The organism is Gemmatimonadaceae bacterium, assembly GCA_036003045.1.
In the GTDB taxonomy this organism is placed as follows: domain Bacteria; phylum Gemmatimonadota; class Gemmatimonadetes; order Gemmatimonadales; family Gemmatimonadaceae; genus JAQBQB01.
Map to the genome: position 1 here is coordinate 1 of DASYSS010000048.1, position 57,237 is coordinate 57,237.

Sequence of the window (57,237 nt, forward strand, 5' to 3'; positions counted from 1 at the left end):
GTGGCCGACACCGGAACCGAAGGTGAAGACAGCATGTTGTCGGCGGCGATGTCCGCCTCGGACTGGCGCGCGCTGATCATTGCCGCGCCGGCGGCGAGGAGAAGAACCGCCGCAGCCGCGAGCGCGGGGCGGACCCACCGATCGAGCTCCGTCCACCAGCCGAGCTCCACGTCGGAGACCCGCGCCATGATGCGCGCCTCGAGCTCGTTCCAATACGCGTCGCCGCTCGGGGCCGCGTACAGCGAGCGGAGCCCGCGCACGACCTCGTCGTCATCGTCTGGAAAAAGTCGAATGTCGCTCATAAGTCACTCCGAACGTCCTTTAACATGCGGCGCAGTGCCGCACGCGCGTGATGCAGGTCCGAGCGGGCTGTACCCTCCGGAATGCCCAACATCGCGCCGATCTCTCCGTGCGTAAATCCCTCGACATCATGCAACACGATCACGGACCGCTGCCGCTCGGTGAGCTTGGTCAGCGCCTCGTTGAGACGCCGCCGCAACTCGTCCGATTCGCCCGGGTCCCGGAATGGCATGGGAACCGTTTCCGGCAGCTCGTCCGCGTCGCGAACTTTCCGCCGCCGCACCAGGTCCAGCGACGCGTTGGCCATGATGCGGTATAGCCAGGCGCCGAACGGTTGATCCGGAAGAAAACGATCCAGTGCCTTGAAGGCGTGGAGGAAACCCTCCTGAACCGCGTCCTCCGCGTCTTCGTGCGTCAACACGATGGCGCGACACACGGCGTACGCCCGACGCTGATGCAGGCGAACGAGCTGCGCGAACGCATCGTTCGACCCGCGTTGCGCCGCGACGACGAGGGCTCGCTCGTCCGGCTTGGCGTCAGCGCCTGGCGACATGCCGAACGGCAGCTCGATTGTGGTCGCAGCGGTCATCGAGACGTGGCCGGTGTCCACTCTCATTAACGGATCGCCGCGGGTGAACGTTGATCGCGCAATCGACGACTTCCCAAGGCTCAAAAGACGGGGTCAGCGTGGCCGCTCCTCGGCGGCTCACGCCGTAGGTGCGGAGGGATTCGCGGGCGCTCCAGCCAGGCCGAGCGTCGCTGCGACCCCACGCATCGCGCCGATCACGAATTGCGTGTGCTGCTCGAGGTCGACGCCCAGTTCTTGCGCGCCCAACGTCACGTCCTCGCGGCTGACGCCCTTGGCGAATGCTTTGTCCTTCATCTTTTTCAAAACCGATTTGGCCTCGACGTCGTGCACGCTCTTGGTCGGTTTGACGAGCGCGGTGGCCGTGATCAGTCCGGAGAGCTCGTCGACGGCGAACAATGTCCTCGCCATTCGCGTCTCGCGGGCTGTGCCTGTGTACGCCGCGTGTCCCATAATGGCGTCGAGGATGTCTTCGGGCCAGCCGCGTTCCCGCAGGATTCCCACCCCGGCCGACGGATGTTCGCTGTCCGGCGAGCGGGACGCATTAGGAAATCGCTCATAGTCGAAGTCGTGAATCAGACCAGCCAGTCCCCACCGTTCCGGGTCCTCGCCGTACTGGACGGCGTAGGCTCGCATGGCGGCCTCGACGGCGAGCATGTGTTTCCGCAGCGATTCGCTGGCGGTGTACTCGTGCATCAGCGCCAGCGCTTCGTCGCGCGAGGGGAGGGCGGGCATCCGTAAATATTACCACGCGGAGCGATGCTCGGCTGACGAAAAAGGCGCGGGAGCGGGCCGGCCGGTCTTGGGTCGAGGCGCCGGGCGGATGTTCGGCTGTGCACGAAGGCCGAGGAGCGCGTGGAGCCCGGGTTCGCTCCGCGATAGACTCCGGGGCATGCCCCACCACCTCCGCTCCGTCGAACTGCGTCGGATTCCCCCCGCCGCCACGGACCGTTTCCCATACACCGTCCCCGTCATTCGCACGCTGCCCGTTCTCCGTTTGGACCGGCCGGTGACCTTCCTCGTGGGCGAAAACGGATCGGGGAAGTCGACGCTGCTGGAAGGAATCGCCGTCGCCGCCAGTCTCCCGACCGTCGGGAGCATCGCCGCCAACAAGGACGAGACGCTCAAGTCCCAGTGGTTCCTCGGCAAGTCCCTCAAGCTGACGTGGGACCGACGCGCGTTTCGCGGCTTCTTCCTGCGCGCCGAGGACTTCTTCGGATTCACCAAGGCGCTGTCCCGAGAGCGCACGGAGTTGCTCGCCCGCCTCGACGAGATCGACGTCGAGTTCGCAGGACGGTCGGAGAAAGCCAAAGGGCTCGCCAAGGGTCCGATCACGGCGTCGCTCGCCGACATGGAGCGGCGCTACGGCGTCGACCTCGACGCCAACTCGCACGGCCAGAGCTTTCTCAAGCTCTTCCAGTCGCGGTTCGTGCCGGGCGGCCTCTACCTACTCGACGAGCCCGAAGCTCCTCTCTCGCCGCAAAGCCAGCTGGCGCTCATCGTGATGATCAGCGACATGGTCGCGCAAGACTCGCAGTTCATCATCGCGACGCACTCGCCGATCCTACTCGGCTTTCCCGGCGCCCTGATCTACTCGTTCGACCGCACGCCGGTGGAAGCCGTGCCGTTCGAAGAGCTGGACCACGTGGTGATTACGCGAGATTTTCTGAACGCGCCGGAGAGGTTTCTGCGGCATTTGTAGGCGGTGGACCGGTCGCCCGGTCCACCGGTCGCCCGCTTACTTCGTCGACTCCGCCGCCGGCGCTTCTCGCGCGTACTTCGCGTTCGTCAGCGCGATGATCGTGCGGACGATGCCGAACAGCACGATCGCGCCGATGATCAGGCCCAGGAAGGCGGCGCGGGTGTCGGCGCCGAAGGTGTGGGACTCGTGCGAGTGGTCGTTGTGGTCGTGTGCCATATCGATCGAGTAAGCGCGTTCGCGTCAGGCGACGCGCACGGAGTTCATGACGTCGTTCTGTTTGATCTGCTTCATCACGTCGAGACCGGTTTTTATCTGGCCGAAGACCGTGTGCACGCCGTTCAGGTGACGGGTGTTGTCTTCACTCAGCACCATGAAGAACTGGCTGCCGCCGGTGTCCTTGCCGGCGTGCGCCATCGACAGCGCGCCGACTGCGTGCTTGTGCGGATTGCCGGCCGTCTCGCACTTGATCTTGTAGCCGGGTCCACCCGTGCCGATGCGGCGATCGCCCGCCGGCAGGTCGCGCGACAGCGGGTCGCCGCCCTGGACCACGAAATCGGCGATCACGCGGTGGAACTTCACTCCATCATAGAAGCCGTCGTTGGCGAGCTTCTCGAAGTTGGCGACCGTGTTCGGGGCTTCCTTGTCGAACAGCTCGGCGACGATGGTGCCTTTGTTCGTTTCGAAAGTGGCGGTTTTCGACATGCGTAGAACCTAGTCAGTCGCCGGATTTCGTGCGTGGCGGCGCCGACGCATAGAAATGATAGATGCGCGGCACCTTGCATCCGGCGAGCTGCGCCGGCGCGAACGTCCATTTGCCGATGACGCTCTTCACGTTCGTAGCGAGCCACGGGCTCGACGCCGCCACCACCTTGAACGTCTTCAGATCCGCCCTGCCCAACGTGTCGATCAGGATGTCGATCTTTACCTCGGCGCTGCCATCCTTTCGCAGCGCGCTGCGTGGCGGATTCTGCAGCGGCTTTGGTTTCGCCGTGACAAGGACGGGAAGCTGATCGACGACGAGGTCCGGTTTCTCCGCGGCACGCCGGAGCGCCTCGGCGCAGTTTCCCGTGGCCACGGGCATGGACCCCGGCGGCTCCGCGAGGACTTGCGGTTTGATCTCGGCCTCCGGCGGCGGAGACGACGAGCACGCGGCAACCACGCCCACCGCGCTGAGAAGGAGCAAGGACCGAAAAGTCATGTGAGAGTTCGAATTTCTAGACGGTCGAGGAAGGACAGATGTCGGAGAGGAAGCAGGACTCGCACTTCGGTCGGCGCGCCTCGCAGATGCGGCGGCCATGCTCGATCAGCAGGTGGGAAAGCATCGTCCAACGGTCGTTCGGAAACAGCTTCATCAGGTCTTGCTCGATCTTCACCGGGTCGGTCTGTCGCGTGAGACCCAGTCGTTTGCTTACGCGCCCGACGTGCGTGTCGACGACCACGCCTTCGTTTTTATCGTACGCATTCCCCAGGACGACGTTCGCCGTTTTTCGTCCCACGCCGGGCAGCTTCACCAGATCTTCCATCGTGTCCGGGACTTTCCCGCCGTGTCGCTCGGCGACGGCGTCCGACATGCCGAGCAGGCTCTTGGTCTTGTTCCGAAAGAATCCGGTGGACTTGATTATCTCCTCGAGCTCTTCGGGCTTCGCGGCGGCGAGGGCGGCCGGCGTCTTGTAGCGCTTGAACAGCGCCGGCGTGACCATGTTCACCCGCTTGTCGGTGCACTGGGCGCTCAGGATCGTCGCGATGAGCAGCTGGAACGGCGACTTGAAGTCGAGGGCGCAGTGCGCGTCGGGATAGTGCGCGGTGAGACGGTCGTAGATCTCGCGCGCGCGTTCGGGTGTCGCACTCCGTGCGCGTCGGCGTTTGGCGGCGGCGGGCATTCGGATCAGCCTTCCAGACCGGCGTCGTCGCGCAGGCGCTGGATGCACTGGTGCAACTGATGCTCCGTGAGATCGATCTCCTGGTTGGCGCCTTCCTCGTCGAGCAAGCCGTTGCGCACCGAGGTCGCGATCTGGTTCAGATAGCGGATCTTCGTGAGGATCTCGTCGGTGTCGCGGCGGAGCTTGAGATAGCGGCGCTTGTCGGAGAGGGCGCGACGATACCGCAACAAGAGCTGTTCGTCAGAGAGCTCGCGCGCCTGCGACAACACGTCCTCGCGGCTCTTGCCGGGAATCGCGCCGCGATCGGGAAGCCCGGCGTCTTCCCACTCCTCTTCCGAAAACCAGAGGCGTCCCACGTACTCGACGCCGTCGAAGCCGACGCGACAGGTCACCTGATAGCGTCGTCCCGACGTCTCGATCGTTCCGATGAACGGCTGGTTGTTCGGATCGGCCGGCATGCAAACTGAGGGAGGGATGGCGCGCGGTGACGCTCGGGAAGACTTACCGCGAAGACAGGAAGGATCGAATCGCGGCGAACATTTCGGCGGGTCGTTCAACATATGGAACGTGTCCCGCGCCGTCGATGGTGACCAGGGGGGCATGGAGCGTTCGCGCGATCGTCTCGGACGATGCCAGCGGGATGGGGTCCTCGCGGCCGTGCACCACCAGCGTCGGTACCGTTACAGAATCCAACAACCCTGGGCGTGTCAGGTCGTAGTCGCCGAGGCTCTCCCAAACCGAATCCTGGATGCGAGCCATGACGCGGAAGGGCGTGAGGTCGTGCGCGGCCGACGGATCGGCGAAGTAGCCCGCGACGCTCAACTCGAACGATCGCTGTCGAAACGCTTCCGGATTCGATTCGCGCAGCCCGCTCGCCGACAGCTCGGCGCGCAGCTTGGCCACCGTCTCGCTGTTCTGCCGGCGCGCGAACTCGGCCTCGAATTGGCCGCGGTACCTTCGGTTGACGGGAGCCGGGTCGAGGAGCACGAGCCTCGCGAGATGGCTCGTCGTCCGCCCGGCCGCGGATTCGATGGCGAAGAGCATCGAGAGGAGCCCGCCCCACGAATAGCCGACGAGCGTCGCGGGATCGAGCGACATCTCTTGAATGAAGGCGTCGAGGTCGGCGACGTGCGTCCGCCACGTGATCGCGCTGCGGTCCGTCGTTTTCGAGCGACCGCCGCCCCGCTGGTCGTAAAAAATCAGGCGATAGTCCTCGGCGAGCGCGAGCAACTGCGGTAACAGATAATCGTGGTGCGCCCCGGGGCCCCCGTGCACGACGAGAAGCGGCGTCGCATCGGGCCGACCGTACTCGGCCCAGTAGAGCGGCACGGAAGTCCTCGTCGTGAATCCGGACGTTCGCGGCGGCGGAATCGGAGCCATGCGTCGACCAGCCGGGTTACGGTTGTCTTGCCGGCGATTGTGCAAACGACGCGGCGATGCGCGCCGTCGTCGCGTGAATTGCCACCGTGTCCGCGATCGGCTCGGCGTAGCCGCCCGCGATCGTGACGACGACCGGCAGTCCGACCTCGCGGCACTGGCCAAGCACGAACGCGTCGCGCCGAGCGAGTCCGTCGAACGAGAGCGCGAGCCGGCCGAGTCGATCGCCGACGTACGGATCGGCGCCCGCGAGGTACACGACCACGTCGGGTCTCGCCGCGTTCAGCACTCGCGGCAGCACGTTCGCCAGCGACTCGAGGTATTCGTCGTCGCCGATGCGGTCATCCAACTCGACGTCGAGCGAGCCGGGGACCTTGTGGAACGGATAGTTCTTGCGGCCGTGCATGCTGAAGGTGAAGACGCGGTCGTCGCCGGTGAACACGGCGTTCGTGCCGTTGCCTTGGTGCACGTCGAGGTCGACGATCGCGGCGCGGGCGATGCGACCGTCGCGTTGCAGCACGCGAACGGCGACCGCGACGTCGTTGAACACGCAGAAGCCTTCGCCGTGCGACGGAAACGCGTGGTGTGTGCCGCCCGCGAGATTCATGGCGATCCCGTCGTCGAGCGCGCGAACGGCCGCGTCGAGCGTGCCGCCGGCCGCGCGGTACGACCGCTCGACGAGCGCCTGTGACCACGGGAACCCGAGTCGGCGCTCCTCGTCACGGGTGAGCGCGCCGGACGTGAAGCGGTCCACATAGTCCGGCGTGTGCACGAGCAGCAGCTCGTCGCGCGTCGACGGAGTCGGATCGTGGACGTGCTCAGCGGAAACGATCTCCTCGTCGATCACGCGCTGGCGGAGCAGCGCGTACTTCGCGATGGGAAACCGATGCCCGCTCGGCAGCGGAAACGTGTACCTCGCGCTCGACCAGACGTGCACGCCGCCGCAGGTCCCGGTTTCGTCGCGTCAGCGCGCGGCGAAGTCCATCTTGGCGGACACTTCGCGGCACGTCTCGGCGAGGAGGCTCGCGGTCTTGTCGACGTCCTCGAGGCTCACGAGCTCGTTCGGCGAGTGCATGTACCGGTTCGGCACGGACACGAGCGCCGTCGCGACGCCTTCGCGCGCGATGTGGATCGCGTCGGCGTTGGTGGACGTTTCGCGTCCCGCCGCGTGGACGGTGTACTTGATCTGATTGCGCTCGGCGGTCGTGCGCAGCAGGTCGAAAACGACCGGGGAGATGATCGAGCCGCGGGAGATGACCGGGCCGCCGCCGATGCGGTGATCGCCGATCTCCTTCTTCTCCATACTCGGATGATCCGTGGCGAAGGTGACGTCGACGACGATGGCCAGCTGCGGATTGATGCAGTTGGTGCACACGAGAGCGCCGCCGCCGTGGTAGGCGATCTCCTCCTGCGTGGTCGCCGCCGCGACGACGCGCGCCGTGCCCGGCCGCTGTGCGTAGCGCCGGAGCGCCTCGAGGACGACGAACGCGCCGATGCGGTCGTCGATCGAGCGCGACACGATACGGTTGTTCGGGAAGTCGACGGCCTTCGAGTCGATGACGCCCGGGTCACCGACGCTCAAGCGTCCCTCGGCTTCGGCGCGGCTCGAGGCGCCGATGTCGATCCAGAGATCGCCCAGCTTCGCGGCGTGCTCGCGATCGGCCACTTTGATCAGGTGGATCGGCTTTCGGCCGACGACGCCGAGCACGTCACCGCCGCGACCGAGAAACCGGATGCGCTGTCCGACGAGCACCTGCGGATCCCACCCGCCGATCGGCGAGAAGTACACGTACCCGTCGTCGTCGATGTACTGCACGATGACGCCGATCTCGTCGATGTGCCCGTCGAGCAGGATCGTCGGCGAGCCGTCGGGATTCACCTCCGCCATGCTGTTGCCGCTGACGTCGCTCGTCACCTTGTCGGCGAACGAGCTCGCCTCCTCTCGCCAGACGCGGGCTGCCGGACCCTCGAACCCGGACGGAGCGGGCGTGTCGAGCAGCCGCTTGAGAAAGGCGAGCGAGGACGTGCTGAGCATGTCGGGTGGGGACGAGAGCGGCGAAGGGCTCGAGCGCCCCTACATCGAGCGCCGGCGAATCGGAAACGCGAAAAAGCTCAGGCCAAAGATGACCAGCCCCGCAACGTACCAGCGGACGTCTTCCGTCAGGCCGTAGTACAGAATGCCGAACCACGCCACCATCTGGCCGAGCAGCCAGCCGTGCAGGCTGTCCGGAATGCCCATCGTCGCGCGCCGGCGCTGCGCCCAGCGGCTGTTATAGAACCTTAAATCAACCATCTGAACGAGCGCGTACAGCCACGTCAGCACGCCGAGTCCGCGCAGCTTGCGGACCAGTGTGGGCTGCGCCAGGTGCGCGACGCCGATCGTGTGAAACACGTACACGGCGAGCCCGAAAAACAGCGTCAGTCCGAGCAGGACGGCGCGTACGCGCGTGAGCCTGTCCGGAGACAACCAAGCAAACCGTTCGCTGACCGCCTCGGCCGGAGGGCCAAGCTCGGCAATGGGTGGTACCATTTCTCGCACAGGCTGGGAAACCGCGGGCGGCACCCTACCGGCCGCGTTCGTACACCGCTCGTCCTCCAATATACGTCGCGAGCACTTGAGTTCCGAGTATTTCGGACGCCGGCACGACCATGATGTCCCGGTCCAGGACGTCGAAATCGGCCAGCTTGCCGGGCGCGAGCGACCCCATGAGCTGTTCTTGAAACGCGGCGTACGCCGGCCAGATCGTCATCGACTTGAGAGCTTCGTCGCGGGTCATCCGCTGCTCCGGATACCACCCGCCGGGCGGCCAGTCGTGCTCGTCCTGGCGAGACACGGCGGCGTGGAACGAATACAGCGGGTTCACCCGCTCGACCGGAAAGTCGCTTCCGTTCGGGATGATCACCCCCGTCTGAAGAAGCGATCGCCAGGCGTACGCCCCGAGCACGTGCGAAGGCCCGACACGGGTCGCGGCCCAGTACATGTCGCTCGTCTGATGGACCGCTTGCATCGAGGGAATGACCCCCAGCTGCGCAAAGCGGGGCACGTCGGCGTGGTCGAGGATCTGGACATGCTCGATCCGGAAACGGTGGTCCACGGTCGGCACTTTCTCGAGCGCCGCCTGATACGCGTCGAGCGCCACACGGTTCCCGCGGTCGCCGATCGCGTGAGTCGCCACCTGGAATCCGTGCTGAAGCGCGCGGATGGAGACGTCGCGCAGATGCTCGGGGGTCGACTTGAGCAGCCCGACGTTTTTCGGGTCGTCGGCGTAGGGGTCGAGCAGCGCGGCGCCGCGTGAGCCGAGCGCGCCGTCAGCGTAGAGCTTGATGGCGCGGATCCAAAGATGGTTGTCGTAGAGGCCGCTCTGCGGCCCCTTCTGGAAGTAGTGCTCGATCGCTGCACTGTCGTCGGAAATCATTCCATACACGCGGAGATTGAACTTGCCGTCTTTGGCGAGCTCTTCGAACACGTCGAGGACTTTTTCCGGCTCACCCGGATCGTGAAGGCCGACCAGCCCCCACCGGTTGGATTCGGCGATCGCGGCGAGCGTCGCCGATCGCATCTCGTCGTGCGACAGTGGCGGAACGACGCGTTCGACGAGCGACATGGCGTTGTCGACGAACACCCCGGTCGGTTCGCCCGAGGGCGTGCGCTCGATGCGGCCGCCGGCCGGCTCGCGTGTGGCGGCAGTCACGCCGGCGGCCTTCATGGCGGCCGCGTTGGCGAGAATCGCATGTCCGTCGATCCGTCCGAGAACGACCGGGTTGTTCGGGGTGACGCGTGAGAGCGCGTCGTGAGTGGGAAAGCGAGTGTCGCCCCACTTGTTCTGGTCCCACCCTCGCCCGATCACCCAGCGCCCCGCCGGGAGGTCCTTCACGCGGCCGGCGACCCTGGTCACTATCGCGTCGAACGATCGCGTGTCCGTGAGATCGATGTCGCGGAGGAAGGTCCCCAGCTCGAACAGGTGGGCGTGTGCGTCCACCATACCCGGGATCACCGTGCGCCCGGCGAGGTCCAACACCTGAGTGGACGGGCCGCGAAGAAGGAGCGCCTCTCGCGTCGAGCCGACGAACGCGACGCGTCCGCCGCGGACGGCCATCGCCTCAACGAATGGATGCGAGTCGTCGACGGTGTAGATCTTTGTATTGACGAGAATGAGATCGGCCGGCGCGGGTGCCTGGCGCTGGGCCGGCGCGCTCGCGGCACCGCACACGCTGGTGACCGCCAGCACAGTCGCAGCGAGACGTCGCACGACGATCATTTCCAATGATCCTGGGTCAAAAAGGTATGGGGACAATTTGTCGGGGAATGTATGTCAGCGCGGCGAAAGGTGCCCAACCCTATGTTGGGGGCGGGGGGAGTGTAGGGAGAGTGTATGAGTTCTCCCAAAGCGCGCCGCGGCCGTGACATGACGCCGCACATGGGCGAATTTTGGTGCGCTATGTGCCAAGCATCCACACGATGAAACTCTTCTGGCTCGCGCTGGTCCCCTCGGTTCTGACCGCGCAGGTCGTCGTTCCCCAATCTCGCAGCGACAGCGTGTCGGCGCCGATCCGCGACGTGCGGTACGACGTCACGTTCATGCGCGCCAACGCTCAGTACCGGGTGGTGGACGTCTCCATGACGTTCATGACGTCGGGAACGTCGAACGTGGTCTTGTCGCTCCCCTCGTGGACTCCCGGCGCGTACGAGATCAGCAACTACGCACGCTGGCTCGGGGCCTTCGAGGCGACCGGCGACGGCGCGCCGCTCTCATGGGACAAACTCGACTTCGAAAAGTGGCGCATCCGCCCGGCCGGCGCGAAATCGATCCGCGTGAGCTTTCGCTATCGGGCCGACTCCCTGGACAACGCGATGTCCTGGGCGAAGCCCGATTTTCTGCTCTTCAACGGCACCAATCTCTTCTTGTACCCCGAGGGACAACCGTCCGACTTCCCGGCGACGGTGGCGGTCCACACGGAGAGCGACTGGCGCTCGGTGAGCGCGATGACGCCGGGACCGACGCGCGGCATGTACACGGCGAGCAACTATCACGACCTCGTGGACATGCCGTTCTTCGTCGGCCGATTCGACTTGGACAGCACGCGCATCCTCGACCGGTGGGTGCGGTTCGCGAGCTATCCGGTGGGAGCCGTGACCGGCGCGCAGCGGATCGTCGTCTGGGACCAGCTCAAGCACGTGATTCCGCCGGAGGCCGCGGTGTTCGGCGAAGTTCCGTGGCAGAGCTACACCGTCATGGAAATCGCGGACTCGACGTACGGCGGCGCGAGCGGACTGGAACACCAGAATTCGCACGTCGACATCTTCGGACCCGCGTACCTCGGCGGAGAGTTTCAGCCGTCGCTCTACGCGCACGAGATCTTCCATTCGTGGAACGTGAAGCGGCTCCGTCCCGCCGAGATGTGGCCGTACGACTATTCGCGCCCGCAACCGACGCCCTGGCTCTGGGTCTCCGAGGGGATCACCGACTACTACGCCGATCTCGCCGAGCTGCGCGGCGGTCTCGTGGATGAGAAAGGGTTCTACTCGCTCACGGCCGGCAAACTGAACGAAGTCGCAGAGGTGGGGTGGGGGGCCGTGTCGCTCGAGGACGCGTCACTCAACGCGTGGATCCATCCGGTGGACGGCACCGAATTCATCTACTATCCGAAAGGCTCGCTCGCCGGACTTCTGCTCGACATCATGATCCGCGACGGGAGCGACAACGCGCACTCGCTCGACGACGTCATGCGCGGGTTGTACCAGTCCGATTACAAGCACAGCCGCGGTTTCACGGCGTCGGACTGGTGGTCGGCGGTCAGCGCAGCCGCCGGCGGCAAATCGTTCGCCGCGTTCAGCGCCAAGTACATCGATGGCCGCGCGCCGTTTCCGATCGACAGCATCTTCCCACTTGCCGGCCTGCGGGCAAAGGCGGCGATGGTGCCTCGCCTCGGGGTAATGACCTCGCTCGATTCGAATGGCGTCGTCGTGTCGCAGGTGCAGGAAGGGAGCGCGGCGGCGGCGGCCGGCGTGCGAGCCGGCGACTATCTCCTGACCGTGGGTGACGTCGCCGTACAGGACGCGCAGTTCGGCGCACGGCTGCGAGCCAAATTCGGGGCGTCGGTCGAAGGGTCGCCGCTTCCGATCAAAGTGCGGCGCGGATCGGAGACGATCACGCTCCCCGGGAAACTGCGCTTCGGCCCCGGGGATCTCATGGTGGAACGCGATCCGGGCGCGGGGCCAAAGGCGGTCAGAATCCGAAACGGGATTCTGAAAGGCACTACCGGCTAACGACAGATCGCGACGACGTCGCGTCGATCAGGGCGGGAATTCGGACGCCGATGCCGCCCAAGGTCCCGACGTCTGCGAGACGCTGCGGATCAGCTTCCACACGGTGTTCAGCGCGTCGTCGTCGTCGATCGGGATCGAGATCCCGGCGACTCGCGTCGTGAGCAGGGAATAGTTGAGCGGCTGCTGCGAAGCATAGATCAGCAGATAGCCGCGCTGGTTGAACCCAATGCCCATGCCCAGCGTCGTGTCGCGCGCAAACCCGGATTGCCGGCCGATTCTGCCCTGTCCTTGTCCCTGCGGGGGCTGGCTCGGCGGCGTCGTACCGGGGGGCAAACGAGTCAGGCGCGACGTGTCGCTGAGCGCATTCGCCGCGGCTGCCGTTTCCACGAGATGCGATCCTGCCTCGACGTACTGGCTCTGCAGCGAGTCCTGCGGGAAGAGCAACCTGCTGCCGCGACCCGGGACCACGAGAAAGACCGCGACGTTCGCGGGCTTCGCGAGTTGGACGGTCAGGTGGCGTGGCGTGCGTTCGCCCGCGGTGGGCGCGACCTTTGGCGCGAGGTCGTTGTACTGCCCATACAGGTGCGGACCGCTGTGAATGCAGCCCCCCGCCGCGACGATGACGACAAGGGCGCCGGACCATATTCTATCCCAGCGCACGAGAGCTCGGGACACTTTTTCGACCCTCAATTCTTTCATGACCATCATCAAATCCGCGGTCGCGGGCATCGTTTCCTTGGTTACTACCGCGTACCTGCCGGTGCTGGCGCAAGTTCCAAGCGCGCCCGCACCTACCTCGAGCATTTCGGGACGCACGGCCGGCATGGAACGGCTCGACGGGTTCCTTCCAATCTATCTGGATCGGCACCAGGGTCGAATCCTGCTGGAAATTCCTCGTGACTCGACGCGTGCGCTCCTGCTCGTCTCGCAGGCGACGGGTCTCGGCTCGAACCCAATCGGGATCGATCGAGGCGCCAGTGGAGAGACACACGTCGCCCGGTTCGACCACGATGGCGACCGCGTCCTTCTCGTCCTGGAGAACTGGTCGTACCGCGGCGCTCCCACGAACCCGGACCATCTACGGGCAATCGCCGAGGCGTTCCCGCCGAGCACGGTGGCGTCGATGCCGTTGTTGGCGGAGGAGAGTGGACGACTGCTGGTGGACGCGACGGACGTCGCGCTCCGAGACTGGAACGACGTCGCGCGAACGCTGGCCCAGACTCAGCAGGGCGCGTACACCGTCGCTCGTGACCGATCGGGCGTCTATCGCGCGGACACCAAGGCATTTCCCGACAACACCGAGATCGACGCGTCGCTCACGTTCACCGCGACCGCCCGTCCCGGACCCGTCGTCGAAGCGATCGTGCCGGACGGCCGAGCGTTCACGGTGCGGCAGCATCTCAGTTTCGTGAAGCTTCCCGATGCCGGATTCCGGACGCGCGAGCGGGATCCCCGCGTCGGGTTCTTTGGCGTGACGTACAAGGACTACGCGCGGCCGATCCAACAGTCGCTCTCCGTGACGCTCGCCTCACGACATCGCTTGCAACGCGTCGATCCGAACGATCCGCGCTCGCCGATCAAAGAGCCGATTCGCTACTACGTCGACCGGGGAATTCCCGAGCCGATTCGCTCGGCGACGCTCGAGGGCGTGAAGTGGTGGGAGCAGGCGTTCGACCGCGCGGGTCTCGTGGGCGGGTTCAAGGTCGAGTTGCTGCCCGAAGGCGTCGACCCCATGGACTCGCGTTACAACGTCGTGCAGTGGGAGAATCGCAACGAGCGCGGATGGTCCGTGGGCGGCGCGCTCACCGATCCGCGCACCGGCGAAATGATCAAGGGAATGGCGCGGCTCGACTCGCACCGCGCGCGCACGGACTACAACCTCTACGCGGCGCTGATGGGTGCCGACGCGTCGCCGGCGGACACGGCGTTCGTGCTGGCGCGCGTCCGCCAGGTGAGCGCGCACGAGGTTGGGCACACGCTGGGGCTCGAGCACAACTACATCGCGTCGACATACGAGCGCGCGTCGGTGATGGACTATCCGCCGCCGCGGGTACGGCTCGACGCGAGCGGCCGCATCGATCTCTCGCAGGCGTACGCCGTGGGACCCGGCGCATATGACATTTGGGCAATTCACTGGGGATACGGCGTGTTTCCCGCGGCCAGCGAGCGCGATTCGTTGCGCGCGATCGTCGCCGACGGGTTGCGGCGCGGCTATCTGTTTCTCTCGGACGCCGACGCACGCCCGGAATACGGTTCGGACCCGCGAGTGAATCTGTGGGACGATGCGTCGTCGGCGTTCGACTTCATGAAGGCGGAGACGTCCGTGCGTCGCGTGGCGATGGCGAGGTTCGGCGACCGGAACATTCGCGCCGGCGAGCCGATCAATCTCCTCCAGGAACGCTTCGCCGCGCTGTACTTCATGCACCGCTTCGCGCTGAACGCGCTCTCGAAGACGATCGGCGGAATGGAGTACTCGAACGCCGTGCGCGGCGACGGACAGCAGGCGACGCGTCCGATTCCCTATCAGGAACAGTCGAACGCGCTGCGCGACATGCTCGCCGCGCTGAGACCGGAGGAGCTCGCGATTCCCGATACGGTGCTTTCGCTGATGTCGCCCAACGCCACCGCGGTGACGCCGTTCGTCGAGCTGTTCGGCAGCCGCACGCGCCCCGCGTTCGACGAGTTGGGCGCGGCGCAGACGTTGGCGCAGATGGTCGTCGACATGATCCTGCAGCGCGACCGGGCGGCGCGTCTCGTCGAGTTCGCGACGAGAGGCGCGGGGCCGCATCTCACGTTGGCGGCGACGATCGACGCTCTCGTGGCTGCTACCTGGAATGGCGTCACGTCGACGCCGAAGCTGGCGGCGATTCAGCGCGTCACGCAGCGCGTCGTGACGGAGAAGCTGCTTTACCTCGCGGCTGACTCCGACGCGGCGCCGGAAGTGCGCGCGATGGCGGCGTTCAAGGTCGGCGATCTCCGCAACCGCGCGCGCGGCAAGCTCGCCGCCGCGAAGGACGACGACGAGAAGGCGCACTGGTTGTCGATCGTGAACGACTGTACTCGATGGATCGAGAAGGGCGAGCTGCCGAAAATCACGCGCTCGCTCGTCGCGCCGCCGGGGGATCCGTTTGGGGTCGACCCCGGCTGAGCGCGAGGCGGGAAGGGAACTGCTAGTGGTAGTACATCTCCGACCAAGAGCGCTGTTTGAGCTTGGTCGGAATCCCGGCGCCGATCATCGCGTCGGCGATCGCGCACGACGAGTAGGTGACGAGCGCGTTACCCAGCAGGTTGTTGAGCTCGAGGTCGACGTCGGCGGCCATCACGGCGCCGTTGAAGTGACCGCCCGTACCCTGCGTGGTGAGGTGGCCTTTGACGATGACCGGTCCGTACCACTGGAAGCCGCCTTCGACCTGAAGGTCGCCGTCGACGAGGAGTACGCCCTGACCCACTCCGCCGGTGATGTGCGTGTTCCCCGTGGTGTCGGAGATATAGACGATCGGGAAGTACGTTTCGCACGGGCCGGCCGGCGTGTTCCGAATCGGGTCGCCCCAGTTCATTCTGTCGAGCGTATTGCAGCCGCCGCCGCCCGTGAGCGACGGATTTGGCGTGCTGCCGACGGCCGATGCCGGCATGCTGATCGTCGCCGCGGCCGTCAGCGTCGCCCAGGTGATTCCGTTGCCGTAGTCGAAGTACGTGCTGTCGTTACCGGCGGCCGGATTTACCTGGACGTCAGGGTTTCCTTCGACGCACGTGAAGTTCTTGCAGCCGGAGAGGCTGATCGTGCCGCTGTCGCCCCTCGTCGCCGCGATGCCGGGCTGCTCGGAGGTCGTGGGGCCGCAGTCGGTCCAACCTGTGGGCGGCGTGTCGCGGCCGTCGATGAACGAGCTACCGCCGAGCTTCAAGGCGCCTCGCAGCGTCAGCGCGGCCAGCACGTTGATCTGCGGGAAATTCAAGCGCATCACGTTGCTCGTCCGGTGGAGCGCCTGCGTGCTGCCCGAGCCGGCGTATCCAGTCGAGACCAGCAGGTACGTGTTGGTGTTCAAATGGGTGACTCTTACGGTGTCGGCGAAGCCGCGTGAAGGCTGCTTGTCGCCGATCGTCGCGACGGCGCCCGTCGCCAACTTGCTCATCGTCGAGTTGTTCCAGTTCGCGTAGGCGTTGTTCAGCCCATACTCCGCCGCACGAAACGCACGTTCCTGCGTGATCGTGTTCCGCCCGACGCGATTCTCCTGCGTCGCGGTGAAGAACACGCCGGCGAGGATCATGCCGATCAACACGATCGCTCCGATCGCCATCGGCAGTGCAAGCCCCTTACGGGACGAAAATCGCAAACGTCGGCTTCTATTCATCGTCAGGCTCCTGGTCAGCTTCTGTTGCGAAGGGCGATGCTCGTGGACAGCGAATCGTGGTACACGCCCTTGGTCATGCCCTGGATGTGGACATACCCCGTCGTTTGTCCGCGAATCGTGATGTCGATCCGCGCCACCTGCGACGCCGTCGCCGTGACCGTGCCGGTGGAGTCGTAGTACGTCATCCGGATTCCGCTCGTGTCCGGGGTCGATGACGGCGCATATGATCGGAACGGACCGGCGATCGGGTTGATCGCGATCCCCGCGCCACACGTGGAAGTTGCGGGGCTGCAGTACCCGAGGTACCACAGGCCATCCGAGAACTGGTGGAGGCTGTAGTGCGCCGTGCGTAGGAAGTGAATCGGCGCGCCCTCGAGGATCGTGGACTTGAGGCTACTTGAAAGGGCGAGCGTGATGCCGCTCGGCGAGTTGAACGCGGCGTCGCAGTTCCCCGTGTTGAGACTTGGGGTCGCGCTCACGGTGTACTGCCGCCAGGCGTCGTCGGTCGCCTTCGTCGTCGTATCATTTTCGTCGAAAACGGCTACCTGATCGCCGGCGCCCGGCAAGGTGATCCACGAGGTGAGCGTATTGCCGTTCGTGAGCGTGCCGGTCTGCGGGATGATGATCGAGGGGCCGCCAGGTGACGCGCAGATGACCGACGTACCGATCGTATAGTTGAAGTCGATCGACGAGTCGGTCATGGTCGTGATGTCGCCGCCCGAGCTCGAGATGCCGCGAAGGTCGCCGCTGAGAATCGCTTCCGCCTGGCGGAGCTGCGTGCGCATCTGAATCAAGTCGCTGGTGCCGCTGTAGAACTGCTGCTGCTTGGTCAGCACGTTCATCAGCGAGCCGCCCACGATCGCGAGCAGCACGAGCACGACGAGTGTTTCCGCCATCGTGAAACCGCTGCGCGAGCGCGCCGCCCGACTGGAATTCACCGCTCGATATGTCATGCGCATGGCACCACCGATCGCATCTCGACGTACCGCGTGAGTCCCGCGCGCGGCACGTAGGTCACCGACTCGACCACGGCCGAGCCTTTTCCGTTGATCTGCGTGATTACCCATTTCTCCGGCATGCCTCGCGTGGTCGCCGTGCCGCCGGTGCCGATCACGTTGCAGCCCTGGCTGCGGATGGTTTCCATGCGCTGCGTGGCCACGATGGCGGCGATCGCCGATTGATTGCCCCAGCGCATCTGCCGCAGGACGCCTACCGCGCCGCCGGCGAGCGACAGCAAGCCGACCGTGATCACGATGATCGCGATCATCAGCTCCGGCAGGGTGAAGCCCTCACGAGCGCGCGGTCCGAGCTTCGCCGGCGCCCGTCGGCTTACTGACCGCACCGTCGCGCGATGAGACCGAGTCGAGTGACGCATACGGAATCCTTGAAGCCGTTTCGAGTGAAGACGTAGGTGTGAGCGACGGTGGTGCCCATACCTCGCGAATCGAACACGATCGAGTCCTGGCTCGGCGCAGACCCGCCGAGGGTGACGGCCACCCCGCGCGCCGTCATCAGCGATACCGCCTTCGAGACGTTGGCCACCGTGCCGTCGGGCTGGTTGACCGAAGACCAGATGGTGTTGTTGTTCGCGTGGAAGTGTCCTGACTGCGACTGGCGGATCGCGGCGGCCCGCGCCGTGGCGAGGTAGCTGGTGAACTGCTGCTTCGCCGAGCGCACGGCCACGCGATCGCGCATGCCGGCGAACTTGGGCATCGAGATCGCCATCGCGATGCCCATGATGACCAGCACGACCATCGTCTCGATGAGGCTGAAGCCTCGGCGAGATCGCAGGCCGTCGCGCACGCGCGTGTAAGTGGCAAACGATGTCATTCTGGGATGCTCGGGTGCGAAAACGAGATAGGCCGCCTCGACGCAGCCCGACCACACTCAGTGGACTGGACCCGCGCCGGTTCGGTAACCCCAAATGATCGGCACGAGTTGTCACTGCCAAAGCGGCCTGCCAGCCGCGTAAACGTTCGTCGAGCAACATGTTGAGGACGGTTCCGCGCGCGGCGCCGTCACGGATTTTCACACCCTCGTATTGTTCTAAAACGTGACAGTTCGCTTGGGAGAACTAGGTCATGCGCATTCGCAGGTTGGGTGTGATCGGGGCGGGGACCATGGGGGGCGGCATCGCGGCGCTCGCGGCGTCGGCCGGCATCCCCGTGCTGCTGCTCGATGTGCCAGCCCCGCTGGGGGGGGCAGACCGGAACGCCGTCGCGCGCGGCGGCGTCGAGCGCGCGAAAAAAGCGAAGCCCGCGGCGTTCATGGCCGCCGGCCGCGCCGCACTGATCGAAATTGGAAACACCGACGACGACTTGGAGCGCCTCGCGGAGTGCGACCTGGTCGTCGAAGCGATTGTAGAACAGGTCGCGCCCAAGCGCGACCTGTATGCGCGCCTCGAGAAGGTGCTGCCGTCACACACGATCGTCGCGTCGAACACGTCCAGCATCCCGATGAGCATGCTCGTCGACAAACTGGGCGTGGATCTGCGGTCGCGTTTCGTCGGCATGCACTTCTTCAATCCGCCGCGATACCTCCATCTGTTGGAGATCATTCCCGGTCCGCAGACGTCGAGCGAAACGCTCGACACGGTGCGCCGTTTCAGCGATCGCGTCCTGGGGAAGGGAATCGTGCTCGCCTGCGACGTCCCCGGATTCGTCGCCAACCGGCTCGGCGTGTTCGGGATGGTGCTCGCCATCCGCCAGATGGAAAAGCACGACCTCAGCATCGATGAAACCGACGCCCTTACGGGCGTCTTAACCGGCCGCTCGAAGTCGGCGACGTTCCGTACGGCCGATCTGTCCGGCATCGACGTGATCGCGCACGTGACCAAGGAATTGAGCGAGGCGACGGGCGAGGATTTCACTCTCTCGCCGTGGGTCGTCGATCTGGTGAAAGCGGGCCGACTCGGCGAAAAGAGCGGCGCGGGTTTCTATCGCCGCGTCGGCAAAGAGATCCAGACGCTCGACTGGAAAACGGGAGAATACGCGCCGCAGTCCAAGCCCGGGTCTCCGGAGTTGGCGACCCTCTCGGCCATGCCACTGGCCGACCGATTCACCGTGATCCGCGATTGGAAGGCAGACGACCGATACGGCGCGTTCGTGCAGGAGTACCTGCTGCGCTTTTCCCACTACGTGCTGACCACCGGTCCGTTGGTCGCGCGCGACATTCCATCGATCGATGACGCGATGGCCTGGGGCTACGCGTGGGACGCGGGTCCCTTCGCGCAGATGGACCTGCTGGGCAACGAGTTTCTCGCCCGCGGCTTCTCTCGCCTATCGCTCGGCGAGCCGGACCTGCTGCGCCGCGCGAAGGACGGCTTCTTCAGTGACGACGGCACGAAAGTCCTCTCGTTCAAGGGCGGGTACGAGCCGATCGAGCGTCCGGCGGGGGAGATTCGTCTCGCCGACTTCCATCGTCCGTCGAATCGGTCTCACCTGCTCGAGGACTCGCGCGATGCGTCGCTGATCGACGTCGGCGGCGGCGTGGCGGTGCTCGAATACCATAGTAAGCTCAACACGCTCGGCGAGGGCGTGATCGCGATGATCCACCGCGCGCTCGACCGCGTAGAGCGAGACGGGCTCACCGGCCTCGTGATCGGCAACGACGATCCGCGTACGTTCACCGCGGGCGCCGATCTGGCGTACATGCTGTCGCTCGTCGATGAAAAAGACTGGTCGCGCGCGGCGGAGGCCTGCCGGCACTTTCAGAACACGGCGCTGCGGATTCGACAATCGCCGTTTCCCGTCGTCGCGGCACCGTTCGGTCTCGCGCTCGGCGGCGGATGCGAGTTTTCACTCTACGCGGATCGCATTCAAGCGCACGCCGAGCTGTACATGGGGCTGGTCGAAGTCGGCGTGGGAATCATTCCCGCCGGCGGCGGTACGACGGAGCTGCTTTTCCGATTCGCGAGCGAGCTCACGCCGTACATCGAGGCCGATCCGTTCGAGGGAGTGCGGCGCGCGTTCCAAGTGATCGCCATGGCGACGACGAGCACGAGCGCTCTCGACGCGCGAGCAATCGGTTATCTGCGCCCGACCGATCGCATCACGATGAACCGCGATCGCCTGATCGCCGACGCGGTGGCCCGCGTGACGGATCTGGCACCCGACTACGTGCCCTCCGTGTCCCGTCGAATCACGGCGATGGGAAAGGACGCGCTGGGCAACCTTCAATACGCCGCGTGGTCGATGAAAGAAGCCGGCCAGATCTCCGACCACGACGTTCGCATCGCGCACGAGCTGGCGTACGTGCTCACCGGCGGCGACGGTCCTCCGCGCCAGGTGACCGAGCAGGACATTCTCGACCTGGAGCGCGAGGCGTTCCTCAAGCTCCTGGGTACGAAAGAGACGCAGGAGCGAATCAAGTACATGCTGAGGACGGGGAAGCCGCTCAGGAACTGAACGGGTGGACAGGTGGACAGGTGGACAGGTGGACAGGCACTGCGACCGACGCTCTTCGTCTTTGCTCTTCCCGTCCACCCGTCCACCTGTCCACCCGTCCACCGCTTCAATCGAGGTACCCAACCAATGAAAGAAGTCGTAATCGTTTCCGCCGTTCGCAGTCCCGTCGCCCGTGGCAAGAAAGACGGGGCTCTCGCGGACGTTCACGCCGTCGATCTCTCTGCGGCGATGATGAAAGCGGCGATCGATCGTGTGGGGATTGATCCCGCGGCGATCGACGACGTGTACTGGGGGTGCGCGATGCCCGAGGCGACGCAGGGGCTCAACGTCGCGCGGCTCGCGTGGTTGCGCGCGGGACTGCCGGTCAGCGTGCCCGCCGCGACCATCAACCGATTCTGCTCTTCGGGCTTACAAACGGTCGCACTCGCCGCCCAAGAAATCATGAGCGACATGGCGGACGTCGCGCTCGCGGGCGGTGTGGAGATGATGAGCCAGGTGCCGATGTCGGGCTATCACACGCGGCTCGATCCCGAGATCACCGAGTCGTACATCGGCATGGGCTACACGGCGGAGCGCGTCGCCGAGCGATGGAAGGTGACGCGCGAGGACCAGGACCGTTGGGCTTTGGGGAGTCAGCAAAAGGCTGCGCGCGCCTTGAGCAGCGGAGCGTTCGACGGGCAGATCGTGCCCGTCGACGTAGAGCGCGCGACGTGGAATGGCGCCGAGAAAACCGAGACCACGACGAAGTTCGAGCGCGACGAGCTTCCGCGTCCCGACACGACGATCGAGGGTCTCGCAAAGCTGCGACCGGCGTTCAAGGTCAACGGCACGGTCACCGCCGGTAACGCGAGCCCCTACTCGGATGGTGCGGCGGCGGTTCTGCTGATGACGGCGGAACGAGCGAACGAGTTGGGACTCAAGCCGCTCGCCCGCTTCATCAAGTTCGCGGCGGCGGGCGTCGAGCCGGACGTGATGGGGGTCGGCCCGATCAAGGCGGTGCCGAAGGCGCTCAAGCGTGCCGGCATCAAGCTCGACGACGTGAAGCTGATCGAGTTCAACGAGGCGTTCGCGGCGCAGGTCGTGGCGGTCGTGCGCGAGCTCGGGTTCGACGAGTCGAAGGTGAACGTGAACGGCGGCGCGATCGCGCTGGGGCATCCGTTGGGCGCGACGGGCGCGAAGCTGACGACGCAGCTCGTCCACGAGCTAGGGAAGCGCGGCGGCGGGACGGGTCTCGTGACGATGTGCATCGGCGGCGGGATGGGCGCCGCGGGATTGTTCGAGGTCTACGCGGCGGCCTGACGCCGCGTCTGGAATCCAGCGGCGACCCGCGGTATTGTCTCTCGGTCTCACCCGAGAGAATCGTCATGCGCTCGCTGCTCGCGCTGTTCGCCGCCGCCGTCCCCGCGTTCGCGTCCGCCCAACCGGTCTCGGTGACGTTCCCGAATCCGCTCAGTCGCTCGCGCAACTACTACATGAACGCTCAATCCGCTCCGATCATCATCCGCGCCGACCGAATCGTCGACGGCAAGGGCAACGTGATCCAGGGCGGAGACGTCGTCGTCGAGAACGGGAAGATCGTTCGCATCGACAAGACCGCGAGCGGAACGCCGACCTACGATCTGAAGGGCTACACGCTCCTACCCGGCCTGATCGACGCGCATGCGCACCTGTCGTGGTACTTCAATAGACAGGGGCGTTACCACACGCGCGCCGATGGCGACACGCCCGTCGAATCGATGTTGTCGATGGCCGCCAACGCCTACGCGACGCTCATGGCCGGGTTCACGACGATTCAGAGCCCGGGCGATCCCGAGGACAAGGATCTGCGCGAGTGGATCGCGAGCGGCGGCGTGCCTGGTCCCCGCGTGCTCACATCGCTCAGCCCGTTCAACAACGAGCGACTGGAGCCCGACACGCTTCGCGCGCTCGTGCGACAGCGCAAAACGCAAGGCGCCGACGTCATCAAGATCTTCGCCTCGAAGAGCATCCGCGACGGCGGCGCACAGACCATGAGCGACGCGCAGCTTTCGGCGCTCTGCGGCGAAGCGAAAGCGCAGGGGATGCGCACGATGGTCCACGCGCACAGCTCGGAGAGCATCAAGGCGTCCGTGAACGCGGGTTGCAATCAGATCGAGCACGGCGTGTTCGCCAACGACGAAGTGCTCAAGTTGATGGCCGACAAGGGCGTCTACTTCGACCCGCAGGTGTGCCTCGTCTTCCGCAACTACCTCGACAATCGCGCCAAGTACGAAGGGATCGGCAATTACAACGAGGCCGGTTTCGCGGCGATGGAAAAGGCGCTGCCGCTGGCCGCCGCGATGTACAAGCGTGCGATTCACACGCCGGGCCTCAAGGTGATCTTCGGGACCGACGCCGTCGCCGGCGCGCACGGCCGAAACGCCGAGGAGCTGGTGTGCCGTGTGAAAGACGGCGGGCAGTCGCCATTGGACGCGATCACGTCGGCGACGTCGCTCACGGCCGAGTCCATGCACCTCGGCAACGAGATCGGCGCGATCGCGCTCGGGTTGCAGGCGGACATCATCGCGGTTCGCGGCGATCCGACGAAAGACATCACGACCCTGCGGAACGTGCAGTTCGTGATGAAGGGCGGGAAAGTCTACAAGAACGAGCGCTGAGCGTTCAGCCGCGCATCGTCGCGGCGTCGATCCTCATCGCCTCGCACCAGCGCACGTAAGCGGCGGGCGAGATCTCCGACGGCTTGATCTCGCTTCGCCCGCCCCAGAACACGTTCGTGTAGGACACCGGCATGCCGATCGCCTCGAGATGCGCGTCGATCGCCGCCTTGTGGGCGAGCACCGTCGGCTTCTCGGTGCCGTGCGCGACCGCCATGATGTTCACGTGGGCGAAGTCGGGCCCGCCCTCGCGCCAATATGCGTGCGTGAGGATGTGATGACGTCCGATCTCGCGCCCCGCTTCGATCTCGCGGCCCGGCGGTACCCGCCAGTGGAAGAGCGCGTTGTAGCGCGTGACGCGTGTCCCGCCGGCCGACGGCTTCACGTGCTCGAGGAAGGTCGAGAAGCGTCCGATCACGCCGCGCTCGTTGAGCGAGCGCGCGACCATCGCGAACATGTGCAGCGGCAACCGCGCTTCGGCCGCGCGGCCCTGCCAGGGGTCGTCGACGATCTCATCTACGGCGAACTCACGCTTGAGCGGCTCGAGCACGCGCCACTCGAGGTCGCTCAACTCGACGATATTCGTGTCGATCACCTGTCCGGGTTCGTCGGTCTTGCTTCCCGGTTCGATGCCCCGTCGCCGGACGTGGCCGACGCCGAGCGCGAACAGCCGTTTCGCCGGCATGACGCGGAAGGTCTCCGCGCCGACTCGTGCCGCGAGCACGTCACAGTGGCGCGACATCGAAAATCCCTGCGGTATCTTGAGCGTGGTCCAGAGACGAAACGCCGATCCGGTCGTTTCGGCGTCGGTCGAACGGATCACGATGTGCCCGGAGAACGGATCTTCCTTCCACATGAAGTCGAACGCCGCGTCGAGGCGATCGGCCGGCACGCGCCAGGCAACCAGCGCCCCGGGCGCGAGGTTGGTCGCCATGAGCGTCTGCCGGATTCGGCGGATCGTCTTCGCGGCGAGCATCGCGCGGAGGCGCTCGTGGACCGTCGCGACGTCGAGCTCGGCGAGGCGCGCGATCTCGACGAACGGGTCGATCAAAAAGCCCGCGATGCGATCCTCGGAAACGGCGAGGATGCGCGCGTTGACTGGGTCGGTGATTTCGGTCGGAACGGAAGCGACTTCCATGCTACAAAGCTAGCCGCCGGGTGCGCCGTCAGTTGCCCATCGGGAGCGGCGTGGGCAGCCACACGGTGAATCGCGAGCCTTCGCCCAGCACGCTTTCGACCGTGATGTCGCCGCCCATCATCTGAGCGAGATTCCGGCTGATCGTGAGTCCGAGGCCGGTGCCGCCGTGTGAGCGGGTGTAGCCGCCGTCCACCTGCACAAACGGCTGAAAGATCCGCTCGAGATCGCTCGGAGCGATTCCCACGCCCGTGTCTTGGACGGTGATCGTCGCCCACGGCGAGGCCGGCCGCTCCTCGACGACGGTCTTCTTGGCGCTGCCGCAGGCGATCGACACGCAGCCGCCGGCAGGCGTGAACTTGACCGCGTTGCCGAGGAGGTTCGTGAGAATTTGCTGAACGCGCTGCGGGTCGCCCACATAGGTCGTCCTCGGGATACCCTGGAGCCGAGCGTCGAGATCGACGCCTTTGGTCGTGGCGGCCGGGCGAATGAGCCCGAGCGCCGCTTCCGCCACGTCGCCGACGACTCCGACCGCGGATTCCACGCCCATGCGGCCGGCTTCGATCTTCGACAGGTCGAGAATCTCGCCGATCATCGACGTCAGGTGTTCGCCGCTGGCGCGGATGCGCGAGAGCTGCGTCGCCTGCGCCGCCGTCACGGGACCGGCGATCCCCATTTGCAGCAGCTCGGCGTAGCCCATCATCGCGTTGATCGGCGTGCGAATCTCGTGGCTCATCTTCGCGAGGAAATCCGATTTGGCGTTGCTCGCCGATTCCGCTTCCAGTCGCAGATCGAGAGACCGCCGATAGATGAGGGTGTTGTCGATCGCCACCGCGGTGCGGCGCACGACTTCGGTGGCGATCTCGAGATCTTCTTCGCTGAAACGGCGTCCCGAGGTCGTCATCGTGAACGACATCGCGCCGAATGCACGGCCCCGCGCGATGAGCGGGATGCACATGAAGGAGTTCGGGGCGACCTGCTGAAGCAATCGCTTCATGTCCTCCGAGTCGATCGATGCGCGAACGGCCTCGCGATCGATGACCGGAACGATCATCGGCCGCTGCGTGCGGATGACCTCGGGAACTTCGCCCGGCCCGTCGACGCGATACTTGAACCGCCGAACGAGGTCGACGACCGCCTCCTGCTTGAGCCGATCGCGATGCACCGTGGCGATGCGACGAACCGTTCCGTCGTCCTCCGCGACGTGGATCGTGCAGTAGTCGGCGAGGCGCGGCACGCAGTGACGAGCCAAATCGGCGAGAAGCCGCTCATCGGAAAGCGAGCCGGCGACGATGCGGCTCGCCTCGGCGAGAAACTCCTGCGTGTCGACCGATTTGGTGAGTCGCGCGACGGCGCCGGCCGACGCGGCGGCGGAATCCTCGACGCGTTGCACCATCCGGTTGAACACCGCGCCCAGACGGCCGATCTCGTCCGTGCGGCCGACGTCCACTCGCCAAGCGACTTCGCCGTTGGCGATCGCTTCCGCGGCGTCGGTGAGCTCCGTGAGCGGACGGACGAGACGTCGCGTCGCAATCCAGGAGAGGAACGCGCCGGTTGCGGCGAAGAGAAGCGCGAGGCCGCCGAGGATGCGGAGCGAAGCGGTCTGCGTGGACAGAATGGTGGCGAGAGGCTCTTCGATCGACACGAGCAAAGGCGAACCATGCACGGGCGCCGTCGCGCTGAGCATCGTGCCGACTCCAGGTCGCTCCACGAGACCGAGGCTGTCGAACAACTCACGGTGCCTGAGTGGCGCGGTCACCGGTTCACCGCTGACCAGCACCCAATTGGAACCGCTCACATTGTGGACGTAGACCGAGCCGCCGGCACCCACGAGGTCGTGCATCCGTTGATTGATCTGTGTCGTCGCACCGAACCGGCGGTGCTGCACGACGTATCCGACGCGGTTGCCGTCGGCGTCGCGCGCGACCGCGACCATCCACACATTCGACTGGCGACCACTGGTGTAGATCCCGCTGACGAGACTCGAGTCGCGAGCGCCCGGCGGAAAACGCAGCAGGCTGTCGCGAAACGCGCGCGTCGCCGGCGGCAGCTCGGCGTCGAGGTTTCCGACGACGCGTCCGTCAGCGGTCCAGAGCTGGGCGGCGGCAGGTTGCGGTGTGGCCGCAAACGATGCGTTCGCGGCTGGTGCCGGTGCCGGCGAGAGCGCGCGTTCCACCGCTGGCGTGAGCGGACGGCCAGGAGAGCGAAGCGCCGAGAGAACCGCGGTGTCGCGCGCGGCCGATAGGAGCGTGCCGAGGCGCATCGTGTTGAGTCCCTCGACGGTCGTACCGACGATTCGCGCGAGGCTCGACAACCGCTCAGCGGCGGCCGTTTCGGCCGCGCGGCGCGTCTCGTAGTACGACACGATCGCCCAGGCGCCCAGGATCACGCTGAAGAGAGCGAGCACCAGCAACGGCAGCTTCCGCTCCAGGGGAAGTTGCGTTGGTGAAGCCCGTTCAGCGAAGCTCGGCGCCGGTAGAGTCGTCGCGGTCACGTCTCGCCGTGCGGCACCGTCAGGTCGCGCCCCCACCTTGGCCATCTCCGTTCTCGAGCGATCGCCATAGGTACCAACACGCGACTGTGCTGTGCGGACTCCACTTCGCGCCGATCGCGCGGACTTGTTTGGGGCTCGGTCGCTTTCGCTTCCCATACGCGCGTCGGATCGCGTTTTGAATCCCCAGATCGAGTTCCGGCAGTACGTTGCGACGACCGAGGCGGAACATCAAGAACATTTGTGCCGTCCAGCGACCAATTCCTTTCACTTGAACGAGGTGAGCGATGAGCTCGTCATCGTTCATGCGGTCGACCTCGTCCAGCGGCAAGCCACCGGCGACAACCTTTTCAGCCAGATCGCGCAGATACCCGATCTTTTGCCGTGACAGTCCGACACCACGCAACTGGGCGTCCGTGAACTCGAGCAGTGAAACCGGCTCGGGTCCTTCGCTCGCGAAGAGCGCGGCGAAGCGGCCATGGATCGTTCCAGCCGCCTTTCCTGAGAGTTGTTGAAATACGATCGACCGCGCGAGCGCCTGGAAGTGTGTCCCTTCGCGGCGGAGCGGCAGGCGGCACGGACCGACCTGCTCGATCACGCGGGCGAGCACCGGATCGACCTTCTTGAGATGTCTGACGGAGGCGCGATAATCGGGCATCGGCAAAATTTACGCGTCACCAACGCCTATTGTGGAACCGTGGAGCTCGTGTTCGGATAGGCTGAACATGCAGACAATTGGGCCGCCGACAGTTTGATGTCCCTCCGAATGCTCGTGCTCGCTGTGCTGTTGCCGGCGGCGCTCGAGCCAACGATCGCGCCGCTCGCTGCGCAGCACGACATGATGCACATGGGGACGAATTCTGGTCCGACACTCCCGCTCGGGCTCGCGGCAGCCAAGCCGGGATCCGGAACGTCGTGGCTTCCCGATTCGTCCCGCGTACCGATGTTCCACGCCGCGATCGGCGGATGGAGCGTGATGCTGCACGGCGCGGTCTTCGCGCAATACGACACGCAGACGACGATACACGGCGGGCGGCAGTTCGGCCTCGTCGACTGGGAGATGGCGCACGCGCTCCGAGCGGTTGGCCCCGGCGTGATCGGCGTCACGTTGGGAACGAGCCTCGAGTCGTTCGTCGACGGGCCGCGCGGATATCCCGAGCTGCTGCAGAGCGGAGGCTCGTACCAGGATTCGCGCATCTCCAACCGGCAGCACCCGCATCCCGCCGTCATGCAGCTGTCCCTCGAGTACGACCAGCCGATCATTCGAGGAGTAGCCGTCGAGGCGTACGCCGCCGCGGTTGGCGAGCCGGCGATCGGTCCCGTCGCATTCACGCACCGGCCGTCGGCGGCGGACGATCCGTTCGCTCCGCTGGCCCATCACTGGGAGGATGCGACCCACGACCAGAACGGCGTCGTTACCGCGGGGCTTTACACGAGCCGGGTGAAGATCGAAGGCTCGGCGTTCAACGCACGCGAGTCTGACGCGGGTGACAATCTCCCGGACTACGCAGGCGGGCGACTCGATTCATACTCGGCGCGCCTTTCGGTCGCCGCGACCGATCGAGTGGTGCTCTCGGCGTGGAGCGGATACCTGTTCGATCACGATCCACTCGATCCGGGCACCGGCATGCAGCGCTACGGCGCGTCCGTCCTTACGGCGCTCCGAGGCGTAAACGGGGGAACATGGTCCACCGCGTTGGTGTGGGGGCTCGACGTCCACCACCACGGGGCGCGCGAGCACGTCCACGATCCCAGTGCCGTCGCACCCCTTCATCACCTTGGCGCCAGCGCTTTGTTGGAGACCACGCTGGAGCTGGGATCGAAATCGGCGGTGTTCGGCCGGGTCGAGCAGGTGCAGAAGACGGCCGACGACCTCGGATTCCTTGGCGGCGATCTCTCGCAGTCGTTTACGATTCGCGAGGTCACGATCGGCGTCACGCGAGACCTGATCGCGGGCGACCGAGGACGCATCGGCGTGGGCGTGCGGGCGATGATGGCGCGACTTCCCGAGTCGCTCAGGCTCGCATATGGAACCCTCACGCCGACCGGGGGCGCGGTGTACCTCACCCTCAAGCCACCGCGCTAGCCGCGTCCGGTTATCGGGCGCGTTAATATTGGCCTCTGCATGGCGCGCCTTCTCAACTACTTCCTCCGGGGCCTGGTTGTCGTCGCCCCGCTCGCGATTACCGTCTACGTCTGCGTCCTGGTCTTCAGGACGATCGACGGATGGCTCGGCCTGACGATCCCGGGCGTCGGCTTCCTGATCACCATCGTGCTGATCACGGTCGTCGGGTATTTCGCGTCGGGGCTCATTACGCGCGGCGTACTCGGCGCGCTCGACGAAGTGTTCGAGAAGCTGCCTTTCGTGCGACTTCTGTATTCGTCGGCAAAGGACATGCTGAACGCGTTCGTCGGGGAGAAACGGCGCTTCGACAAGCCTGTGCTCGTTTCTCTGTCGGCGGATGGCTCGCTCAAGGTGCTCGCGTTCTTGACCTCCGACTCGCTCGCGTCATTGGGCGTGTCGGGACACGTATCGGTATACATGCCGCAATCATATGGATTGGCCGGACACATCCTCGTCGTTCCAGCCGATCGGGTACAGCGCATCGAGGCCGATGCCGCGGCGGTGATGGCGTTCATCATCTCGGGCGGCGTGACCCACGTTCAATCCCGCCACACGCCGACGTGAGACGCACGCGCGACCGCGCGCCGAGAGCCGCGCCGAGGCACGTCGGGCCGGTGCAAAAAGAGTTGCCGTTCGAGATCCGGTCCTCGCCGATCCAAGGAGTTGGGGCGTTCGCCACGCGGCCCATCCGCAAAGGCACGCGCCTCATCGAATACACCGGCGAACGGATCTCGACCGAAGAGGCCGACTCGCGCTATCCGGACGACGAGTCCCAGGCGCGTCACCACACCTTTTTGTTCGCGATCGACGACGACGTCGTGATCGACGCGGCCGTCGACGGCAACGAGGCGCGCTTCATCAACCACTCATGCACGCCGAATTGCGACGCGGTGATCGACGACGCGCGCATCTTCATCGAGGCGATCCGGGACATCGCACCGGGCGAGGAGTTGGCGTACGACTACGCTTTCGTACTCGAGGAGCGGCACACTCCGGCGGCCAAGCGTCGCTATCCGTGCAACTGCGGCGCGCGCGCGTGCCGCGGGACGATTCTCGCGAAGAAGCGCTGACCGCTTACGCGCGCGGCGAGCTCAGACCGGCGGACTCGGGGATTCGGCTTTCCTCGCGCGCCTCGGTTCTCCGCAGGATCACGTGAGTCGCGCGTCGCCCCGGAATGGATTCGACTCCCTGATAGCCGAGCGCGCGCAGGTCGAGCCCCTGAAAGAGATTCTCGCCTTGGCCGAGTAAGATCGGTCGCACCGCGAGGTGCAGCTCGTCGATGAGTTGCGCTTGCAAATACTGGCGGATGGTCGAGACGCCGCCGCCCACGCGGACGTCGCGTCCGCCGGCCGCGGCTCTTGCCTGCTCGAGCGCCGATTGAATTCCGTCGGTGACGAAACGGAATTCCGTGCCGCCGGCCATTTGGATCGGGTCTCGCGCATGATGCGTGAGCACGAAGACCGGTACGTGATACGGCGGTTCATCTCCCCACCAGCCTTTCCATTTGTCGTCGGGCCAAGGACCGCGAATCGGTCCGAACATGTTCCGGCCGAGGATCCATGCGCCGAGGTTGTCGAACGCCTTCGTCGCCATGTCGTTGTCGACGCCCGTTTCTCCTTCCGACTCGCCGTGCATCTGCTGCCACATGCGCGTATGGAAGAACCACTCCATGAGCTCGGGGCCTCGCACGCCGAGCGGGTGCTCGAGGTCTTGATGCGTGCCGGCGCCGTAGCCGTCGAGGGAGACGGCAAAGCATCGAACGACGAGTCTGGACATGGCCGCAAGTTGATCCCAACCCTTCGCGCCGTCGAGGTGTCGAAACGGCTATAGTCGGATTGACTCTAGCCACCGCACCCAATGACGCCCGCCCGATCCGAGCCGTCGTTCGAGTCGTCGCTGCCGCTCAAACCGGTCGAAACGCTGATCCTCACGATGCTCACGGCCGGCGACCGCCACGGCTACGGCATCCGCCAGGACATTCTCGATCACAGTGAAGGACGCATCGAGCTCGAGGCGGGCGGTCTGTATCGCCACATTCGCCGCCTCGAATCCGACGGACTGATCGAGCCGGCCTCGGCGCGGCGCACGGCCGCCGAGGATCCTCGCCGCATCCACTACAAGTTGACGACCCGCGGCCGGCGCGTGCTCGCCGCCGAGATGCTGCGCATGCGCGAGCTGGTCCGTTTGGCCGAAGAGCGCCGTATCATCGCGCCGGCCCGCACATGACCGACCCCACGCCTCCGGTGAAGGGAGGGGACGCGCCGGGGCTCATTCGCGCGCTCATGCGCCTCTATCCGCCGGATTTTCGGCGGCGGTACGGGGAGGCGATGCTCGCGTTTCAGCGCGAGCGGTTCGACGAGGCGACAAGGGCGGGCGAATCGCGCCTCCGCGTGTGGCGGCGTGCGCTCGGCGACGTCACGGCGACGCTCATCGCCGAGTGGGCGCGCGAGCTGCGCGCCGGAGAGACCGTTTACGAATCGAGCCGGGCGCCGCTCGGCATGGGAGAGCGCATGTCGTTCATCGGACGTGAAATCGTGCAGACCGTGCGGTCGCTTCGCCGGAGCGTCGGCTTCAGCGTCGCTACGATCACGACGCTGGCGCTGGGGATCGGGGCGACGACCGCGATTTTCAGCGTCGTGCATTCCGTGTTGCTCGCTCCGCTGCCGTTCGAACACCCCGAGCGCATCGTGATCCCGGAAGCACAGCTGATGACGACGGGAAATGCCTGGGGCCTCACGTACGCCGACTTCATGGACTGGCGCGACAACCATGTGTTCGACGCGGTCGCCGCGTATCAAGGCACCGACATGGATCTGACCGGCGCGGGCGAACCCGTGCGCGTGTCGGTCGCGGCGGTGTCGCCGCAGTTCTTCGACGCGCTCGGAACGCCACCGGCGAAGGGCCGCGCCCTTCGAGCCGTCGACTTCGACGTCAACGCGCCGCGCGCCATCGTCGTCTCGGACCGCTTCTGGCGCGACCAATTCGGCGCGCGCGCCGACGCCGTCGGCTCGACCATCGAGATGAACGGTCTCAAACGGCAGATCGTCGGCGTGTTGCCCGCCGGCGCACGCTGGCCGATCGACGTCGACGTCTGGGTTCCTCTTCGTTTCACGACCGAGCAGGACCCCGACCTTCAGCGGCGCGACAACTTCATATTCCAAGGGATCGCGCGTCTCAAGTCCGGCGTGTCGATCGAGCACACGCGAACCGTGATGGCGGCGCTCGCCGCCCGTGTCGCGGCGGAGCAGCCGGCGATTCGCAAGGACATCACGATGGTTCCGACGCCGATCATGGAGTCGCTGCTTGGTGCGACCACGCCGCGCGTACTCTGGATCCTGCTCGGCGCCGTGAGCTTCTTGTTGCTGATCGGTTGCGTGAACGCCGCGAACCTGCAACTCGCTCGGGCGACGGCGCGCCAACGCGAGCTCGCCGTGCGCCGCGCGCTCGGCGCGAGCCGTTGGCGCATCGTGCGGCAGGCGTTCATCGAGAGCGGGGCGCTCGCGCTCGCCGGCGGCGCGCTTGGCGTGCTCATGGCGCGTTTGCTCGTGACAGTCGTCGTCGCCGCGGCCCCACCCGACGTGCCACGGATCGAGCAAGCCACGCTCGATCTGACGGCGCTCGTCTTCGCTCTCGCCGCTTCGGTGGCCGTGGCGCTCGTTTTCGGCGTCGTGCCGGCAGTGCACGCCGCGCGCGGTGACCCGCACGGCGTGCTCGCGGACGGCGGTACGCGCGCCAGCGGGCGACGGGGGGCCAAGACGCGCCGCACCCTCGTGGTGGTCGAGTTGGCGTTGTCCGTGATACTGCTCTGCGGCGCCGGCCTCGCGACTCGGAGCATGATGCGGCTGCGCGGCGCCGATCCGGGTTTCCAGACGCGCGGCGTTCTCACCGCGTCCATCTCACTGCCGGGCGTCCGCTACAACACCAGCGCGAAAACCATTTCGCTCATCTATGGGTTACGCGACCGCCTCGCGGCGTCGCCCGGCGTGGATGCCGCGGGCATCGCCAGCGCGAGTCCGCTCGGCGCCGGAGGGTTCTATCTCGGTCGTTCGATGGTCGCCGAAGGCCGGGAGCCGTCGCCGGCGAACGAGGTGACGATCAACTGGACGGTCGTGACGCCGGGCTATTTCGCCGCCCTCGGCATGCCGATCGTCCGGGGCCGGGACTTCACCGCGCGCGACGATTCGGCGTCGGCGCCCGTGATGATCGTGAACGAGTATTTCGCGAAGAAGATGTTCCCCGGCGAGAATGCCCTGGGAAAGCGCGCGATGTCTTCTCGCGACGAGAAGATCGAACGCGAGATCGTCGGGGTTGTGAACGACGTGAAATACTACGGCGCGCGCGACACGGCCCGCTCACTCGTCTGGGTACCCTACGCGCAGAGGAACGCGTGGCATGGGGGGATCATCACGGTGCGCGCGCGCGGCGGCCCGGCGGCCACGCTGGCGCTGATCAAGCGAGAGCTGCGGACGTTCGACGGTGCGATCGCGCTCGCCAACGTCACGACGATGGACGACGCGCTCACGCGCTCGATGGCGAGCAATCGGTTCGTCGCCATCCTGCTCGGCGGATTCGCCGCGCTTGCCGTGCTGTTGGCCGCCGTCGGTGTATTGGGCGTTCTGTCGTACACCGTGGAACGTCGAACGCACGAACTCGGAATCCGAATCGCGCTCGGCGCGGCGCGCGCCGACGTGGTGCGGCTCGTGATGATCGAAACGCTGGGCATGGCCGCGGTCGGCGTCGCGCTGGGGCTCGGAGCGGCGCTGGCTCTCACGCGGCTGGCGGGATCCATCTTGTACCAGGTTCGCGCCGACGACCCACTCACGTTCGCGACCGTCGGCGTGGTGCTCGCCGCGGTTGCCGTCGTCGCCGCGATCGTACCCGCGCGGCGCGCCGCGCGGGTCGATCCGGCTATTGCATTACGGTCCGAGTGAGCTGCGTCGTCACCGTGGCCAGACGTTGTTCGACCGGTCGGTGTCCACGCTCCGCTTGTCGGGGTCGACCTCGATCTTGGTGATCTTCTTTCCCTTCCACCCGTACAGTCGGTCGTAGCTGATCGCGTCCGTGCTCCAGATCTCGGCCGGATAGTCGACGTTCTCCGTGGAGCCGTCGCTGAACGTGAAGCGCGCGTGCAAGGGCAGCACGCCGCGCGCGTGGTTTCCGTAGAAGACCTGCACCGAATCGATGTCGCCGACCTGTTTTTGGCGAACCGAGTCGACGGCGACGTCGAAGTGCGGATTCTCGATGAACCATTGGCGGAAGAACCAGTCGAGCCGCCTGCCGCTCACATTCTCCATCGTCCGGTAGAAGTCGGCCGGACTCGGATGTTTGAACGCCCAGCGGCGGGTGTATTCGCGGAACGCGTCGTCGAACGCCTCCGGACCGAGCACTTCGTCGCGCAGGAGCGCGAGGCCAACCGCCGTCTTCACGTACGCGTTCTCGCCGAGCAGCTGCGGCTCGATGCGATCGGGTTGCACCTCGAGCGGCTCATCGACGTTGTGCTGCATGAACGCCTCGACCTCGCGTCGATCGTGCGCTACGCGCTGATCGTACGAGCCCTTCTCCGGGAAGCGCCGCGCCTCCGAGAAATAGTTGATGAAGGTGTTGAACCCTTCATCCTGCCACATGTGCATCCGCTCGTTCGACCCGACGATCATCGGGTACCACATGTGCCCGATCTCGTGGGTGATCACGTTGTAGAGCGAGTACTTCTCCGGATTCCGGTCTTCCATCGCGAGCATCGGGTATTCCATGCCGCTGATCGGCCCCTCGACGGCGCTGATCTGCGGATAGGGATACGCGAACCACCTGTCGGAGTACTCGTTGATCGACATGCGAGACATGTCCGCCGCGTCCTTCCACGGCTCGATCGCGCTCGGCCGATAGTACGCGAAGGCCATGTGTCCCTGCCAGCTCGACGCGTCCCACATGTAGTCGGGCGATGCCGCCCACACCGCGTCGCGCACGTTGTGTGAGGTGAACCGCCAGGTGAGCATTCCGGCGGTGCCCTTGGGGCGCGCCGTGCCGTTCTTCAACTCGTCCTGCGTGATGATGTGCACCGGCGTGTCGGACTTCGACGCCTGCGCCAAACGCGATATCTGTGTCGGCGTGAGCACTTCGGTCGGGTTCTGAAGCGTCCCGGTCGCGGCGACGATGTACCCCGCGGGCACGGTCACGGAGAGGTTGAAGTCTCCGTACTCGAGATAAAACTCGCCCTGCCCGAGATACGGCTCGGTGTTCCATCCGCGCAGATCGTCGAAGACGCAGACGCGCGGATACCACTGCGCGAGCTCGTACAGCGCGCCGTCGCGCCCCATGCGGTCGGCGCCGTGCTCGGGGATGTTGAAGTGCCAGGCGACGTCGAACGTGGTCGTCTGCCCCGGTGGAAGCGGGGTCGCGAGATCCGCCTTCATCACCGTGCCTTCGACGCGAGTCTTGAGGGGAACGCCCGCGCCTTTGGCCGCGCCGTTCTTCGCCGCGCCCGAAACCTGGTTGAAATGGTCGATGAAGTCGCCGCCCTCGAAGTTCCGTGCGCCAAACCGCGACTCGGCCGGGAACACGTATGAGTTCAGCGACTTGTCCTTGAACGCGTTTTGCTCGACCTGGAACCAGACGAATCGCAGCGTGTCCGGCGAGTTGTTCGTGTAGCGCAGCAGCATCTCGCCCTTGAGCGCCTTCGCGGCGGTGTCGAGCGTTCCATGCAGGTCGTAGTCGGCGTGCTGCTGCCAGTACTTCGGCCCCGGCGATCCGTCACCGCTCCGATAGATGTTTCCGTTCGGAAGGTTGAGCGGCGCGAAGATCGAAGTGTCGGGGGCGCCCGTCGGGTCGAACCGGTTGATCGGGTTGACTGTTCCGGCGCGCGTTGCTTGACCCGCGGACTGTGCTCCCAGCGGAACGGCGGCAACCAAGGCGGCGACGAACGCCGCGGCGTGCGATCTCAAAATTGTCATTTGCCTGGTGCGAATGAGGAGCTTCGAGGGTGTTGTGCCTGCCCGACCTCTTACCCCGTCGCGGCGGCGGGGAGCCCAGCCGCCGATGGGCGAAAGCTAGCGGCGCCATCCGTGCCGAGCCCTCGGATGGCTTCAGCTTCTTACAACAGCCGTACCACGTGGCATTTCTTGCGCTCGTCCGTGCTGGCGCCGGGCGCGGCCGCCTGATTTGTTTCCGAGCACATGCACGTCCCGCCCTACACGAACCCGCCCGCCGAGACTACCGGCGATCGCCGGCCGCTAAGAATTCTGCAGTTCGGCGCGATCGCCATCGTCCTGGCCGCGACGACGTACAAACCCTTCGACCTCGACCGTTACTTCGTCCCGAAGGAGCTCGTGCTGCTGCTCTGCGCCGCCGCCGCGTCGCTGCTCGTCGTCGCGCGGCTCGTCCGCGTTTCGCTGACGATGGTGGATCTCGCGCTCGTGCTGTTCCTCGTGGCCGGGCTGGTGTCGGCGTTCGCCGCAGCCAATCCGTGGGCCGCCGAACGCGCGCTCGCGATCTCGGCCGGGGGCGCCGCCCTGTTCTGGTGCGCGGTCGCGATCCGGCGTGCCGGCCTCGCACGGCCGCTGCTCACGGCGCTCGCCGCCGCGGTCATAATCGGCGCGCTGACCGCGCTCGCGCAGGCGTACGGACTCCGCAGCGACTACTTCAGCCTGAACCGCGCTCCTGGTGGAACGTTCGGCAACAGGAACTTCGTCGCGCATCTGTGCGCGATCGGCATCCCGGTCATCGTGTTCACGACGGTGACGGCGCGCCGGCCGGCGACCGTCGTGATCGGCATTGTCGGAAGCGTGGCGGTTGCCGCGGTGCTCGCCATGTCGCGGAGCCGGGCGGCGTGGCTCGCCGTCATCGTGTCGATCGGCGCGGTGGTCGTCGCCGCGGCGCTGAGTCACGGCCAGTGGAAAGGCGCGAGAACGTTGCCGCGTCTTTCGTACCTCGGCATCGCGGCCCTCCTCGGCGCGCTGGCGGCGATCTTCCTGCCGAACCGGCTCGAATGGAAAAGCGACACGCCGTACATCGACTCGGCCGTCGGTTTAGTGAACTACAAAGAGGGAAGTGGACACGGCCGCCTCATCCAGTACACGAATTCGCTCCACATGACCGAGACGCATCCGTTGCTCGGCGTGGGTCCGGGGAATTGGCCGGTGGTGTATCCCAAATACGCGTCGCGCAACGACCCGTCGCTGTCGCAGGACGAAAGCACGACGGCGAATCCATGGCCGAGCAGCGATTGGGTCGCGTATCTGTCGGAACGCGGCGTCATCGGGCTCGGCGCGCTGGCGGTCGTCCTTCTAGGGTTGCTCCGGCGGGCCTACATGGACGTGCGGTCGACGCGGCCGCGCACCGAGATGGCGGACGCGGAGCACGTGATGATGTCGATGGCCCTCGTCGGCACGCTCACGGCCGCGATCGTCGTCGGTTCGTTTGACGCGGCCTTGATCATAGCGACGCCGGCGTATTTCGTCTGGACGCTGGCAGGCGCTTTGGCTCCGCTCTCCGACCGCACGATCATCGCGCGTCCCGCGCTCCGATTCGCGGCGCTGCTGGTGACGACGGTGTTCGGCATCGTCGCCGTCGGGCGCAGTGCCTTGCAACTGGCCGCGATCGCGACGTTCAGCGCGAACTCTCGCTTGGCGACGATCGAGCGCGCCGCGCGGCTCGATCCAGGCTCGTACCGAATACGCCTCAAGTTGGCGGAGGCGTACGTGGCGCGCGGCGAGTGCGCGAAGGCGAAACCGCAGGCACGCGCGTCTCGAGCGCTCTTACCGAGCGCGGTCGAGCCGAAACGAGTGCTCGCGCAATGCGGTTCGCGTTAGGCTAGGCCCCGGGTGGCTTCGTGGCCGGCGGAGGAGTGGTCGTGCCGCGAGGAGGGGGAAACGGAAGTCCGCCCGGCTTTCCGCGTTCCGGAATCATATACTCGGGCGGCGGCGGCTCGTTGTAGCCGCGATGACAGGTCGCGCACGTGACCTTCGGGGTGTCCTTTGGGTAAAGCTTGGGCAGCGTCACGAGGTTGATGTCGTTCGTCATCTGCTGCATGAAGCGCGCGCGCTTCTTGTCCTGCGCCGTGTCGCTCGCCCAGTTCCCCTGGTTCGCGAGGCGATGGCAGTTCGTGCAATTCCAGCTGAGCGGCGTCGCGTACTCCTTGTCCATCTTGTGCACGAGCTCCGCCGCGGTGATTCCCTTCAGCACCTGAATGTTCTTGAACACCTGCTCCGCCGGCTGATTCTCCTTGCCGGCGATCTCGCCCATGATCTGCGCGACGTAGACGGCGCGCAGCTTTTCCAGGCTGTCGCGCGACGGCGGTAGACGGCGGGGAGCGAGTGTCGTGATCTGCTGCCCGGACGACGGCTGTCCGGCCGCGGTTTGGGACGGCGAGCTCGGGGCCCGTGCCGGCGCCGGCGTCGAGCTCGCGCCTCCGTGCCCGCACGACAACGCGATGAACGACGCAACTGCACCCAACAGAGTTCGTCGACCAGCCATTTGAGTCCTCGTCCGGGGGATGACGCGAGAGTCGACGGCGGGGAAAGCGTGCCGACTCGTTGAGTTACGGCTTCTTCGCGGCGGGCGTTGGTGACCACTTGGCGATTCGGCCGCGCGGACCGGCTGCCCATCCATCGCCGTTTGGAGCGAACGTTATCGAGTTATAGGGGACGGTGTCCACCATCGCCCACGTCTCGCCCGCGTCATCAGACCGCGCGGTACCGGCCAATCCCACGGCGACAAGCTGTCGCCCACCTGACGCCGGGACGAAAGCGACGGCCGACATGAAGCCGCGCGGCAACGGACCGCGCGCTCGCCGCCAGGTCGCGCCGCCGTCGTCGCTGATCGCGACGTTGTCGAACTCCCCCTTCGGCTTGGAATACTCACCGCCGACGGCCACACCGTGCCGCGCGTCGCTGAACGCGACCGAGAAGACTCCCGAGGCGGCGTTGCCGGCGTGGATCGGTGTATCGGCGACTTGCCATGTGCGTCCACGGTCGGTCGATCGGAAGATGCGAGCGCGCTCCGCGCCGCCCGTTGCGATCCAGGCATTCGACGAACCTTGCACGATGAGGCACGTTCCGCTCGCCGCGAAGGCGCCCTCTCCGGTGAGCGCGGGAGGCGCCGCGTCAGTCGAAACCTGACTCCATGTCGTGCCGCCGTCATCCGTGGCCAGGATGAACAGTTTCCCGCCGACCGGATCGCTCAAGGCGATTCCATGTTGGTCATCCCAGAACGCGATCGCGTCGAGGAACACGCCGGCTTGTGAGGTCGTGAATTGCCTGACCCAGTTCTTGGCGTCGGTCGTGCGAAAGATCTGCGCTTGCCCCTGCTCGGCCGGCCCGGCGCTGACCACCCAGGCGAGGCGGTCGTTGCGTGGCGCGATGGCGCGAAAGTCGAGGCCCGACGCGCCCGGAACGGAATCCACCGTCCAGGTTGCACCGCCGTCGGTCGTGCGCGCGACGCGGCCGCGGGTCCCACTTGCCCAGACGACCGATGCGCTGGTCGCGACCAGGCCTCGAAACTCGGCGTTCGTTCCGCTTTGCTGCGGAACCCACTGCGCGCCCACGTTCGTCGCGAGTGCGGCCAGGATCGTCAACGCGTTCAGCGCCTTCATCGCAATGTCCCCCGGAGTCGAGTCTCATCCCCACCAGAACGCCGCGGCGATAATGCCGTACAGCCCCATGAGCGCAACCCCTTCGATCCACGTGGCCTCGCCGTCGTTGACGATGATCGCCGACGTCAGCGTGCTCAGAAGAAGCGCCGCGATGAACAGGGGCGGCAAGACCAGCGTCAGCGCTCCGCCGCCGAAGACAACTGAGTAGAGAACGAGAATCGGGATGACGACCAGCGCGATGAGCAGCGAGCTGTTGAGGACGACGCTCATCGCGTACTGAGGCCGGTTTTTCGCCGCGAGCCGGATTCCGGCCACGTTCTCGACGGCGTTACCGGCGATGGCCACGACGACGATTCCCGCGAATGCCTCCGAGATGTGCAGCGCGCGAATCGCCGGCTCCAGGGCTTCCACAAACCAGTCGGACACGACGGCCGCGCCGACCGATGCGCAGGCGAGCGTCGCGGTGGCCAGCATGATCGACCACTCGGGTTCCCCCGCTGTGACCTTCACGTGGCGAGCCGAGCGTTCGGGATTCGAGCCGAGGGAGAAGGGAAGGCTCGCCACGAACACGGCGATGAGCAGCAGCGAGCAAGCAACGCTCAGCGCTTTTTCATGCCCCGCCGCCGGCGTGTGCAGTTCGGCGGCAAGCGTCGGAATCGTCAGCGCGGCGACGGCGAGCATCATCAGCGACACGATGAGCCGTGGCGACTCCGAGTCGTACAGCATGCGGCCGTGTTTGAGTCCGCCGACGAGAATCGCCAGCCCGAGGATCAACAGTGAGTTCGCGAGGATCGAGCCGATCAGCGCGCCCTGGACGACTGACACGAGCCCCGCCCGCAGCGCGAACGTGCAGACGAGTAACTCGGGAAGATTGCCGAGCGCGGCCTGCAAGATCCCCGTCGCGGCCGGGCCGAGGTGGCCGCCCAGCTGCTCGGTGCCGCGCGAAACGTTCATCGCGAGCAGCGAGAGCGCCGCCGCCGTGGCGATGAATCGCAACACGTCGTTCGCCCCGCCAATGCGCAGCGCGGCGGTGAGGATGACCGCGGCGATGGTACCGGCGAAGACGATCCGGTCCTGTCGTGTGAGCACGTGCCAATGTAATCACACCGGCCCTTCCCACATCGTCGCGCGCCGGGTGGTTGCTCGCGGCGGCGAGTCTCATATTTCAGCGATGATCGGACTGAACGAAATACGCGACGCCCGTCAACGCATCGCCGGCCGCGTCCACGTCACGCCCACCGTGTCGGCAACCCGGGTCGGGGAACGCGTCGGCGTTCATCTGGTTCTCAAATGCGAGAACCTGCAAAAGACCGGATCCTTCAAGGTTCGCGGGGTGCTGAACAAACTGAGCCGGCTGAGCGCCGCGGAGCGGGATCGCGGCGTCGTGACGGTGTCGGCGGGAAATCACGCGCAGGCGCTCGCGTGGGGCGCGCGCTCCGCCGGGATCCGCGCCGTCGTCGTCATGCCGGAGGCCGCGTCGCCCGCCAAGATCGAGGCGAGCCGCGGATACGGCGCCGAAGTCGTGCTCTACGGCGAGACGAGCATTCAGGCGATCGCGCGCGCCCGGGAGCTCGAGAAGGAACGCAACCTCGTCTTCGTCCACCCGTTCGATGACGAAGTCGTGTGCGCCGGCGCCGGCACGGCCGGCATGGAGCTCGTGGAGCAGGCGGGAGACCTCGACACCGTGGTGATTCCCATCGGCGGCGGCGGTTTGATCTCGGGCATGGCCGTGGCGATCAAGGAGATGAACCCCGGCATTCGTGTGTTCGGCGTCGAACCGCGCGGCGCGCCGTCGACGCGGCTCAGCCTCGATGCGGGACGCGCCGTGACGCTCGAGTCGGTGAACACGATCGCTGACGGGCTCGCGGCGCCGATGACGGGCCAGGTGAACTTCGAGATCATCCGCCGTTACGTCGACGACGTCGTACTGATCGACGACGACGTGATCGCCGACGCGGTGCGCGAGCTTCTCGTCAGTGCCAAGCTGCTCGCGGAACCGGCCGGCGCGGCGGCGACAGCCGCGGTGCTCACCCGCGCGGTGCCGGTGCGCGAGGGCCAGCGAGTGGCCGCGGTCGTGAGCGGCGGCAACATCGCGCTCGACAAACTGAAAACGCTGCTCGGCTGATCCGCGACGTCAATCGGTGAGACCGCGGTCGCGCACGGTCATCATCGTGCCGACCATCGTCGCCACCAATCGCTCGCCGTCAGCCGAGTGCGCGACGACGTCTCCGCGACACACCGTGATCGTCTTGCCGGCTCGCAGCACGCGGCCGTGGGCGACGACGCGATCGCCCTTCGCCGGCGCGAGCATGTTGATCTTGAACTCGATGCTCAAGACCGCGGCGCCCGGCGGCATCAGCGAGAGCGCCGCGTAGCCGCACGCGCTGTCGGCGACGGTCGCCAGCGCGCCGGCGTGAAGAAAGCCGTGCTGTTGGGTGAGCTCGTCGCGCACGGCGAGCTCGATGTCCACTTCGCCCGGCTCGACGCGGGTCAACCGCGCGCCGAGCGTTCCCATGAAGCGTTGCCGGTCGAAGCTGCCGCGAACGCGGCGCTCGAAGTCCGGATCCTGCGGCTCGGTGCGGCTCACACTCCGGGCGTCTGGCGGCAGGTGACGCACACGGCGGAGGCGCCGAAATCGACGGCGAGGCGCCGCAGCCACGAGCCGTAGAGGTGCCGCGCGCAGAGCACGCGCCTGCACTTCACGCACGCGCCGCCCGACGTGATGTGAAACCGGGCGCCGCAGGCGTCGCACTCCGTCGCGATCTCGCTGTGCGCGAAGACGCGGACGCGAGGGCTCACGCCGAGCGGCTCCGCGTCACGTTAGGGCCTCTTGTTCGGTGTGCTGCGGATGCGCGCCCGCGTCCACGCGACGACCGTGGCGCAGCTCGACTGGCCCGGCGTCGTGTACTGCGCCGGCGCCTCCGAGCCGTGATAGATCTCGACGGCCACCAGCTCGTCCGGGCGCACGTAGGTGTCGATGTCGCCGGGGGTGACTTCGGTCCAGCGCGTCCCATCCACGTAGAAGTTCACGCAGCCCTGTCCCGCCGGGTTGCGCGAGTCGGTGATCACGTACGTGCGGCCGTCGCCCAGCGGCATCACTTTGAGGCCCGGTGCCACCCGCATCACGTCGGCGAAAGAGATCGCGTCCTTGTTGATCTGATCGCCGTCCATGAAGTAGCCCATGCCGGTTTGTTTGCGCCCCAGGTAACCGACGTCCGAGAGCGCCTTGTCCTGGGCCGCTTCAATGCGCATCGTCGGCAGCAGCGGAGCGGCATCACTCATCGTGATGGTCGTCTGCGCCGGCTCTCGCGCCGACAACTCGACCGCGACCTCGGTCACGGAGTATCCGAGTCTCCGGACCTGGAGCGCCTGCGTCCCCGACGGCAGGCTGTCGAGCGTGAACTGGCCGGCTGCGTTGGTCAGCGCGACGTTGCCGCCGCCTTGCAGCATAACGCGCGCGTCCTTGAGCGGCGCTCCCTTCTTGTCGAGCACTCGGCCCGAGACGCGCGCCGCACCCTTCGCCACCATCTTGGTCTTTCCGCTGTCGCCCGTCACGGCGACCATCGCGGCGTGCTTGCCAACGATGCTGAATCCTCGCAGCGCGAGGAACCCGTTGGTCACTTCGGCGGGCACTTCACCCGAGCTCACGCCGTTGCGAAAGACCTGCACCTTGCCGCTCATGTCGCCGGGAAGGCCGCAGATCTTGTACAAGCCCGAAGAGTCGACCGTGGTCTCACGGACGCGATCCTGCGGCTTGCCGATGATTTGCGCCTCCTTGAAGACGAGCTGCACCTTCGAGCCGATCGCGGGCTCCTTGGTGTCGGGGTCGCGAACGAAACCGACCATCACCGCCGGACCGCGCATGCGCTGCGCCGACGGACAGATCGCGGTCGCGATACGTTCCGGACTCGGAATGCTGAGGTCGACTTCGTTCGTCTTGTCGGCGGTGAAGGTGTACGCCGGCGTCCGCATCGACAGCCCGAGCGTGTCGAGAACGGGCGACAACACCATGATGCGGTGTTGGCCCGGCGGAATGCTGTCGATGATAAATCGCCCGTCCATGTCCGTCATGGCCTGGCGGGACGCCCCTTCGATCAACACAACCGCCTTAGACAACGGCCCATTGTGCACGCTGTCGATCACGAAGCCTTGTACTTTCGCGAACCCGGCGGTGGGCGGGGTGGCGGCTTGTGCGCGCAGTGCGCCGGGCACGCAGACCGCCGCGGCGAGCAGAGCCGTGATCCAGGGACCGAGCGCCGCGCGCGCGGCGCGTGGATGCATCGTTGGGTTGTATGCCTTCATAAGGGGAGTGCCACCAGTGAAAGAGCCGACTCGGCAAAAGCTACGAGCGGATCGCGGGCGCTACTACCCCTATAACCCCGGTTCGGTCGCCCGGGTCAAACGCAGGGCGTAACCTTAATCTTCCCAAGGCCTTCGCGGACCGCGTCGATTTTGGATGGCTCCGTTCGACTAGTTGTCGGCTGCAGCATACGACAACTCACTTTCACAGGAGACGGCCCCATGCAGTACCTCTTGCTCATCTATCTCAACGAAGCCGATCGCGTCACGGCGGACACCGCGGCCAGGGAAATGTCGAACGAGTACCGCGAATACACCGAGAGCATCGTCGCAAGCGGCAATTACAAAGGTGGAAACGCGCTCCAGTCGACGAAGTCGGCGACGACGGTCCGCGTGCGAGGCGGAAAGCGTCAGACGACCGACGGTCCGTTCGCCGAAACCCGTGAGCAGCTCGCCGGCTATTACCTCGTAGACGCGCCCGACCTCGACGCGGCCATCTCTCTCGCCGCACGGATTCCCGGTGCGCGCTTCGGAGCCATCGAAGTGCGTCCGATCCAGGAAATGACGGCGCCCGTCCCGGCATGACGGCGACCGCCCCGCCCCAGGACCGAATCGCGTGGCTGTACCGCGAGGAGTCCGGGCGCGTACGGGCGACGCTGATCCGCCTCCTCGGCGACTTCGATGCCGCCGAGGAGGCGACGCAGGACGCGTTCGCGCTAGCCGTCGAAAAGTGGCCGACCACCGGCTGGCCGGAGAATCCGCGCGCGTGGCTGGTGAGCACGGGCCGGCATCGCGCGATCGATCGCATGCGAAAAGAGTCGCGGCTCCTCGAGCGAAGCCCGTTCATCGCCGCATCGATGCTCGAGAGTACAACAGAGGAAGCGTTCGACGTCGAGAACGAACAGGAGCTCGACGACGATCGCCTCCGCTTGATCTTCACCTGCTGTCACCCGGCGCTGTCGCGCGACGCGCAGGTCGCGCTGACGCTGCGCACCGTCTGCTCGATCACGACCGACGAGATCGCGCGCGCCTTTCTCGTTCCGCCGGCGACGATGGCGCAGCGGCTGGTGCGAGCGACCGCCAAAATCCGCGAAGCACGGATTCCGTATCGCGTCCCGCCGGCGGTCGAGTTGCCCGAACGGCTCGACTCCGTGCTGACCGTCATCTACCTCGTGTTTACCGAAGGCTACGCGGCCACGGCCGGTGACGCGCTCGTGCGCCGTGAGCTGTGCGCCGAGGCAATCCGCCTCGCTCGGCTGCTGGTGACGCTGATGCCCGACGAGCGCGAGGTCGCGGCCCTCCTCGCGTTGATGCTGCTGCACGATGCCCGTCGCGAAGCCCGCAGCTCGCCCGACGGCGGGTTGATCCTGCTCGAGGACCAGGATCGGTCGCGCTGGAATCGGGCGCAGATCGATGAGGGGCTGGCGCTGGTCGAACACACACTGCGACGCGGGCGCGCCGGGCCGTATGCGATCCAGTCGGCGATCGCCGCGCTACACGCGCGCGCTCTGTCGCCCGTAGAGACCGATTGGCGTCAGATCGCCGGCCTATATGCGTTGCTGATGTCGCAGACGTCGAGTGCCGTCGTCGAATTAAACCATGCGGTTGCCGTCGCGATGGTCGACGGGCCGGCCGCGGCACTTCTGCTCGTCGACGCGATTCACGCACGCGGCGAGCTCGCCGACTACCATCTGCTCTATGCCGTTCGCGCCGATCTGCGCCGCCGTCTCGGAAAGTTCGAGGCCGCGGCGCGCGATTATCGAAAGGCGCTGGCGCTCGCGACGCTCGAGCCCGAGCGCCGCTTCATCGACAAGCGACTCGCCGAGCTGCGCGCCAACGCTTCCGACGTCAACGGCGCACGCGCGCCTGACTCCCGGTCAAGCCTTCCTGAACCGTGAGGTCGATCGACTCGCCCGGTCCGGCGGCGAGAGGTCCCACGACCACACGCTGGCCTCCAGCCTGGGCGAACGCGGCGATGAAGAGATTCGCCGTCGGAAAGAGCGTCCGATCCATCGGGATGCTGCTCGTATCGTGCGCACTGACGGCCCCGAGGAACCTCGATCGCCCATCCACAATGGAGCGAAGTTCGATTGTGGACATCCCGAGATTCTCGACGTGTAGCACCACAGTTTCGGCCGCCTCTTGAGCGCTGATCACCTCTCCGGCGGCGGACGACTCGTGGTAGCGGGCGCACGCTCCGCCCAGCAGGCCGGCGACGAGTAGCGCCGCGGCTCCTTGCATTCGAATTCGTTGCATTCCTTTCCCCATCCTACCGGCCTCGCGTGTTCCGCGGACCGGTTCATTGAGGAAAGGCAGATTCGATGCCGCGCCGTTGATTCCGGACCGGGTATTGTCGGGCGTCTACTGATCGCGACGCGTGTACTGAATGAAATCGGTGTACGGCGGCTCGAGTCCACCCGAGCGCAGCTGTCGCGCGATCTGCCCGCGATGGTAGCTGCCGTGCATTGCGACGTGCGTCACCACGTCGGACACGCGGCTGAGGAAGTCGCGACCGGCGCTGTTGCGATAGGGAATTCGCCGAGCCAACTGCTCGGCGCTCGCGCCTTCGACCAGGCGTTGATAGAGGTCCGCGTGTTCCGCGGCGAGCGCCGCGGCCTCACTCGGCGTCATCGCTGTCGGCCAAACGGCATGCTCGGCCGGCCGACCCTCGATGCGCGCATACCAGAGATGCTCGGCGGACGCGATGTGCGCGAAGAGCCGCGCTGCCTCGGGATCGGGCGGCGGGTTTCGCTGCAGCGACTCGCCGACGATCGCGTCGGCCCAGCGCATGTGATCGACGAGTGAAAGCAGTAGTTCTTTCATGACTGTAATCTCTTGCCGCCGGGAACCGCGCGTGCGACAATCCGGCGCGGCCACGACTCCCGCCGCATCTCCTTCCTCGAAAACGAGTCACCACAGTGGACTTCTCGCGCTTCTCGCTCGCTCTCTTGGCGGCGTTTCCGATGGCGCTCGCCGCGCAGCGCATCGACCCGTCGATGTACTCGGAGATGCGTTGGCGGATGATCGGTCCGTTTCGCGCCAGCCGCACGAAAGCCGCGGCTGGGATTCCGAACCAGCCCAACGTGTTCTATGTGGGCGTGGTGAACGGCGGCGTCTGGAAGACGACCGACTTCGGGCGCACGTGGAATCCGGTCTTCGACGAACAGCCGACCGGCTCGATCGGCGCGATCGCGGTCGCGCCGTCGAATCCGAACGTCGTCTACGTCGGCAGCGGAGAAGGGTTGCAGCGCCCCGACCTCTCGGTCGGCGACGGCATCTACAAATCCACCGACGCGGGCGCGACGTGGACCCACCTCGGCCTGCGCGACGGCCAGCAAATCCCGCAAATCGCCGTCGACCCGCGCGACGCGGATCGCCTGTACGTCGCGGTGCTCGGTCATCCGTACGGCCCGAACGCCGAGCGCGGACTCTTCAAATCGACCGACGGCGGAAAGACGTTTCAGAAAATTCTCTACAAGGACGAGAACACGGGCGCGGTGGACGTCGTTCTCGATCCGATGAACCCGGACGTCGTCTACGCGGTCCTGTGGGAAGCGCGGCAGGGCCCCTGGGAAAACGGCGCCTTTTCCGGACCGGGCAGTGGCCTCTTCAAGTCGACGGACGGCGGCGCGACGTGGAAGCGGCTCACCAACGGCCTGCCGACGTTCGAACAGGATGGACTGGGCCGCATCGGCATCACCGTCGCGCCGAGCATGCCGAGCAGAATGTTCGCCTCGGTCGAGGCGCGGCGGGGCGGCGGTCTCTATCGGTCGGACGACGCCGGCGAGACGTGGCACCTGTCGACGACGGACGACCGCGTGACCACTCGCCCGTCGGACGCCGCGGAGGTGAAGGTCGATCCCAAGAATCCGGACGTCGTCTACACGGCGACGGTCGTGTCGTGGAAGTCGACCGACGGCGGCAAGACGTTCAAGGCGTTTCGCGGCGCGCCCGGCGGCGACGACTATCAGCGTCTTTGGATCAACCCCAACGATCCGAACATCATTCTGCTCGTCGGCGATCAGGGGGCGATCGTCACCGTGAACGGCGGTGCGACGTGGAGCTCGTGGCTCAATCAACCGACGGCCGCGTTCTATCATGTCTCGACCGACAACGCGTTTCCGTATCGCGTGTGCAGCGGCCAGCAAGAATCCGGGTCGGCGTGTGTGCGCAGCCGAGGCGACGACGGACGGATTCTCGCGTGGGATTGGCATCCCGTCGGCGTGGAGGAATACGCCTACGTCGCGCCCGATCCGCTCGATCCCGACATCGTCTACGGCGGTAAGGTCACTCGCTTCGATCGTCGCACCGGGTTGGTGGAGCAAGTCGGCCCACGCGTCGGGCGCGGTGGGGGCGCGCCGCTGCCCGGCGGTGTGAGCGACTATCGAACCCTGCGCACCGCTCCGCTCGTCTTCTCGACCGTCGATCCGCACACGTTGTTCTTCGCGTCGAACGTCGTATGGAAGACCACGAACGGCGGCAAGACGTGGGCGGCGATCAGTCCAGACCTCACGCGCAACGACTCGATCGTTCCGCCGAACGTCGGCGTCTACTCCAACTCGGCGACGGCAAAGGCGCGGCATGCGGGCGTGGTGTACACCGTCGCGCCGTCGTACGTCGACATCAAGCGCATCTGGGCCGGGAGTGACGACGGGCTGATTCACACGACGGCGGACGGCGGTTTGCACTGGACCGACGTGACGCCGCCCGAGCTGCGCGACCATCCGTGGAGCAAAGTGTCGATCATGGATGCCGGGCGCTTCGACGCGCAGACCGCGTACGCGGCGGTGAACACCATCCGCCTCGACGACATGCGCCCTCACGTTTTCCGCACGCACGACGGCGGCAAGACGTGGACGCAAATCACGAACGGCATTCCCGACGGCGCGACCGTGAACGTCGTGCGCGAGGACTCGAAGCGCCGCGGACTGCTCTTCGCCGGCAGTGAGACGCAGGTCTGGGTGTCGTTCGACGACGGTGATCATTGGTCGTCGCTGCGGCTCAACATGCCCGCGACGTCGATTCGCGACCTCGTGCTCAAAGACGACGACATCGTCATCGGCACGCACGGCCGGTCATTCTGGATTCTCGACGACATCGAGCCTTTGCGGCAAATCGCCGCCACGACGACGTCCGCCGCGCTCACGCTCTTCAAGGCGGCGACGACGATTCGCTTCCGCTCGGCCAAGTACACCGACACCCCGATTCCACCGGACGAACCCGGCGGTCAGAACCCGCCCGACGGCGCGATCATCGATTACTTCATCGGTCCGGGCACGAGCGGTGACGCGTCGCTCGAGGTGCTCGACGCGAGCAATCGTGTCATTCGCCGTTACTCGAGCCGAGACACGTCGATGGCGCCGGCCGACATCGGTGAGACACCGTCGTACTGGATCCGTCCGACCAGAGTTCTCTCGGCGGGGCAGGGTTTCCACCGCTTCGTGTGGGATTTGCACTACTCGCCGCCGGCGGGGACGAGCGCGCAGCCGGGGCAGTATCCGATTTCGGCGGTTCCCTTCGACACGCCGCGTGAGCCGCGCGGCCCGTATGCAATCCCGGGCACCTACAAGATTCGCCTCACGGTCGGTGGCAAGACGCAGACGCAGGCGCTCACCATCAAGATGGATCCACGCGTGAAGACGCCGGCCGAGATCCTCGCTCGGCAGCACGCGGTGGCCGTCGCGATCTGGGACGACGTCGCGCGCGATTCGGCGGCGACGTCCCAGATTCGCGATCTCCGTGCGAAGATCGCCGACGTTCGGGGCCGTGCCGACGCGTCCCTCGCGCAGACCCTGACCGCGCTCGACGACAAGCTCGTTGCGCTCGTCGGTCAGGGCGGCGGCGGCCGTCGAGGTGGCGGCGGAGGCGGTGCACCGGCGGGCGGACGCGGAGGACGCGGCGCCGCGGCTCAACCGAGCATCGCTTCGACAAATGGGGAGCTGTTGTCGGCGCTTTCACTCCTCGAGGGAACGGACACCGAGCTGACGTCTCAGGGCATGGCGACGGTGCTCGACGCGCGCCGCGCGGCCGATGACTTGAACGCGCGTTGGACGGCGCTCCGGACGACGGAGCTCGCCGCGGTCAACGCGAAGCTGCGGGCTGCCGGCCTGCCGGCACTGGACGTCGCGCGGTAATCAGAGCGAGGGCGAGAGTGGGCGGCAGGCCGAGGGCGATCATCGCAAGGTTGTTCTGCGAGGATAGACCGACGAAATGAGCGGCCAAGGCGATCAGGCCGAGCGCGGCAAGCGCTTGGGCGATCAGCCGCGTCGATCCTGCCGCCCGCCCCGAGATCAGGAACATCGGCACCAGCACGACGAACGCGAGCCAGAGCGGATTGAAGATCAGCAAGTTCTCATTCTGATGCGCGAACACATGGTCGGTCACGGCCCATAGCAGAACGAGGATCGTGCCCAACAGCCCCACGGCCAGCGACCAAACGCCGATCAAGACGCTCGCCGCGACGCGCGTCCAGTCCCGCCGGTTCGTCGCGGCGACGCCGAGCCAGAGAAACAGCGCGGCCACGACGATGCCGCCGATCAGCGTCCAGATGCCGAACCGCGGCGGCGCGTCGGGCTCGATGCCTCGACCCGTCGCCTGAAAGAGCACCGACTCGCGGCGCACCAGCGGGCGCTTCGCGCCGTCGCCGTCCTCGAGGACGATGCCGGCGACGAAGTCGTGCAGCTGCCTCGGCAAAAACATCTCTTGCCACTTCGAGAGGTCGACGTCCGACGGCCGGCCGAGTCCGAGGTCCACGCCGAGCATGATCGCCGGCTGGACCTGCATCAGCCGGAGCGCGTGCCATCGATACGTCGTTCCCGTGAGCCCCGCGGACTCTTTTCGCAGCGCGCCGCCCATCGCGTGGTCGAGGATGTCGCGCACGCGCGTCGAGCAGTTGTCGCGGAAGTAGTCGTAGCGATACTGGATGTTCTCCGGCTGTGCGTTCCGCTGGATCGTCGCCAGAATCGTGTCTCTCTGCTCGGCGGTGAGATCGAGCTCCTGTGCGACGACCGAACGGTTCCAGTAGTGGTATTCGAGAAGAATGTTGTCCATGGTGTCGCCGCCCACGGAGTAGAGCATCGTTCCCTTCAGGAAGCGCTGGATGAAATGCGGCTGGCGAAAATCGAACACGCCCCAGTTGAACACGGTGTCGCGGTTCGTGACCAGGTCGTGGATCCAGATCGCGTTGTGCCCGAACAGTTCCCACACCTGCGTCCCGTTGCCCATCGTCAGCAACGAGATCCTGACGTTGCGCCCGGTTTGGTGGAGCGGATCCACTTGCGAGGCCAGCGCGGCTTGTCGACCGCCCGCGGCTCGCGCGGACGCCGGCGTCGTCAACGCGACGGCCGACGCTCCGAGGAGAAGGGCGCGCAGCAGAGTTCGAGGCATCGACCGACGAATCCTAGCGTCACTCCTCACCGTTCGCGATTCCCTCGGCGACGCACGTTGCGATCGCGACCACGGTGACCATCGGGTTCACCCCGCTCGAAGCCGGAAACGCGCTGGCGTCCGCGACATAGAGACCGGATACACCGAACACCTGGCCGCGTTCGTCGCACACGGCCGTCGACGCGTCGCTCCCCATGCGGCACGTCCCCATCTGATGGGCGCTGAACAGCGACGACCAGTTCCGATCCACCGGCTCGCTCTCGATGCGGCGATAAAATGCGTCCACGTCCGCGGCCGCCGCGGATTTCGCGAGCGACAAGCCGCGAGTGTGCAACGTGTGCACCTCGTCGGCTCCGGCAGCCAAATGCATTCGCGCCGCGGCGGCGATTCCCTGCGCGACCAGCGTTCGCTCCGCCTTGCCGAGGCTGTAGTCGACGCGGACGCTGCCGTCGCCCCGCGTGCGTACCCGACCGCTGGACGCGTCGCGTGTCAGCGCGATCGTCGACGCGACGTGCGAGGCGCGTTGCATTATTCGCCGATGCGCCCTGGCCGAAGCCCACGGCGCCGCGAGCGCGAGAAGGCCGGGATGCGTCGGCGCCGCCTCGAGCCGAAAACCGAAGTTGCCGTTCACGCGCGCGAACTGCGCGGACATGATCGATTGTGGCGGGCCGCGCCACGCTTCGACGGGGTCCGCGTATACGCCCGCGACGGCGGTCGTCGGATGCAAGAACAGGTTGCGGCCCAATTGCGGCAGCGAGACCCCGGAACGTTCGAGCAGCGCCGGCGTGCCGAGTCCGCCCGCGCACACGACGACCACTTTTGCCCTGATCTCCGTGGTGACGAGCGAGCCGGCCGCGACCACGGTCTTCGCGACGACGCCCTCGACTCGGTTGCGCTCTATTATGAGCCGGTCCGCCCGGCAGTCGGTGACGATCGTGGATTTGCCCCTGCGCGGCAGTGCCTGCAGATACGTCGCGACGGTCGACTGCTTTCCGCCCGCTCGACACCCGAACACGCAGTAGCCGCACTGGTCGAGGTCGCAGCCGCGGGCGTTTCGCTCCGTGACCGACCACTCGTAGCCGAGGGCGTGACAGCCCCGCTGAATCACCGCGTTGTTCGGATTGACTTCACTTTCGTCGCGCGACGCGCCGAGTCGTAACGACGCGACGTCGAGCGCGCGCGTGAACTGATCGCTCGTGAATAGCCCGCACCCCGACCGTTCCGTCCATTCATCGCGAATGTAGTCCGGCGTGCGAAGGCAGGTCTGCCAGTTCACCGTCGTGCCCCCGCCGAGGCACGAGCCGGCGAGAATCGCCACTCCGAGGTCGTGCGACGACGTGAGACCGCTGTCGAGATACAAGCGCCGCGTTCCGTCGAGCTCACCCTGGGAGAAGTTCGGCGCCTGGTCGCCCGGCCCGCTTTCTATCAGCACGACCTTGTACCCGCGCGTCGAGAGCTCTCCCGCGACGGTCCCGCCGCCCGCCCCCGATCCGACGACACACACGTCGCAGTCGACAATCGCGTCGGTGTCGTAGCGCATGCTCCGCACGGCGCTCGCTCCGACCATTCCGCGCGGCGACGGTGTGTACCCGATGCGCGGCCACACGGCGTTGTGCCCGGTCTTGTCGGTCGCGCTGTAGTACAAGAAACTCGAAAGACGCTTGAGCGCCTGGAATCCGCTGCGGAGCGGCGAGAGGCGGCTCGCGGACATCGAGCGAAGCAGGCGCTCTCGGTCAGCCGGTTTCATCGCCGAGAAGCCGCGTGGCTTTCCAATCGTTAGGCCGACGAGCGGTCCTTCCAACAGGCGCAACAGCCGCAGCAGCTGCCGGCGATCCGCCGGCGCGAGAAGCTCGAGCGCCTCCTCGGCCGCGCGAGGGACACCCTGGCTGGTCGCGCTTGCCGCGAATAGGGTGGGGTCGTCCGCTCCCTCAGGAGAGAGAGAGGGATGCAATGCATCGCAGACCGCGGTCAGCGCAGTCCGTTCGCGTTCGGAGAGTGGGCGGGGTGAGCCCGTCATCGCCCACAAAGTTTCCGAGACATGGCCTCGAATGGAAGGCGGCGCGCCTATCTCGGTCGCGCGATCGCTATCGAGTCGTCATTCGTAGAGGTCGTCCAGCGATACGGCCGCGAGCTCGACGAGGAAGTCGCCGATCCGCTCTACGGCGGCCGTCACGTACGCCTCACCCTTTTCGGCCGTCGACTTGGACGGGTCGCCTACGCCAGTGTCCGACGTGACCTGCGTCCATCGGCGGGGAGCCCACGCCCATCCCTCGCGAATGCCGCGGAGACGCGACGCTTTGGCGCGACCGGCCCCCGCCTCGCCGAGCGGTCGGACGAGGGCCGGCGCGAGGTGGAGCATCGCGCTCGTCTCGGCCTCGCCGGCGTGGTCGCCGGGCTCCGAGATGAAGCGGCTCACGTCCACGCACGACCACCAGTTGATCACCGACATGTACACGCGAGTTCTCGGCTGCAGCTCGCGTACGATTTGCCGAAAGTCGTTGCCGCCGTGCCCGTTCAGAATCAGCAGCTTGTGCACGCCCTGTCCGTCGAGCGATGCCACGAGATCGGTGAGCAGCGCGAGTTGCGTGCTCGGATTCACATTGAGGCAAAGTGGGATGTCGAGCTGGGTGGTGTTCACCCCGAACGGAACGGTCGGCAGCACGACGACGCGGGCCCCCTTCGCCCATGCTCTTTCGGCGGCGCGAATGGCGACCTGCTCCGCTTGAACGTTGTCCGTCGCGTAGGGCAGGTGATAGTTGTGCGCCTCCGTCGCGCCCCAGGGGAGCACGGCGGCGGAATACTCGATTGCGCGAACCTGTTTCCACGTGCTCTCGGCGAGCACGTATGGACGTTCTGTCACGCCCGAAGTTTAACGGGCCAGAGTCGCTTGGCGATCAGCGCGTCCAGGCTCCACGGTCCCGCCCCGGCGAAAATGAGCAGCAGGAAGATGAAGCACAGCAGGACGGGCGTTTCACCCATGTTGTTGATCGGGAAAAACCCGCGCGGGAAGTGCGCCTTGAAATAGGCGACCGCCATCTCGCCGCAGGTGATGAACGCGACGGGACGGGTCAACAGACCGAGAATCAGCAGGACTCCCGCGAACGTTTCGATGACCCCGGCGACGCCGATCAGCGAATCGAACACGAACGGCATCGGTCCGCGCGGCGACGGCGGAAAGTTGAACAGCTTCTGCAATCCGTGTTGCCAATAGACGAGCGCGGCGACGATCCGGAGGACGCTGAGCGCCTCGGGCGCTCCGCGAGCCAACGCGGGCGCGGCAGCGGGAAGTCGCTCTTCAGGCGGTTCGACGACCGGCGGATAGCGATGTGCGCGAAAAGCCATGCTCGCGTTCGTCGCAAGTCGCCGGCCATGCGCGCCGGAAACTCAGAAACCTTCGTCGTTCAATTCGCCAACTCGTTCAGCGTCGCACCCACTTGTTGTTGGAGCGGTCGATGTCGGGGAAAGCCGACTCCGGATCGATCTCGATGGCCGTGACGGTCTCTGGCGCGTCGAGCGTCAGCGAGTAGCGCTTCGCGCCGGTCAGCCAAACGTCTACGGGAATCTCACGGCGCTCCACGCGGCCGTCGCGGCGGGTGACCGCCAAACGGACGGGCATCGGCGCGAGTCCGCGGTCTTCGACGGTCACGTCCAGCTTGCCGTTCACCGTTTGCACGGCGCCGATCGCCTGATCGAGCGTCCACGTCTCGTACCACCAGGTGCGCCAAAACCACGACAGATCGCGCCCCGCGAGCGAATTGAATGTGTTGAAGAAGTCATATGGCGTGGGGTGCTTGTATTGCCATCGCAGGCCGTACGTGCGATACGCCGAGAGAAAGACCGAGTCGCCGAGCAGCGCCCTCAGTGCGCGCATGTTCGTCGCCATCTTGTCGTACGACGCGACGCTGTACGCCCGCCCGTCGTACGGATATTGATCGCCGGGGCGCATGAGCGGCACTTCGCCGTCGGTCCGCGCGAGCTGCAGGTAACTGTCGCGCGCGGGCCCCTCGCGGTCGTACCCCTTGAAGAACGCCTGCATTCCCTGCGCTTGGTTGAATCGCGTGAGCCCTTCGTCCTGCCACGCGTACCGCCGCTCGTCCGATCCGACCTGCATCGGGAACCACATGTGTGCCGTCTCGTGCACCTGCACCGAGTAGAGAAGCAGCGTGTCGCGCGGGCCGCCGATGCACGTGAGCATCGGATACTCCATGCCCGCGCACGAAACCGGGCCTTCGAGTGCGGTCATCTGTGGCCACGGGTAGGGCCACAGATAGCGCGACAAGAATTCGATGACGTCGCGCTCGTAGTCGCCGGACAGGTCCCACGACCACTTTCGCGCGGCAGGCCGGTAAAAGGTGTTGATCCGCGTCGTGTCCGGTTTGCCGTCGCCGTCCCGATCGCCGACGACGGCGACGGTCGCGTCCCAGAGATAATTCGGCGACGCGCCCCAGTCGAAGTCGCGCACGTTGCGAGCGCGAAAACGCCAGGTGAGCGCTTTGTCGAACCCGGTCAGCGTCGCTTTCGTCGCGCCGACGCCTCGGTCCTGCTCGCGCACGACGTGCACGACGTCCTTCGATCGCCGCGCTTCGGTGAGCCGATCGCGCGTCTGCTTCGAGAGAACCTGATCCGCGTTCGTCAGCTCGCCGGTCGCCGCGACCAACCAACCCTGCGGCACGCTGAGGTTCACGTCGTAGTCCGCGTACCCCATGTAGAACTCGGCCGCGCCGAGGTACGGGTCGTTCTGCCAACCACCGACGTCGTCGTAGACGGCGAGACGCGGATACCAGTACGCCACCATGAAGACGTCGCCGGTCGTGCCTTCGCGCGGCGCGCCGTCGGGAGGGAGTTGAAACGCCCACGCGATGTCGAGGTCGACCGAATCCTGCGGCGCAAGCGTGCGAGGAAGCCGAAGCTCCATGTTCGTTGCGCGCACCGAATAGCCCGTGCCGGTGTCGCGGCTCGCCAACGCTTGCCCAAACGCGGCGACGCGCAGAATCTCCGTGCCTCCGGTGACCGGCGTCGCGACAACGCGCGGCGAGGAAGGCGCGAAGAGATTCTGATCGAGCTCGATCCACAGCGTGCGCAACGTGTCCGGCGACCGGTTGTAGTACCGCACCGACTCACGGCCGTTGATCCGGCTCGTCGCGGGGACGAGCTCGGCGTCGATCGTATAGTGCGCGTACTGCTGCCAATATGTCGGCCCGGGCTCGCCCGTCCGCGTGCGTGTGCCGCGCTCCACCGCCTTCGCGAACGCGTGCGTCTCGAACACGGGGTAGGGCGTGGGACGCTGCGCGGGAGTCGCGACCGGCGCGGGAGCGGGCGGCGCGCGCCGAGGCCAACGCAGCTGCGAACAGCCGCCGATCGCGAGCGCCGCGAGCAACGCGAGGACTCTTCTCATCGTCAGCGGCCGGTTCCTTTTTCCTTGGCGATTCGCTCGTCGAGCTGACGACGAGCGTCCTTCGCGAGGCGCCGGCACGCGTCGGGGTCGACGAATGCATTCGCATTTCCGGAGTCGCGCGACGCGAGGCGCTCGAAAACGTTCGAGGCGCCGGGATGCGGAGTCAACAAGATGTCACACGAGAGACTCTCGAGCACCGAGAACGAGTGCTCGAAATCGGCGACGGCGCTCGGGTATGTCGTATTCCTCGTGAACAGAAAATCGTCCGCCGAAACGGGCGATTGACTGTCCGCGTAGACGAGGTCCGCGCACCGCCCGCC

Annotated in this window: 53 protein-coding genes (1 of these 53 only partly in view); 16 read left to right on the forward strand and 37 right to left on the reverse strand. The window is 66.2% G+C overall.

Going from position 1 to position 57,237, the window contains the following annotated elements; genetic code table 11:
* The 3 genes from VGQ44_12390 to VGQ44_12400 all read right to left on the reverse strand — a co-directional run.
* The coding region (locus VGQ44_12390) for a hypothetical protein (GenBank protein ID HEV8447618.1) at positions 1-302 on the reverse strand (302 nt) is incomplete at its 3' end.
* On the reverse strand, positions 299-889 hold the full coding sequence (locus tag VGQ44_12395; protein HEV8447619.1) for a sigma-70 family RNA polymerase sigma factor: 591 nt from the start codon (positions 887-889) through the stop codon (positions 299-301). The genes VGQ44_12390 and VGQ44_12395, both read right to left, overlap by 4 nt.
* 117 nt (positions 890-1,006) lie before the next feature.
* Positions 1,007-1,621 carry an HD domain-containing protein gene (locus VGQ44_12400; protein ID HEV8447620.1) on the reverse strand — a complete coding sequence of 205 codons (615 nt, stop codon included), beginning with the start codon at positions 1,619-1,621 and terminating at the stop codon, positions 1,007-1,009.
* A gap of 157 nt (positions 1,622-1,778) precedes the next feature.
* On the opposite strand from VGQ44_12400, the gene VGQ44_12405 reads away from it, so the two are divergent.
* On the forward strand, positions 1,779-2,588 hold the full coding sequence (locus VGQ44_12405; GenBank protein ID HEV8447621.1) for an AAA family ATPase: 810 nt from the start codon (positions 1,779-1,781) through the stop codon (positions 2,586-2,588).
* A gap of 36 nt (positions 2,589-2,624) precedes the next feature.
* Here VGQ44_12405 and VGQ44_12410 read toward each other — a convergent pair whose 3' ends face one another.
* From VGQ44_12410 to VGQ44_12455, 10 genes are all read right to left on the reverse strand, one after another.
* A complete protein-coding gene (locus tag VGQ44_12410; GenBank protein HEV8447622.1) occupies positions 2,625-2,804 on the reverse strand; it encodes a hypothetical protein in 180 nt (59 codons plus the stop codon).
* A 24-nt stretch (positions 2,805-2,828) separates the two neighbouring features.
* A complete protein-coding gene (locus tag VGQ44_12415) occupies positions 2,829-3,290 on the reverse strand; it encodes a peptidylprolyl isomerase (GenBank protein ID HEV8447623.1) in 462 nt (153 codons plus the stop codon).
* A 13-nt stretch (positions 3,291-3,303) separates the two neighbouring features.
* Positions 3,304-3,786, reverse strand: a complete 483-nt coding sequence (locus VGQ44_12420; protein HEV8447624.1) for a hypothetical protein — start codon at positions 3,784-3,786, stop codon at positions 3,304-3,306.
* Between the two features lie 16 nt (positions 3,787-3,802).
* Complete coding sequence (gene nth, locus VGQ44_12425) at positions 3,803-4,468, reverse strand: endonuclease III (protein HEV8447625.1); 666 nt, start codon at positions 4,466-4,468, stop codon at positions 3,803-3,805.
* A gap of 5 nt (positions 4,469-4,473) precedes the next feature.
* Positions 4,474-4,926, reverse strand: a complete 453-nt coding sequence (locus tag VGQ44_12430; GenBank protein ID HEV8447626.1) for a hypothetical protein — start codon at positions 4,924-4,926, stop codon at positions 4,474-4,476.
* Positions 4,927-4,969: 43 nt separating this feature from the next.
* Positions 4,970-5,797 (reverse strand): alpha/beta hydrolase, encoded by an 828-nt coding sequence (locus VGQ44_12435; protein HEV8447627.1) that lies wholly within the window; start codon positions 5,795-5,797, stop codon positions 4,970-4,972.
* 67 nt (positions 5,798-5,864) lie between these two features.
* Positions 5,865-6,782 (reverse strand): histone deacetylase, encoded by a 918-nt coding sequence (locus tag VGQ44_12440; GenBank protein HEV8447628.1) that lies wholly within the window; start codon positions 6,780-6,782, stop codon positions 5,865-5,867.
* 27 nt (positions 6,783-6,809) lie between these two features.
* Positions 6,810-7,880: a M42 family metallopeptidase gene (locus tag VGQ44_12445; GenBank protein HEV8447629.1), complete on the reverse strand. Its 1,071-nt coding sequence runs from the start codon at positions 7,878-7,880 to the stop codon at positions 6,810-6,812.
* 39 nt (positions 7,881-7,919) lie between these two features.
* Complete coding sequence (locus tag VGQ44_12450) at positions 7,920-8,375, reverse strand: hypothetical protein (protein ID HEV8447630.1); 456 nt, start codon at positions 8,373-8,375, stop codon at positions 7,920-7,922.
* 34 nt (positions 8,376-8,409) lie between these two features.
* Positions 8,410-10,095 (reverse strand): amidohydrolase, encoded by a 1,686-nt coding sequence (locus tag VGQ44_12455; protein ID HEV8447631.1) that lies wholly within the window; start codon positions 10,093-10,095, stop codon positions 8,410-8,412.
* A 209-nt stretch (positions 10,096-10,304) separates the two neighbouring features.
* On the opposite strand from VGQ44_12455, the gene VGQ44_12460 reads away from it, so the two are divergent.
* Entirely contained in the window at positions 10,305-12,113 is a 1,809-nt protein-coding gene (locus tag VGQ44_12460) for a PDZ domain-containing protein (protein HEV8447632.1), read from the forward strand.
* Between the two features lie 27 nt (positions 12,114-12,140).
* Here the strand turns inward: VGQ44_12460 and VGQ44_12465 are convergent, their stop codons facing one another.
* Positions 12,141-12,842, reverse strand: a complete 702-nt coding sequence (locus VGQ44_12465; GenBank protein HEV8447633.1) for a hypothetical protein — start codon at positions 12,840-12,842, stop codon at positions 12,141-12,143.
* Here VGQ44_12465 and VGQ44_12470 point away from each other — a divergent pair.
* The gene (locus VGQ44_12470) at positions 12,811-15,261 is read left to right on the forward strand and encodes a zinc-dependent metalloprotease (GenBank protein HEV8447634.1); all 2,451 of its coding nucleotides are present in this window, start codon (positions 12,811-12,813) and stop codon (positions 15,259-15,261) included. The genes VGQ44_12465 and VGQ44_12470 overlap by 32 nt on opposite strands.
* 22 nt (positions 15,262-15,283) lie before the next feature.
* Here VGQ44_12470 and VGQ44_12475 read toward each other — a convergent pair whose 3' ends face one another.
* The 4 genes from VGQ44_12475 to VGQ44_12490 are packed head-to-tail and all read right to left on the reverse strand — an operon-like array spanning position 15,284 to position 18,292.
* Complete coding sequence (locus tag VGQ44_12475; protein HEV8447635.1) at positions 15,284-16,462, reverse strand: hypothetical protein; 1,179 nt, start codon at positions 16,460-16,462, stop codon at positions 15,284-15,286.
* Positions 16,463-16,476: 14 nt separating this feature from the next.
* Positions 16,477-17,421 (reverse strand): prepilin-type N-terminal cleavage/methylation domain-containing protein, encoded by a 945-nt coding sequence (locus VGQ44_12480; protein ID HEV8447636.1) that lies wholly within the window; start codon positions 17,419-17,421, stop codon positions 16,477-16,479.
* Positions 17,412-17,837: a prepilin-type N-terminal cleavage/methylation domain-containing protein gene (locus VGQ44_12485; protein HEV8447637.1), complete on the reverse strand. Its 426-nt coding sequence runs from the start codon at positions 17,835-17,837 to the stop codon at positions 17,412-17,414. The genes VGQ44_12480 and VGQ44_12485 overlap by 10 nt, the downstream gene beginning before the upstream one ends.
* Positions 17,792-18,292, reverse strand: coding sequence for a type II secretion system protein (locus tag VGQ44_12490; GenBank protein ID HEV8447638.1), 501 nt, complete (start codon positions 18,290-18,292; stop codon positions 17,792-17,794). The genes VGQ44_12485 and VGQ44_12490 overlap by 46 nt, the downstream gene beginning before the upstream one ends.
* Before the next feature lie 251 nt (positions 18,293-18,543).
* Between VGQ44_12490 and VGQ44_12495 the strand changes: the two genes are divergently transcribed.
* The 3 genes from VGQ44_12495 (at position 18,544) to VGQ44_12505 (ending at position 23,504) form a co-directional block, all read left to right on the forward strand.
* Positions 18,544-20,868: a 3-hydroxyacyl-CoA dehydrogenase/enoyl-CoA hydratase family protein gene (locus VGQ44_12495; GenBank protein HEV8447639.1), complete on the forward strand. Its 2,325-nt coding sequence runs from the start codon at positions 18,544-18,546 to the stop codon at positions 20,866-20,868.
* Between the two features lie 126 nt (positions 20,869-20,994).
* Positions 20,995-22,167, forward strand: a complete 1,173-nt coding sequence (locus VGQ44_12500; protein ID HEV8447640.1) for a thiolase family protein — start codon at positions 20,995-20,997, stop codon at positions 22,165-22,167.
* A 65-nt stretch (positions 22,168-22,232) separates the two neighbouring features.
* Positions 22,233-23,504, forward strand: a complete 1,272-nt coding sequence (locus VGQ44_12505) for an amidohydrolase family protein (GenBank protein HEV8447641.1) — start codon at positions 22,233-22,235, stop codon at positions 23,502-23,504.
* 4 nt (positions 23,505-23,508) lie between these two features.
* Here the strand turns inward: VGQ44_12505 and VGQ44_12510 are convergent, their stop codons facing one another.
* The 3 genes from VGQ44_12510 to VGQ44_12520 are packed head-to-tail and all read right to left on the reverse strand — an operon-like array spanning position 23,509 to position 27,785.
* Entirely contained in the window at positions 23,509-24,639 is a 1,131-nt protein-coding gene (locus VGQ44_12510; GenBank protein ID HEV8447642.1) for a hypothetical protein, read from the reverse strand.
* Positions 24,640-24,667: 28 nt separating this feature from the next.
* On the reverse strand, positions 24,668-27,130 hold the full coding sequence (locus VGQ44_12515) for an ATP-binding protein (GenBank protein HEV8447643.1): 2,463 nt from the start codon (positions 27,128-27,130) through the stop codon (positions 24,668-24,670).
* A gap of 19 nt (positions 27,131-27,149) precedes the next feature.
* On the reverse strand, positions 27,150-27,785 hold the full coding sequence (locus VGQ44_12520) for a DNA-3-methyladenine glycosylase (protein ID HEV8447644.1): 636 nt from the start codon (positions 27,783-27,785) through the stop codon (positions 27,150-27,152).
* A 96-nt stretch (positions 27,786-27,881) separates the two neighbouring features.
* Here VGQ44_12520 and VGQ44_12525 point away from each other — a divergent pair, with 96 nt between their 5' ends.
* The 3 genes from VGQ44_12525 to VGQ44_12535 are packed head-to-tail and all read left to right on the forward strand — an operon-like array spanning position 27,882 to position 30,322.
* The gene (locus VGQ44_12525; protein ID HEV8447645.1) at positions 27,882-29,213 is read left to right on the forward strand and encodes a hypothetical protein; all 1,332 of its coding nucleotides are present in this window, start codon (positions 27,882-27,884) and stop codon (positions 29,211-29,213) included.
* A gap of 39 nt (positions 29,214-29,252) precedes the next feature.
* A complete protein-coding gene (locus tag VGQ44_12530; GenBank protein HEV8447646.1) occupies positions 29,253-29,816 on the forward strand; it encodes a DUF502 domain-containing protein in 564 nt (187 codons plus the stop codon).
* A complete protein-coding gene (locus VGQ44_12535) occupies positions 29,813-30,322 on the forward strand; it encodes an SET domain-containing protein-lysine N-methyltransferase (protein ID HEV8447647.1) in 510 nt (169 codons plus the stop codon). Before VGQ44_12530 ends, VGQ44_12535 begins: the two co-directional genes overlap by 4 nt.
* 4 nt (positions 30,323-30,326) lie before the next feature.
* Here the strand turns inward: VGQ44_12535 and VGQ44_12540 are convergent, their stop codons facing one another.
* The gene (locus VGQ44_12540; GenBank protein HEV8447648.1) at positions 30,327-31,028 is read right to left on the reverse strand and encodes a dihydrofolate reductase family protein; all 702 of its coding nucleotides are present in this window, start codon (positions 31,026-31,028) and stop codon (positions 30,327-30,329) included.
* A gap of 81 nt (positions 31,029-31,109) precedes the next feature.
* On the opposite strand from VGQ44_12540, the gene VGQ44_12545 reads away from it, so the two are divergent.
* The gene (locus VGQ44_12545) at positions 31,110-31,478 is read left to right on the forward strand and encodes a PadR family transcriptional regulator (protein ID HEV8447649.1); all 369 of its coding nucleotides are present in this window, start codon (positions 31,110-31,112) and stop codon (positions 31,476-31,478) included.
* Entirely contained in the window at positions 31,475-34,183 is a 2,709-nt protein-coding gene (locus VGQ44_12550) for an ABC transporter permease (GenBank protein HEV8447650.1), read from the forward strand. Before VGQ44_12545 ends, VGQ44_12550 begins: the two co-directional genes overlap by 4 nt.
* Before the next feature lie 9 nt (positions 34,184-34,192).
* Here the strand turns inward: VGQ44_12550 and VGQ44_12555 are convergent, their stop codons facing one another.
* Complete coding sequence (locus tag VGQ44_12555; protein ID HEV8447651.1) at positions 34,193-36,199, reverse strand: M1 family metallopeptidase; 2,007 nt, start codon at positions 36,197-36,199, stop codon at positions 34,193-34,195.
* Between the two features lie 222 nt (positions 36,200-36,421).
* Here VGQ44_12555 and VGQ44_12560 point away from each other — a divergent pair, with 222 nt between their 5' ends.
* On the forward strand, positions 36,422-38,056 hold the full coding sequence (locus VGQ44_12560) for an O-antigen ligase family protein (GenBank protein HEV8447652.1): 1,635 nt from the start codon (positions 36,422-36,424) through the stop codon (positions 38,054-38,056).
* 1 nt (position 38,057) lies between these two features.
* Here VGQ44_12560 and VGQ44_12565 read toward each other — a convergent pair whose 3' ends face one another.
* The 3 genes from VGQ44_12565 to cax all read right to left on the reverse strand — a co-directional run bounded on the left by VGQ44_12565 (position 38,058) and on the right by cax (position 40,926).
* The gene (locus tag VGQ44_12565) at positions 38,058-38,720 is read right to left on the reverse strand and encodes a photosynthetic reaction center cytochrome c subunit family protein (GenBank protein HEV8447653.1); all 663 of its coding nucleotides are present in this window, start codon (positions 38,718-38,720) and stop codon (positions 38,058-38,060) included.
* A 64-nt stretch (positions 38,721-38,784) separates the two neighbouring features.
* Complete coding sequence (locus tag VGQ44_12570) at positions 38,785-39,837, reverse strand: hypothetical protein (protein HEV8447654.1); 1,053 nt, start codon at positions 39,835-39,837, stop codon at positions 38,785-38,787.
* 24 nt (positions 39,838-39,861) lie between these two features.
* The gene (gene cax / locus VGQ44_12575) at positions 39,862-40,926 is read right to left on the reverse strand and encodes a calcium/proton exchanger (GenBank protein HEV8447655.1); all 1,065 of its coding nucleotides are present in this window, start codon (positions 40,924-40,926) and stop codon (positions 39,862-39,864) included.
* An 82-nt stretch (positions 40,927-41,008) separates the two neighbouring features.
* Here cax and VGQ44_12580 point away from each other — a divergent pair, with 82 nt between their 5' ends.
* Positions 41,009-41,962 carry a threonine/serine dehydratase gene (locus VGQ44_12580; GenBank protein ID HEV8447656.1) on the forward strand — a complete coding sequence of 318 codons (954 nt, stop codon included), beginning with the start codon at positions 41,009-41,011 and terminating at the stop codon, positions 41,960-41,962.
* Between the two features lie 9 nt (positions 41,963-41,971).
* On the opposite strand, the gene VGQ44_12585 is transcribed toward VGQ44_12580, so the two are convergent.
* The 3 genes from VGQ44_12585 to VGQ44_12595 are packed head-to-tail and all read right to left on the reverse strand — an operon-like array spanning position 41,972 to position 44,118.
* On the reverse strand, positions 41,972-42,424 hold the full coding sequence (locus VGQ44_12585) for a PaaI family thioesterase (protein HEV8447657.1): 453 nt from the start codon (positions 42,422-42,424) through the stop codon (positions 41,972-41,974).
* Positions 42,421-42,636: a hypothetical protein gene (locus VGQ44_12590; protein ID HEV8447658.1), complete on the reverse strand. Its 216-nt coding sequence runs from the start codon at positions 42,634-42,636 to the stop codon at positions 42,421-42,423. The genes VGQ44_12585 and VGQ44_12590 overlap by 4 nt, the downstream gene beginning before the upstream one ends.
* 21 nt (positions 42,637-42,657) lie before the next feature.
* Positions 42,658-44,118, reverse strand: a complete 1,461-nt coding sequence (locus tag VGQ44_12595) for a carboxypeptidase regulatory-like domain-containing protein (protein HEV8447659.1) — start codon at positions 44,116-44,118, stop codon at positions 42,658-42,660.
* A 240-nt stretch (positions 44,119-44,358) separates the two neighbouring features.
* On the opposite strand from VGQ44_12595, the gene VGQ44_12600 reads away from it, so the two are divergent.
* Both VGQ44_12600 and VGQ44_12605 read left to right on the forward strand, forming a co-directional pair.
* Positions 44,359-44,721 (forward strand): YciI family protein, encoded by a 363-nt coding sequence (locus VGQ44_12600; protein ID HEV8447660.1) that lies wholly within the window; start codon positions 44,359-44,361, stop codon positions 44,719-44,721.
* Positions 44,718-46,034 (forward strand): RNA polymerase sigma factor, encoded by a 1,317-nt coding sequence (locus VGQ44_12605; GenBank protein ID HEV8447661.1) that lies wholly within the window; start codon positions 44,718-44,720, stop codon positions 46,032-46,034. Before VGQ44_12600 ends, VGQ44_12605 begins: the two co-directional genes overlap by 4 nt.
* On the opposite strand, the gene VGQ44_12610 is transcribed toward VGQ44_12605, so the two are convergent.
* Positions 45,985-46,392, reverse strand: coding sequence for a hypothetical protein (locus VGQ44_12610; protein HEV8447662.1), 408 nt, complete (start codon positions 46,390-46,392; stop codon positions 45,985-45,987). The genes VGQ44_12605 and VGQ44_12610 overlap by 50 nt on opposite strands.
* A gap of 105 nt (positions 46,393-46,497) precedes the next feature.
* The gene (locus VGQ44_12615; GenBank protein HEV8447663.1) at positions 46,498-46,959 is read right to left on the reverse strand and encodes a DinB family protein; all 462 of its coding nucleotides are present in this window, start codon (positions 46,957-46,959) and stop codon (positions 46,498-46,500) included.
* A gap of 95 nt (positions 46,960-47,054) precedes the next feature.
* Between VGQ44_12615 and VGQ44_12620 the strand changes: the two genes are divergently transcribed.
* Positions 47,055-50,270 carry a hypothetical protein gene (locus VGQ44_12620; protein ID HEV8447664.1) on the forward strand — a complete coding sequence of 1,072 codons (3,216 nt, stop codon included), beginning with the start codon at positions 47,055-47,057 and terminating at the stop codon, positions 50,268-50,270.
* Here the strand turns inward: VGQ44_12620 and VGQ44_12625 are convergent.
* The 6 genes from VGQ44_12625 to bla form a co-directional block, all read right to left on the reverse strand.
* Positions 50,218-51,522, reverse strand: a complete 1,305-nt coding sequence (locus VGQ44_12625) for a DUF4105 domain-containing protein (GenBank protein HEV8447665.1) — start codon at positions 51,520-51,522, stop codon at positions 50,218-50,220. The two genes, VGQ44_12620 and VGQ44_12625, sit on opposite strands and share 53 nt — an antisense overlap.
* 19 nt (positions 51,523-51,541) lie before the next feature.
* The gene (locus tag VGQ44_12630) at positions 51,542-53,539 is read right to left on the reverse strand and encodes a GMC family oxidoreductase (GenBank protein ID HEV8447666.1); all 1,998 of its coding nucleotides are present in this window, start codon (positions 53,537-53,539) and stop codon (positions 51,542-51,544) included.
* A 78-nt stretch (positions 53,540-53,617) separates the two neighbouring features.
* On the reverse strand, positions 53,618-54,382 hold the full coding sequence (locus VGQ44_12635) for a creatininase family protein (protein HEV8447667.1): 765 nt from the start codon (positions 54,380-54,382) through the stop codon (positions 53,618-53,620).
* A complete protein-coding gene (locus VGQ44_12640) occupies positions 54,379-54,864 on the reverse strand; it encodes a DoxX family protein (GenBank protein HEV8447668.1) in 486 nt (161 codons plus the stop codon). Before VGQ44_12640 ends, VGQ44_12635 begins: the two co-directional genes overlap by 4 nt.
* Before the next feature lie 76 nt (positions 54,865-54,940).
* Positions 54,941-56,917, reverse strand: a complete 1,977-nt coding sequence (locus tag VGQ44_12645; GenBank protein HEV8447669.1) for a M1 family metallopeptidase — start codon at positions 56,915-56,917, stop codon at positions 54,941-54,943.
* Positions 56,918-56,919: 2 nt separating this feature from the next.
* A protein-coding gene (bla, locus tag VGQ44_12650; GenBank protein HEV8447670.1) for a subclass B3 metallo-beta-lactamase crosses the window boundary here: on the reverse strand, positions 56,920-57,237 show its 3' end. It continues 471 nt past the right edge of the window; only the last 318 of its 789 coding nucleotides appear in the window; its start codon lies off the right edge, out of view; its stop codon occupies positions 56,920-56,922.

Coding starts and splice junctions, on each gene's coding strand:
- VGQ44_12600 (HEV8447660.1), top strand. CDS start 44,359: ATGCAGTACCTCTTGCTCATCTATCTCAACGAAGCCGATCGCGTCACG.
- VGQ44_12640 (HEV8447668.1), bottom strand. CDS start 54,864: ATGGCTTTTCGCGCACATCGCTATCCGCCGGTCGTCGAACCGCCTGAA.
- VGQ44_12395 (HEV8447619.1), bottom strand. CDS start 889: ATGACCGCTGCGACCACAATCGAGCTGCCGTTCGGCATGTCGCCAGGC.
- VGQ44_12410 (HEV8447622.1), bottom strand. CDS start 2,804: ATGGCACACGACCACAACGACCACTCGCACGAGTCCCACACCTTCGGC.
- VGQ44_12460 (HEV8447632.1), top strand. CDS start 10,305: ATGAAACTCTTCTGGCTCGCGCTGGTCCCCTCGGTTCTGACCGCGCAG.
- VGQ44_12560 (HEV8447652.1), top strand. CDS start 36,422: ATGCACGTCCCGCCCTACACGAACCCGCCCGCCGAGACTACCGGCGAT.
- VGQ44_12550 (HEV8447650.1), top strand. CDS start 31,475: ATGACCGACCCCACGCCTCCGGTGAAGGGAGGGGACGCGCCGGGGCTC.
- VGQ44_12625 (HEV8447665.1), bottom strand. CDS start 51,522: ATGCCTCGAACTCTGCTGCGCGCCCTTCTCCTCGGAGCGTCGGCCGTC.
- nth (HEV8447625.1), bottom strand. CDS start 4,468: ATGCCCGCCGCCGCCAAACGCCGACGCGCACGGAGTGCGACACCCGAA.
- VGQ44_12465 (HEV8447633.1), bottom strand. CDS start 12,842: ATGCCCGCGACCGCGGATTTGATGATGGTCATGAAAGAATTGAGGGTC.
- VGQ44_12645 (HEV8447669.1), bottom strand. CDS start 56,917: ATGAGAAGAGTCCTCGCGTTGCTCGCGGCGCTCGCGATCGGCGGCTGT.
- VGQ44_12495 (HEV8447639.1), top strand. CDS start 18,544: ATGCGCATTCGCAGGTTGGGTGTGATCGGGGCGGGGACCATGGGGGGC.
- VGQ44_12400 (HEV8447620.1), bottom strand. CDS start 1,621: ATGCCCGCCCTCCCCTCGCGCGACGAAGCGCTGGCGCTGATGCACGAG.
- VGQ44_12540 (HEV8447648.1), bottom strand. CDS start 31,028: ATGTCCAGACTCGTCGTTCGATGCTTTGCCGTCTCCCTCGACGGCTAC.
- VGQ44_12445 (HEV8447629.1), bottom strand. CDS start 7,880: ATGCTCAGCACGTCCTCGCTCGCCTTTCTCAAGCGGCTGCTCGACACG.
- VGQ44_12490 (HEV8447638.1), bottom strand. CDS start 18,292: ATGACATCGTTTGCCACTTACACGCGCGTGCGCGACGGCCTGCGATCT.
- VGQ44_12480 (HEV8447636.1), bottom strand. CDS start 17,421: ATGCGCATGACATATCGAGCGGTGAATTCCAGTCGGGCGGCGCGCTCG.
- VGQ44_12610 (HEV8447662.1), bottom strand. CDS start 46,392: ATGCAACGAATTCGAATGCAAGGAGCCGCGGCGCTACTCGTCGCCGGC.
- VGQ44_12545 (HEV8447649.1), top strand. CDS start 31,110: ATGACGCCCGCCCGATCCGAGCCGTCGTTCGAGTCGTCGCTGCCGCTC.
- VGQ44_12500 (HEV8447640.1), top strand. CDS start 20,995: ATGAAAGAAGTCGTAATCGTTTCCGCCGTTCGCAGTCCCGTCGCCCGT.
- VGQ44_12570 (HEV8447654.1), bottom strand. CDS start 39,837: ATGAAGGCGCTGAACGCGTTGACGATCCTGGCCGCACTCGCGACGAAC.
- VGQ44_12485 (HEV8447637.1), bottom strand. CDS start 17,837: ATGCGTCACTCGACTCGGTCTCATCGCGCGACGGTGCGGTCAGTAAGC.
- VGQ44_12525 (HEV8447645.1), top strand. CDS start 27,882: ATGTCCCTCCGAATGCTCGTGCTCGCTGTGCTGTTGCCGGCGGCGCTC.
- VGQ44_12605 (HEV8447661.1), top strand. CDS start 44,718: ATGACGGCGACCGCCCCGCCCCAGGACCGAATCGCGTGGCTGTACCGC.
- VGQ44_12475 (HEV8447635.1), bottom strand. CDS start 16,462: ATGAATAGAAGCCGACGTTTGCGATTTTCGTCCCGTAAGGGGCTTGCA.
- VGQ44_12470 (HEV8447634.1), top strand. CDS start 12,811: ATGACCATCATCAAATCCGCGGTCGCGGGCATCGTTTCCTTGGTTACT.
- VGQ44_12405 (HEV8447621.1), top strand. CDS start 1,779: ATGCCCCACCACCTCCGCTCCGTCGAACTGCGTCGGATTCCCCCCGCC.
- VGQ44_12565 (HEV8447653.1), bottom strand. CDS start 38,720: ATGGCTGGTCGACGAACTCTGTTGGGTGCAGTTGCGTCGTTCATCGCG.
- VGQ44_12430 (HEV8447626.1), bottom strand. CDS start 4,926: ATGCCGGCCGATCCGAACAACCAGCCGTTCATCGGAACGATCGAGACG.
- VGQ44_12505 (HEV8447641.1), top strand. CDS start 22,233: ATGCGCTCGCTGCTCGCGCTGTTCGCCGCCGCCGTCCCCGCGTTCGCG.
- VGQ44_12530 (HEV8447646.1), top strand. CDS start 29,253: ATGGCGCGCCTTCTCAACTACTTCCTCCGGGGCCTGGTTGTCGTCGCC.
- VGQ44_12630 (HEV8447666.1), bottom strand. CDS start 53,539: ATGACGGGCTCACCCCGCCCACTCTCCGAACGCGAACGGACTGCGCTG.
- VGQ44_12415 (HEV8447623.1), bottom strand. CDS start 3,290: ATGTCGAAAACCGCCACTTTCGAAACGAACAAAGGCACCATCGTCGCC.
- VGQ44_12580 (HEV8447656.1), top strand. CDS start 41,009: ATGATCGGACTGAACGAAATACGCGACGCCCGTCAACGCATCGCCGGC.
- VGQ44_12520 (HEV8447644.1), bottom strand. CDS start 27,785: ATGCCCGATTATCGCGCCTCCGTCAGACATCTCAAGAAGGTCGATCCG.
- VGQ44_12615 (HEV8447663.1), bottom strand. CDS start 46,959: ATGAAAGAACTACTGCTTTCACTCGTCGATCACATGCGCTGGGCCGAC.
- VGQ44_12555 (HEV8447651.1), bottom strand. CDS start 36,199: ATGACAATTTTGAGATCGCACGCCGCGGCGTTCGTCGCCGCCTTGGTT.
- VGQ44_12510 (HEV8447642.1), bottom strand. CDS start 24,639: ATGGAAGTCGCTTCCGTTCCGACCGAAATCACCGACCCAGTCAACGCG.
- VGQ44_12450 (HEV8447630.1), bottom strand. CDS start 8,375: ATGGTACCACCCATTGCCGAGCTTGGCCCTCCGGCCGAGGCGGTCAGC.
- VGQ44_12595 (HEV8447659.1), bottom strand. CDS start 44,118: ATGCATCCACGCGCCGCGCGCGCGGCGCTCGGTCCCTGGATCACGGCT.
- VGQ44_12420 (HEV8447624.1), bottom strand. CDS start 3,786: ATGACTTTTCGGTCCTTGCTCCTTCTCAGCGCGGTGGGCGTGGTTGCC.